The 57671-nt window shown below is 65.0% G+C and carries 46 protein-coding genes and 1 pseudogene (2 of these 47 cut by a window edge); 24 read left to right on the forward strand and 23 right to left on the reverse strand.

Features of this window, described 5'->3' with window-relative positions; translation table 11 throughout:
• Positions 1 to 1179 carry the 3' portion of a Na+/H+ antiporter gene (locus UC32_RS09980; protein ID WP_045731075.1) on the forward strand. It extends 696 nt beyond the left edge of the window, so 1179 of the gene's 1875 nt are visible here — the last part of the coding sequence; its start codon lies beyond the left edge, outside the window; its stop codon occupies positions 1177 to 1179.
• Between the two features lie 57 nt (positions 1180 to 1236).
• Here UC32_RS09980 and UC32_RS09985 read toward each other — a convergent pair whose 3' ends face one another.
• The gene (locus tag UC32_RS09985; protein ID WP_045731076.1) at positions 1237 to 1551 is read right to left on the reverse strand and encodes a hypothetical protein; all 315 of its coding nucleotides are present in this window, start codon (positions 1549 to 1551) and stop codon (positions 1237 to 1239) included.
• 157 nt (positions 1552 to 1708) lie between these two features.
• Between UC32_RS09985 and UC32_RS09990 the strand changes: the two genes are divergently transcribed.
• The gene (locus UC32_RS09990; protein WP_045731077.1) at positions 1709 to 2137 is read left to right on the forward strand and encodes a VOC family protein; all 429 of its coding nucleotides are present in this window, start codon (positions 1709 to 1711) and stop codon (positions 2135 to 2137) included.
• Positions 2138 to 2149: 12 nt separating this feature from the next.
• Here the strand turns inward: UC32_RS09990 and UC32_RS09995 are convergent, their stop codons facing one another.
• Positions 2150 to 2461, reverse strand: a complete 312-nt coding sequence (locus UC32_RS09995) for a hypothetical protein (RefSeq protein WP_045731078.1) — start codon at positions 2459 to 2461, stop codon at positions 2150 to 2152.
• A 96-nt stretch (positions 2462 to 2557) separates the two neighbouring features.
• Between UC32_RS09995 and UC32_RS10000 the strand changes: the two genes are divergently transcribed.
• Entirely contained in the window at positions 2558 to 2917 is a 360-nt protein-coding gene (locus tag UC32_RS10000) for a VOC family protein (protein WP_045731079.1), read from the forward strand.
• A gap of 48 nt (positions 2918 to 2965) precedes the next feature.
• Here UC32_RS10000 and UC32_RS10005 read toward each other — a convergent pair whose 3' ends face one another.
• A complete protein-coding gene (locus tag UC32_RS10005; RefSeq protein ID WP_045731080.1) occupies positions 2966 to 3706 on the reverse strand; it encodes a GOLPH3/VPS74 family protein in 741 nt (246 codons plus the stop codon).
• Between the two features lie 141 nt (positions 3707 to 3847).
• Here UC32_RS10005 and UC32_RS10010 point away from each other — a divergent pair, with 141 nt between their 5' ends.
• Positions 3848 to 4375, forward strand: coding sequence for a GNAT family N-acetyltransferase (locus UC32_RS10010; RefSeq protein WP_045731081.1), 528 nt, complete (start codon positions 3848 to 3850; stop codon positions 4373 to 4375).
• Between the two features lie 55 nt (positions 4376 to 4430).
• On the opposite strand, the gene UC32_RS10015 is transcribed toward UC32_RS10010, so the two are convergent.
• From UC32_RS10015 to UC32_RS10030, 6 genes and pseudogenes are all read right to left on the reverse strand, one after another.
• Entirely contained in the window at positions 4431 to 4988 is a 558-nt protein-coding gene (locus UC32_RS10015) for a GrpB family protein (RefSeq protein ID WP_045731082.1), read from the reverse strand.
• A 392-nt stretch (positions 4989 to 5380) separates the two neighbouring features.
• Positions 5381 to 5473, reverse strand: a pseudogene (locus tag UC32_RS21105) (hypothetical protein); the annotation flags it as partial.
• 14 nt (positions 5474 to 5487) lie between these two features.
• Positions 5488 to 6705 carry a DUF222 domain-containing protein gene (locus UC32_RS20320; RefSeq protein WP_327077619.1) on the reverse strand — a complete coding sequence of 406 codons (1218 nt, stop codon included), beginning with the start codon at positions 6703 to 6705 and terminating at the stop codon, positions 5488 to 5490.
• A 47-nt stretch (positions 6706 to 6752) separates the two neighbouring features.
• Positions 6753 to 7097, reverse strand: a complete 345-nt coding sequence (locus tag UC32_RS10025) for a hypothetical protein (protein ID WP_045731083.1) — start codon at positions 7095 to 7097, stop codon at positions 6753 to 6755.
• 223 nt (positions 7098 to 7320) lie between these two features.
• Positions 7321 to 7455, reverse strand: coding sequence for a hypothetical protein (locus tag UC32_RS21065; protein WP_268747948.1), 135 nt, complete (start codon positions 7453 to 7455; stop codon positions 7321 to 7323).
• 328 nt (positions 7456 to 7783) lie between these two features.
• Positions 7784 to 8779, reverse strand: coding sequence for a patatin-like phospholipase family protein (locus UC32_RS10030; protein ID WP_200896364.1), 996 nt, complete (start codon positions 8777 to 8779; stop codon positions 7784 to 7786).
• 440 nt (positions 8780 to 9219) lie between these two features.
• Between UC32_RS10030 and UC32_RS10035 the strand changes: the two genes are divergently transcribed.
• From UC32_RS10035 to UC32_RS10060, 6 genes are all read left to right on the forward strand, one after another.
• Positions 9220 to 10119, forward strand: a complete 900-nt coding sequence (locus tag UC32_RS10035; RefSeq protein ID WP_045731084.1) for a MurR/RpiR family transcriptional regulator — start codon at positions 9220 to 9222, stop codon at positions 10117 to 10119.
• Between the two features lie 26 nt (positions 10120 to 10145).
• Positions 10146 to 11138: an NAD(P)-dependent oxidoreductase gene (locus tag UC32_RS10040; RefSeq protein WP_327077620.1), complete on the forward strand. Its 993-nt coding sequence runs from the start codon at positions 10146 to 10148 to the stop codon at positions 11136 to 11138.
• Between the two features lie 34 nt (positions 11139 to 11172).
• Positions 11173 to 12720 (forward strand): aldehyde dehydrogenase family protein, encoded by a 1548-nt coding sequence (locus UC32_RS10045; RefSeq protein ID WP_045731086.1) that lies wholly within the window; start codon positions 11173 to 11175, stop codon positions 12718 to 12720.
• A 9-nt stretch (positions 12721 to 12729) separates the two neighbouring features.
• On the forward strand, positions 12730 to 14031 hold the full coding sequence (locus UC32_RS10050) for a M20 family metallopeptidase (protein ID WP_235423632.1): 1302 nt from the start codon (positions 12730 to 12732) through the stop codon (positions 14029 to 14031).
• Positions 14028 to 15416 (forward strand): DUF3100 domain-containing protein, encoded by a 1389-nt coding sequence (locus UC32_RS10055; protein WP_045731087.1) that lies wholly within the window; start codon positions 14028 to 14030, stop codon positions 15414 to 15416. The genes UC32_RS10050 and UC32_RS10055 overlap by 4 nt, the downstream gene beginning before the upstream one ends.
• 199 nt (positions 15417 to 15615) lie before the next feature.
• Positions 15616 to 16152, forward strand: coding sequence for a flavodoxin domain-containing protein (locus UC32_RS10060; protein ID WP_052690554.1), 537 nt, complete (start codon positions 15616 to 15618; stop codon positions 16150 to 16152).
• A gap of 7 nt (positions 16153 to 16159) precedes the next feature.
• On the opposite strand, the gene UC32_RS10065 is transcribed toward UC32_RS10060, so the two are convergent.
• Both UC32_RS10065 and UC32_RS10070 read right to left on the reverse strand, forming a co-directional pair.
• Positions 16160 to 17008, reverse strand: coding sequence for a hypothetical protein (locus UC32_RS10065; protein ID WP_045731089.1), 849 nt, complete (start codon positions 17006 to 17008; stop codon positions 16160 to 16162).
• A 19-nt stretch (positions 17009 to 17027) separates the two neighbouring features.
• On the reverse strand, positions 17028 to 17966 hold the full coding sequence (locus tag UC32_RS10070) for a LysR family transcriptional regulator (protein WP_045731090.1): 939 nt from the start codon (positions 17964 to 17966) through the stop codon (positions 17028 to 17030).
• Positions 17967 to 18208: 242 nt separating this feature from the next.
• Between UC32_RS10070 and UC32_RS10075 the strand changes: the two genes are divergently transcribed.
• Both UC32_RS10075 and UC32_RS10080 read left to right on the forward strand, forming a co-directional pair.
• Complete coding sequence (locus UC32_RS10075) at positions 18209 to 19336, forward strand: PrpF domain-containing protein (protein WP_045731091.1); 1128 nt, start codon at positions 18209 to 18211, stop codon at positions 19334 to 19336.
• A gap of 12 nt (positions 19337 to 19348) precedes the next feature.
• On the forward strand, positions 19349 to 20806 hold the full coding sequence (locus tag UC32_RS10080) for an SLC13 family permease (RefSeq protein ID WP_045731092.1): 1458 nt from the start codon (positions 19349 to 19351) through the stop codon (positions 20804 to 20806).
• A gap of 193 nt (positions 20807 to 20999) precedes the next feature.
• Here UC32_RS10080 and UC32_RS10085 read toward each other — a convergent pair whose 3' ends face one another.
• Entirely contained in the window at positions 21000 to 21548 is a 549-nt protein-coding gene (locus UC32_RS10085; RefSeq protein WP_045731093.1) for a hypothetical protein, read from the reverse strand.
• Positions 21549 to 22470: 922 nt separating this feature from the next.
• Between UC32_RS10085 and UC32_RS10095 the strand changes: the two genes are divergently transcribed.
• A complete protein-coding gene (locus UC32_RS10095; RefSeq protein ID WP_082072034.1) occupies positions 22471 to 24426 on the forward strand; it encodes a BCCT family transporter in 1956 nt (651 codons plus the stop codon).
• Between the two features lie 80 nt (positions 24427 to 24506).
• Positions 24507 to 25604, forward strand: coding sequence for a DUF6226 family protein (locus UC32_RS20775; protein WP_052690556.1), 1098 nt, complete (start codon positions 24507 to 24509; stop codon positions 25602 to 25604).
• Between the two features lie 132 nt (positions 25605 to 25736).
• Here the strand turns inward: UC32_RS20775 and UC32_RS10105 are convergent, their stop codons facing one another.
• Complete coding sequence (locus UC32_RS10105) at positions 25737 to 26597, reverse strand: GntR family transcriptional regulator (RefSeq protein ID WP_235423633.1); 861 nt, start codon at positions 26595 to 26597, stop codon at positions 25737 to 25739.
• Between the two features lie 185 nt (positions 26598 to 26782).
• Here UC32_RS10105 and UC32_RS10110 point away from each other — a divergent pair, with 185 nt between their 5' ends.
• The 8 genes from UC32_RS10110 (at position 26783) to UC32_RS10145 (ending at position 36205) form a co-directional block, all read left to right on the forward strand.
• Positions 26783 to 28048, forward strand: a complete 1266-nt coding sequence (locus UC32_RS10110; protein ID WP_045731095.1) for a RuBisCO large subunit C-terminal-like domain-containing protein — start codon at positions 26783 to 26785, stop codon at positions 28046 to 28048.
• Position 28049: 1 nt separating this feature from the next.
• Positions 28050 to 29348, forward strand: a complete 1299-nt coding sequence (locus UC32_RS10115) for a four-carbon acid sugar kinase family protein (RefSeq protein ID WP_045731096.1) — start codon at positions 28050 to 28052, stop codon at positions 29346 to 29348.
• Positions 29349 to 29401: 53 nt separating this feature from the next.
• Positions 29402 to 30445, forward strand: a complete 1044-nt coding sequence (locus UC32_RS10120; protein ID WP_045731097.1) for a zinc-dependent alcohol dehydrogenase — start codon at positions 29402 to 29404, stop codon at positions 30443 to 30445.
• A gap of 71 nt (positions 30446 to 30516) precedes the next feature.
• The gene (locus tag UC32_RS10125; RefSeq protein ID WP_045731098.1) at positions 30517 to 31542 is read left to right on the forward strand and encodes a 2-keto-3-deoxygluconate permease; all 1026 of its coding nucleotides are present in this window, start codon (positions 30517 to 30519) and stop codon (positions 31540 to 31542) included.
• A gap of 132 nt (positions 31543 to 31674) precedes the next feature.
• The gene (locus tag UC32_RS10130) at positions 31675 to 31956 is read left to right on the forward strand and encodes a hypothetical protein (RefSeq protein ID WP_045731099.1); all 282 of its coding nucleotides are present in this window, start codon (positions 31675 to 31677) and stop codon (positions 31954 to 31956) included.
• 84 nt (positions 31957 to 32040) lie between these two features.
• Positions 32041 to 32589 carry a hypothetical protein gene (locus UC32_RS10135; RefSeq protein WP_235423636.1) on the forward strand — a complete coding sequence of 183 codons (549 nt, stop codon included), beginning with the start codon at positions 32041 to 32043 and terminating at the stop codon, positions 32587 to 32589.
• Positions 32586 to 35432, forward strand: coding sequence for an ATP-binding cassette domain-containing protein (locus tag UC32_RS10140; RefSeq protein WP_045731101.1), 2847 nt, complete (start codon positions 32586 to 32588; stop codon positions 35430 to 35432). The genes UC32_RS10135 and UC32_RS10140 overlap by 4 nt, the downstream gene beginning before the upstream one ends.
• Positions 35433 to 35494: 62 nt before the next feature.
• Positions 35495 to 36205 carry a DJ-1/PfpI family protein gene (locus UC32_RS10145; protein WP_045731102.1) on the forward strand — a complete coding sequence of 237 codons (711 nt, stop codon included), beginning with the start codon at positions 35495 to 35497 and terminating at the stop codon, positions 36203 to 36205.
• A gap of 72 nt (positions 36206 to 36277) precedes the next feature.
• Here UC32_RS10145 and UC32_RS20780 read toward each other — a convergent pair whose 3' ends face one another.
• The 8 genes from UC32_RS20780 to UC32_RS10185 all read right to left on the reverse strand — a co-directional run bounded on the left by UC32_RS20780 (position 36278) and on the right by UC32_RS10185 (position 53135).
• Positions 36278 to 36430 carry a hypothetical protein gene (locus UC32_RS20780; protein WP_045731103.1) on the reverse strand — a complete coding sequence of 51 codons (153 nt, stop codon included), beginning with the start codon at positions 36428 to 36430 and terminating at the stop codon, positions 36278 to 36280.
• A gap of 75 nt (positions 36431 to 36505) precedes the next feature.
• A complete protein-coding gene (locus tag UC32_RS20330) occupies positions 36506 to 38827 on the reverse strand; it encodes a carboxypeptidase-like regulatory domain-containing protein (protein WP_161797266.1) in 2322 nt (773 codons plus the stop codon).
• A gap of 689 nt (positions 38828 to 39516) precedes the next feature.
• A complete protein-coding gene (gene metH / locus UC32_RS10160; RefSeq protein ID WP_045731105.1) occupies positions 39517 to 43161 on the reverse strand; it encodes a methionine synthase in 3645 nt (1214 codons plus the stop codon).
• A gap of 452 nt (positions 43162 to 43613) precedes the next feature.
• Positions 43614 to 47366, reverse strand: coding sequence for an NACHT domain-containing protein (locus tag UC32_RS20560; protein ID WP_152642595.1), 3753 nt, complete (start codon positions 47364 to 47366; stop codon positions 43614 to 43616).
• A 247-nt stretch (positions 47367 to 47613) separates the two neighbouring features.
• Positions 47614 to 49644 (reverse strand): ABC transporter ATP-binding protein, encoded by a 2031-nt coding sequence (locus UC32_RS10170; protein WP_045731107.1) that lies wholly within the window; start codon positions 49642 to 49644, stop codon positions 47614 to 47616.
• The gene (locus tag UC32_RS10175) at positions 49641 to 51386 is read right to left on the reverse strand and encodes an ABC transporter ATP-binding protein (protein ID WP_045731108.1); all 1746 of its coding nucleotides are present in this window, start codon (positions 51384 to 51386) and stop codon (positions 49641 to 49643) included. The genes UC32_RS10170 and UC32_RS10175 overlap by 4 nt, the downstream gene beginning before the upstream one ends.
• A 149-nt stretch (positions 51387 to 51535) precedes the next feature.
• Complete coding sequence (locus tag UC32_RS10180) at positions 51536 to 51928, reverse strand: nuclear transport factor 2 family protein (RefSeq protein WP_045731109.1); 393 nt, start codon at positions 51926 to 51928, stop codon at positions 51536 to 51538.
• 115 nt (positions 51929 to 52043) lie between these two features.
• Positions 52044 to 53135, reverse strand: coding sequence for an SDR family oxidoreductase (locus UC32_RS10185; RefSeq protein ID WP_045731110.1), 1092 nt, complete (start codon positions 53133 to 53135; stop codon positions 52044 to 52046).
• Positions 53136 to 53479: 344 nt separating this feature from the next.
• Between UC32_RS10185 and katG the strand changes: the two genes are divergently transcribed.
• Positions 53480 to 55774, forward strand: a complete 2295-nt coding sequence (gene katG / locus UC32_RS10190; RefSeq protein WP_045731111.1) for a catalase/peroxidase HPI — start codon at positions 53480 to 53482, stop codon at positions 55772 to 55774.
• A gap of 84 nt (positions 55775 to 55858) precedes the next feature.
• Here katG and UC32_RS10195 read toward each other — a convergent pair whose 3' ends face one another.
• Both UC32_RS10195 and UC32_RS10200 read right to left on the reverse strand, forming a co-directional pair.
• Positions 55859 to 56491, reverse strand: coding sequence for an MBL fold metallo-hydrolase (locus UC32_RS10195; RefSeq protein ID WP_045731112.1), 633 nt, complete (start codon positions 56489 to 56491; stop codon positions 55859 to 55861).
• Positions 56492 to 56607: 116 nt separating this feature from the next.
• On the reverse strand, positions 56608 to 57444 hold the full coding sequence (locus UC32_RS10200; RefSeq protein ID WP_045731113.1) for a helix-turn-helix transcriptional regulator: 837 nt from the start codon (positions 57442 to 57444) through the stop codon (positions 56608 to 56610).
• An 85-nt stretch (positions 57445 to 57529) separates the two neighbouring features.
• Between UC32_RS10200 and ilvD the strand changes: the two genes are divergently transcribed.
• A protein-coding gene (gene ilvD, locus UC32_RS10205) for a dihydroxy-acid dehydratase (RefSeq protein ID WP_045731184.1) crosses the window boundary here: on the forward strand, positions 57530 to 57671 show its beginning. It continues 1718 nt past the right edge of the window; only the first 142 of its 1860 coding nucleotides appear in the window; the start codon lies at positions 57530 to 57532; the stop codon falls past the right edge of the window.

A 57671-nucleotide genomic window follows, 5' to 3' on the forward strand; every position in this document is an offset into this window, starting at 1 on the left:
TCCGGTGTGCTCGCCGTCGTCGTCACCGGCCTCATTATGGGCACCAAGGCGCCGTCCATGCCCAACGGCGCGGCCCGGCTCAGCCAGCGGAGCAACTGGAACACCGTGCAGTTCCTGCTGGAGAACTCGGTGTTCCTGCTGATCGGGCTGCAGGTCCGCACCATCGTGGACGGCGTCCAGGACGATTCCCTGGGCGCGGGCAGGATCTGGGCAGGCTGTGCCGTGATCTTGCTGGCCGTGCTGTTCCTCCGGCCGGTGTGGGTGTTCCCGGCCACGTATCTGCCGCGGCTGATCCCGTCGGTGCAGCGGAAGGACCCGGCGCCGCCGTGGCAGTTCGCTGCCATTGTGTCGTGGGCCGGGATGCGGGGCGTGGTCACCCTGGCCGCCGTCTTGGTATTGCCTGAGGACCTGGAACACCGGTCAGTGCTGATCCTCGCCGCCCTGGTGGTGGTGGGCGGCACGCTGACGCTGCAGGGTTTCACGCTTCCGGCGCTGGTGCGCATCCTCCGGGTGCAGGGGCCGGACCAGCGCGAGGACGCTTTGAACCAGGCGTCGCTTATGCAGCTGGCCACCGCAGCGGGCGTCGCGAAGCTGCATGAACTCAGGACGGATGACGACCCGCCGGAGGTGGTGTCCATGTTGAAGCGGCGGACGCAGGAACGGGGGCTCGCGGCTTGGGAGCGGCTGGGACGGCCGTCGGCGGAAACGTCCACGCCCAGCGAACGCTATGCCCGGCTGCGGCTAGCGATGCTCGAAGCGGAGCGGGAAAAGGTGCTGGAGCTCCGGCGTGGCGGCGAGTATGCGCATGAGGTCCTGAGCGCTGTCCTTGAGCGGCTGGACGTTGAGGAATCGATGCTGGACGTGTCCTTGGACGAGATTGACCCGTCGGGCGGTGGCGGTGGCGAAGGCGTGGCAAAACCCGGTGGTGAGTGCGACCACCTCGAGACCGCGGCACCGCTGGAAGTGCCCGACGGTGCGTTCTGCGAGGACTGCGTGCGGGAGGGCACGACGACGGTCCACCTCCGTATGTGCCTGCAGTGCGGCAACGTGGGGTGCTGCGATTCTTCCCCGGCCACCCACGCCTCCAGGCACTTCGAAGCCACCGGCCACCCCGTCATGCGCAGCATTGAGCCCGGCGAGGACTGGCGTTGGTGCTACCAGGACGACCTGCTGGGGTGATTTTGGCCTGTAAGGGTGAGCGCTTGTCCGTGGACCGAGACAGTTGCGCTCAGCGTGTCATTTGTTTGTTGTCCGCCCGCTCCGCCGGCCGCTCCGATAACCGGCCCAGAAGGCGAGGACCAGCAGTCCCAGCACGGCGATGCCCAACCCGATCTGTGTCCCCTGCGTAACGAAGGTCATCCCCGATCCATTGAATGTGTCGTTGCTTAGCGGCGCGTAGGCGAACCAGCCAAAGCTGGCGGTCGCCTGCTGGTTCCACGCGACAATGCACCCCACCAGCAGCGCGGCGGCGCCGAGGAAAGGTGCGACGACGGCGCTGAGCCTGGTGCGTTTGGACGGCTTTAGTTGGTCAGGTATTTCGTTGTCCCCCATGCCTGCGAGTCTAGCCGTGGGCGCCGGACGGCCCTTCCCGGCTCAGCCCGCCACGTCTAGGCTGGGCTGACGCCGGGCGTAAGCTTCACGGCCCCTCAGCGAACGCCCGGATGAGATTTCCGGAACAGGCCGATTTCCCAGAACCCGAGGATGGATGATGACCAGCACCCCTTCGCAGCACGCCATTCGCACGCAAGGTCCCCAGGTCTACGTCAGCTTTCCCGGAACAGCACGGGAAGCACTGACCTTTTACCGGGACGTTTTCGGCGGTGAGCTTGCCCTTCACACCTACCGGGACTTCAGCAGGAGCGACGGCTCCCCGGACGCCATCGCCCACGGAACGCTCAGCGGTGTCGTGGCGCTTGGAGGCTCGGATGCGGCGCTTGGCGAGTCGAGCGTCAGTACCCAAGGCATCATGCTGTCGCTGCTGGGGACCGCAGAACCGTCCGTGCTGCACGAATGGTTCGACAGGTTATCCGATGGCGGCACTGTGGTTGACGCCCTGGCGCCGAAACCGTGGGGCGCATCGGATGGCCAGGTCATCGACCGCCATGGGCTCCACTGGCTCATCGGGTACGAGGACTAACGGCGGAATCAGCTACCGCGGAGGTGCCTGCCGGCCGGGCCGCCTGCCCATCCTGAAACCGGCCCAGAACGCCAGGGCCAGCAGGCCCACGACGGCGATGGCCAGGCCCGCCTGTGCTCCCTCGGTGATGAGGTCCGCGCCGATGCCGGTGAACGGCCGGTTGCTGTTCGGCGCGTAGGCGAAACTGAACGAAGCATTCCGGTTCAGCCAGGCGATCAGGCACCCCGCCAGCACCACGGCAAGGGCCAGTAAAGGTACGACGGCGGCACGCCACTTGGTGAGTTTGGACGGCATGCGGTCTTCAGGTGTGTTGCGCTCCCCCATGGGGGCGAGTCTAGCGGGGCGTGCTGGGCCCACCCAGCACGGGAAGCTGCCTTCGAAGCCCTGACAGGCAGCACGGGACAGGTCTAGGCTGGGCGGATGTTGACCATCGGCACCATCGTCCTCGGCGTCAACAACGTCGCCGCCGCTACCGACTTCTGGAACTCAGCCTTGGGCTACGTCCCCCGGGAACCAGGTGACGACACGTGGGTAACCCTGGCGCCGCCGTCGGGCCCTGGCGCGCTGCTCTCGCTCATGCTGAGCGAAACCCCTGTCCAGGACCGCCCGCGGATCCACCTTGACCTGTATGCGGAGGATCAGGGGGCCGAGGTGGAGCGCCTCGTTTCGATTGGCGCCCGGCGGGTGGACTGGGATCTGTACCCGGAGGACCCAGACTTCATCGTCCTGGAGGATCCCGACGGAAACCGGTTCTGCGTCATCGACAAGAGCGGCAATTAGCTACCGCCAGCTTGGTCGACTCTTGCTTTGATACCGCGCTCCGCGGTCCTAGAGCATGGCGGTTTCCTCCTCCGCCAGCCGAATAAGCCGCAACTCGTCCTCGACGGCGCGCGCCGGCCAGTAGTCCTTCGCCAGACCGCTCGCCCAGTTCCTGTCGGCGTCCGGAAAGAGCTTGTGCAGCAACCCTGCTGCCTCAAGCAGCGCGATGAGCGCCAGGGTCCTCGTCTTCTGCGCCCCGGCTTGTGCCGTGTCGGATTGTGCCTTGTCGGATTGTGTCGCAGGCTCCTCCGCTGCGCCGTCGGCGGCCGGCTCCGGCACCACGGTTGTGGGCGTTGCTCCGCTAAGCGTTGACTCGATCCTGTTGAGGATTGCTGCCTCGGCTTCGTGGTCCCTTTCCGGGTAACGCACAGGCCGGAAGCGTGCCAGGTGCCGCTCCCCCACATGTTCCACGACGCCAAGGGCCGCCATGCCCTCGTAGATCCGGTGAACCTGGGCGCGGCCTTCCATGATGGAAACCCATCGGGCAGGAGTGTGGGGACGGGACTTGCCGCGGATCAGTTCCAGTTCGGGCGCAAGGTCGTCCCTGGCGGCCGATCCGGTGGCCCGGATGTGCTTGCCCTGCAGCTCGATCGCCCCGACCAGATCCAGCTCAGCCAGGATGGCGCCGGCCACCGTGGTCCTGAGGGCGAACAGCGGCACCTCGGGCTTTCCGTCTTTGTCATTTGTTGCCAGCAGCAGGAATTGCTGGGGCAGGTTGAGGTTCACCGCGGCCGGTGCTTCAGCGTTCATACGGCCATCGTGGACCTGCTGGGCGGTGGCAACTACGGCCTTTCGTACCTACCTGCCCGAAAGAACCGTCCATCCGGCGAGTAGGTATAGCCGGTGACTGTCGGGTCTGGACGCGCGCCAGGCGCCGGTAAATTTGAGTGAATGATCCATATTGACCGGGACGATCCCCTACGCGGTGACGTCCACCAGCTCCTGAGCGAGCATTTGGCGGACATGTTCGCCACTTCGCCTGCAGAGAGTGTGCACGCGCTGGACCACACGGCTCTCTCCGCGCCCTCGATCACCTTCTGGACAGCGCGTGAGGACGGCGAGTTGCTGGGGTGCGGCGCCCTCAAGCTTCTTGATCTCGAACCCGTGCGTGATGTTTTAGACACGCACGGCGCCGCAGCCCACGGAACCGAACTTCGCGGCGAAGGGCGGCTCGGCGAAATCAAGTCCATGCGCACGGCAGCGGCGGCGCGTGGGCGCGGAGTGGCCACCCTCATGCTGAAGCACATCATCGACCATGCCAGGTCCCAAGAACTCGAGCGCATCTGCCTGGAAACCGGAACCGAGGACTACTTCGCTCAAGCCCGACGGCTCTACGCACGCCACGGTTTCAACGAATGTCCGCCTTTTGCCGACTACGTCCTGGACCCGAACAGCGTCTTCATGGAGTTGCGCCTGTAGCCGCTACTGGAGCGCAGGCTGACGGGCACGCGTGCCTGAGCCATGGGCTTTGACGTTACTTATGCCGCCGAGCACGCGCCATAATCGCTGCAATCACCTGGCTCTTGGCCTCCGCGTATGCGTTCATGTCGTCCCAGGGATGAGCAAGCAAGTCCCGTTTCGTATCTTCGTATAGAGCGCGGTCATCCACATTTGTGCGCAGGTGATCCCTAAGCAATATGTAGTCACGAATTGCAGGGTCCCCCTTCTGAAGAATGTGGACGTGTACATCTCGTTCAGGCGTTCGCACCAGCCGGTGCCCAGGCTCGCGGACCCGGAGCTGATACCCAGCCGCCAGCAGCGCATGGAGGTACTCCTCTTCGGCGGTTATGTCAGCGACTGCCACGACGATGTCGATGATTGGTTTGGCCGCCAGCCCGGGAACCGAGGTGGAGCCGATATGGTCAATGTCGATCGCTGCCGCTGACAGCGCATTGCCAATCCGGCGTTGGTGGTAAAGGTACATTCTGGGCCAGAGTGAGTCGTACGTCGTCAACTCCAGCTGACGTTTCTCAACACCGCCTACGAGTTCGGTTTCCAGAACGTCAGGTCGGCGCGGCTTGGAACTTTCCATCACGTGAGTATCCTCCCACTGGCACTCGGGAGTTGCGTCCGAAAGCCGGTTTGTCACCGTGCCAGCCGGCTCACCAACGGTTCAAGTCCTTGGCACTAGGCAGCCAGGTATGCGATGAGGGCATCCTCCAGCGGGCTGACATTCCCGGAGGCATCGCCAACTTCATCGGGAGTTCCGCCGGCTATGTTCGGAGGCATGGTCGAACTCCCGGCAAGCAGCCCGAATGGCAGCCGCGGTGGCACCCAGTCCGGTTGTTCCGCCGGATAGTGGCGACCTGTGGGTGAGGTCCAGCCCGGCGGTTCATTCTTGCTGGCATGACTGGGGGCCCAAGAGCTTTGATGCTTGAGCCTGTGGTGTTTGGGGCACAACTGTGCCAAATTACTGATCCCCGTTGCCCCGCCGTGCTGCCAAGCGGTGAGATGGTCGTTCTCATTGTCCGGTGTGTGATTGCTACACCCCGGGAAAGTGCACTTGCTATCCCGCATCCTCAGCCAGCGCTTCAAACTCTCGGGAAGCCGATAGTTCGTCCTGCCGATCTCCAGCGGCGCCCCATCCCGGGGGTCCACCAGAACCCGGTAGAACGACCCATCTCCCTCGGCAACGATCCTCCGTGCCACCGACGCGGGGACAGGCCCGAAGCCGTCCACCTCCCCCGGTTCATCCGTAGCGCCAAACATTGAGAAAGCGGGGACGGTAACCAGGATGTCAGCCTTCGGCGCTGGCAGCTTTTCCAGGTCCTGCCCACAACGCCCAGGAGCAGGTTGGCGCTGACGTCTGCCCGACGCTGGCTCAGCGTGCGCGGGTCATCGGGGCTCTGCAAGCCACGCGCGATGGCGGTGGCCTTGTTCCAAATTGCGCAGGCATTTTCACCGGGAAGGATCAGGGTGATCCGTCCCATTCCGTCAGCCTCGGGCCGGTACTCCATGCGCCGGCCGGCCATACTCAAAGTCCGCCGCAACTCCAGCGAATCGGGATACTGGCGCTCTCGCCAGGCCCTGACCTTCCTGCGGAAGCGCGACGGCACCAGCTCCCCAGGAGCGGCACCACGGGCAGCGTGGGGCGCCTCTGGATCGAAGAAATGAGCTTCCAGTTCTTTGACTCGCGCCGGTTCCAGACCCGCTGTTTCATCAGCGAGGATCCGTGCATGCTGCCAGGAGATGGCGCCCTCCTGCAGTTCGTCCAACGCTGCAGGCAAAGAGTTCGTCAACGCATGCGCTTCACCCAGCAAGGCGGAGGCCGCACCCTCGCCGACGGTGAGTACACATGCGACCTCCGCCACCAGAGACTTCTCACGCGCCGAGGCCTCATAGGCATCGGCGGCAGGGCCCTCGATCTGGGCTGAGGCCTCAGCGTAGGCGGCTACCAGCCGGACCTTCGCGGCCGCGGTTGCAGCTTCGATCCGTGACAGCACTTCCAGCCCTGCCAAGCACGACTCGGCTAAGTCCCCCAACGGATCAGCAGCGATGCGAGCCTGCGTGCGGACGGCGCTATGAACCCGCGCCGTACTATTCACGCCATTGCCACGGGGATGATGGTGGGCGTTATTGCCTCTTGAAACGCGGTGGATGCCATCGCCGCGGTCAGAGCTCTCAACGCTCGGAGCCGCGATAGGAAAGCGCACAACACGCGCCAGCTCAGCAACAAGACCCGCCACCGATGCAACGGCAGCGGCCACCGTGGCCTTGCCTCCCACACCCGTGACCGCTCCGGCTTCCATACCTGAAGCATGGCAGGAGGGTATGACATTTTGAGTGGGGTGCTTGGCTAGGCGGCGAGCGGCATATCGAACAGCTGCTCGGCCAGCCTGATCAGGTGTCGGGGTGCGTCTGTTTCCTCCCACGGTTCCGCGTGGCCAAGGAATGTGACGGTCCCGTGGATAGTACTCTCCACGTCCACTCCGGCCTCGCGGAGAAGGACCTCCGCCCGCACGTTGTGGAAGATCCGGCCCGACTCATTGCTCAGGTAAGCGCGCCAGTCCTGTCCGGCCAGCACCGCAACTTCCCCGGCCGCTACACGGTGCCGGGAAGCGGCGTCCAACTGTAAGGGCCGGATGTGGACGGGGTGGTTGAGCCTGGCAGGGATCACAAGGGCATTGAGGAGGGTGTTCATGATTTGTTCTTTCGTCCGTACGCTGACCGCCGGTTGCTGGGCGATGTGCGCCTAGTGCCCTTCGCGGATGGCGGCGCAACGAACGCCGTAGCCCTCGCGGAGCACGGGAGCCATAAACCGGACGTTGCGCGATAGTCATCCGGGCACCTATGGGCAGTTGCCGCACAGTGACGCGGGCGGCCAGACGGGGCTAGGAGTTCCCCATCCAGCCGCCCGCGGGCTTTTAGCGCTGGTTCTTGCGCGGCTTGGCGAAATTCAGCTCACTGTTTTCGTGCCTGGCCTTTTTATCAGCCCGTTTTTCAAGAATCGACTTGCCCGCTTTTTTCGCGGCGCCGCCTTTGGGGGATTTTCCGGACATCGGAATCACGCCTTTCTGTGCTTGCGTTAACCGATACCATACCCACTATTTATTTTTAAGCCAGTCCTGCCGGGAAGCACCCGCCGTCGGAACGAATCCCCCAAAAAACCGGGCAAGCAGGCGTGACTCAGGCGGTCAACCCGGCTGACGTCTTTCCACCGAAAGGCGCCTAGCTAGTCTTTTTCTGTAAGGGTCTAGTTACAGAAAAAGACCGGTATCGCCGTGGTTCTACGGATTCTCATAAAAATCGAAAAAGGGTGACGAAAAAACCAGAACAGCGCACAGTGTTGTACGCCGCAAAAAAGCAACCAAGACATCCTCCGGCGTGTCAGCGCCAGAATTCGCCAAGTTTCTCGGCGAGGTTCAGTCCCTGTTGATAGCCAGCGCGGGCAGCCGCCGGCCGCAGCGACACATCCATCGCATTGGCTCCGAACAGGTATTCAGAAGCGCCGTCCGGGAAGACCGTCTCAACCCTGCTGCCCCCGGCACGCAACCCGTTGACCTGCGATGCCAAGTCCATCCCCCAGTCAGTGGGTGTCCGCGATCTGCCGCCAAATGGAGAGAGGACGAGCACGCGTGCATATCCTGCCGCCAGGTCGGCATTCTCGGCGTTGGCCCGGTAGCCGCCGTCGATATAGGCACCCCCGCCGGCGCTGTACGCGAACCCGCTGGCACAGCTGGCAGCCACGGCATCCACGAGGTCCACTCCGCTGCCGCGGTCGAACACGACAGGGTGGCCCGTTTGGGCGTCCACCGCCGTGATGAGCGTGTACCGGTCCGGCCACAGCTGGCGCGGCAGCCGTGAAGCCACGGTGGCCCGCCAGCGGTCCGAAGGGTCGTAGTCGGCGGCCAGGTCCAGCGCCGCGGCGCCCATCTTGCGGCGCATGTCGGCCGCGTCCACGGACTCGGCGATGATCCTGCCCGTTCGCTCCAAATGGTTCACAGCCCCGCCAGCGGGTGATGGCTGCCGGGAGCCCGAACCCGAGCCGGCAGCACCGGCTTCAATCCGGGAACCCGCATCCACCGTTCCGGGGGCTGCTGCGCCTGCTGCCGGTCCAGACGCGGCCGGAGCCGCAGGTACCGCGCCCGACGCCGGCCTGCGGCTTAGTGGCGGGGTGTCAAGGATGGCGGTCAGCAGCTCAGCCGGGGTTGCGCCCGAGATTTGGGCCGCTGCGGTGGAGCCAGCCGATGTCCCGATGACGAGGTCGGCGCCGGTGACATCCAGCCCGGCCTCGGATAGACCGGCCATGACGCCGATCAGCCACGCATTGCCGGTGGACCCGCCGCCGCCCAGGACCAACGCCCGTTCACCGAATCGAGGCATCCGTGGGGTTGCGTCGATGCCCGCGGCAGAAGTCGCAGTTATACGAGGTGCGGAAGTGGACCCCGGAGAGCCCGCAGAAGCAGCATCAGAAGGTAACGAAGAAGGTGAAGACATGGGAGTCGCCTTTCGCGAATTGCCTGGTGGGGCGCTCCCGGCGGCGGCTAGCTCAGCCGCGTGATCGTGGACTGCCGGGGAGCACCCATTACGGATACAGCGTTCATGGGTCTCACCTCCTGCAGTCGGGTCACGATCACCGGAATCGTCGCACAGCATCACGCCGCTGCGCAATGGCCAAGGTTTTACATCCCCGAAATCAAAACACCTAGCCGCAAACGAAATTGCAGAGTACATTTGATGCAATCAGGTTTGCAGAGTGATCTACGGCACAAGCTTGCAAGACGGGCCGGCAGAACAAATCAGCGTTACAGGACGGGTACACCTTGAACACCAACGCCATCAGCGAGAAGGCCGCAGCAGGAGAAGCCGGTGAGGCCGGCACCTCGTCGGCGGCCTGGCTGGGCGATGCGCTGCCTGATGTTCCGCTCACGAAAGCCCAGAGCCGAGTGGTGGAGATCATCACCCGCAACCCGCAGCTCTCCTCTTATGCGGACATCGCTGAGATCGCCCAGCGCGCGGACGTCAACAATTCCTCGGTGGTGCGCACCGCGCAGCACCTCGGCTACCGGGGCTGGCCGGACCTGCAGCGCGAACTCCGCTCCCGCTACCTGGTGATGATCTCCACCGAGGACACCCTCACCGAGCACGGCGAACACCGCAGCCCCCTCCGCGAGGCCATCACGCACGACATCGAAAACCTCCGCCTGACGCTGGATTCCAACACCTCCGAGGAAGCCGAGGCAGCTATTGCGGCGATGGCCGCGGCCAAGTCCATCACCGTCGTCGGGATCGGCTCATTCGCCGGACCGGCAGGCGTCATGGCCCACCTGGGTTCCACCATGGGCTACCCAATCTCGCTGGAAAACCGCGCCGGCGTCCACCTCGCCTCCAGCACCAACAGCCTGGGCCCGGGCGACGTGCTGGTGGTCATCAACATGTGGCGCTCGGTGAAACACATCATCATCGCCGCCGAAGCCGCCAAGCAGGCCGGCGCCACCGTCATCGCCATCAGCGACCTGCGCCGCGGCCGCCTGGCCACCGCCGCCGACCACCTGCTGGTGGTCGCCTCCGAAGGCATCTCCTTCTTCCAGTCGGTCACCGCCGCCAATTCCCTGGTCTACGGCCTGCTCGCCGGCATGGAAGCCGCCCACCCGGAACGCAGCCGGGCCGCCATCCGCCGCACCCAGCAGCTCTGGAAAGACCTGGACATCTACCTCGACTAGCGCTGGTACCGCGCCAGCTTTCACTTATCCGCCAATCGCAAAAACCGCCTCAGGCACTCAGGAGTACCCGCATGAACGAGCCACAAAACCGCCGCATCGCCGTCATCGGCCTCGGCGCCATGGGCGGAGCCATGGCAGCCACACTGCACAAAGCCGGCTGGGAGGTCACCGGTTTCGACCCCTCTGATGCAGCTCGCGCAGCGGCAGCCAGCACCGGCGTCAGCACCACTGACAGCCTCGCCGCCGTGGCCGGGACGCCTTACGCTGTCCTCTCCCTGCCCGCGGCCAGCATCGTTGAAACCACGGTGCCGCAACTCCTTGCCGCCCCGGGAACCGTCGCCATCGTCGACACCACCACCTCCGAACCCGCCACCAGCAAGCACATGGCCGAACTCGCCGAAGCACAAGGCGCCGCCTTCATCGATGCTCCCGTTTCGGGAGGTCGCGACGGCGCCGCAACAGGCACGCTGAGCGCGTTCGTGGGTGCCACGGACTCCGCCCTTGCCGCCGCAGAGCCGGTCCTGCTCGCCCTCACCGGCGGGAACTACAGCCACATCGGCGGGCCCGGCAGCGGCAACGTGGTCAAACTCCTGAACAACGTCCTGGCGGCCGCAAACCTCGCCTCCGTGGGCGAAGCGCTGGGCGTGGCCAAGGCCTACGGCATCGATCCCGCGACGGCGGCAGCCAGCATCAGCGGCGCGTCCGGCGGCAGCAAGGTCTCGGCCACCATGTACCCCAACTGGGTACTCACCGGCACCCACGATTCCGGCTTCTCCATGGGACTGATGGCCAGGGACGCGTCCTTGGCCGTGGACATCGCGGAGCAGATCGGTGAGAAGCCGGAGCTGCTGGCCGCTGTGGCCAACCAGTGGCAGGACGCCCTGGCAGTGCTCGGCCCCAAAGCCGACTTCACCGAGATTGCCCGCACCGTGGCACCCGCCATCACCCCCGCCGGCGCGCCAGAGGCAGCTGCCGCACTGGGCGCCGGCACTCCCCGCCGCGTAGCCGACCGCGCATAAATCTTCCCCCGGACAACCCAAAGGAATCAGCATCTTGAGTATCACCACAGCACCAACATCCTCCTCGGCGGCCACCGCCAAGTCGGTCCTGGACGCCGCCTTCCCGAACGGCCTCGGCGCCTTCGTTGACGGCCGCGTGGCCACCGGCAGCGGCGACAGCATCACGCTCACGAGCGCTGCCACCGGAGAACCGTTCGCCACCTATGCGGACCCCGGCGCCGAGGGTGCCAACGCCATCCTGGAAAGTTCGACGGCGGGCGCCAAAGTGTGGGGCGCGCTGAACGGTTTCGAGCGGGCCGCCATCCTCCGCAACGTCAGCCGTGCGGTGGAGCAGCACGCCGAGGAACTGGCCATCCTGGAATCCGCCACCACCGGCAAGCCCATCCGCGACGCCCGCGTGGAGGCTGCCAAGGTAGCGGAAATGTTCGGCTACTACGCCGGCTGGGCGGACAAGCTCACGGGCCAGACCATCCCCGTCCCGGGCAACTGGCACACCTACACCGAGCGCGTGCCGTGGGGCGTCGTCGTCGCTATCACCCCGTGGAACGCGCCCATGTTCACGGCTGGCTGGAACTCCGCGGCCCCGCTGGCCGCGGGCAACGCCGTGATCATCAAGCCCAGCGAGTTCACCCCGGCGTCGTCGGTCCGGCTGGCACAGATCGCCCATGAGGCAGGCCTTCCGGCAGGCGTCTTCAACGTGGCCGCAGGCCTGGGCCAGACCGTGGGAGCAGCCCTCACCACTGACCGGCGCGTGGGCAAGGTCAGCTTCATTGGTTCCGTTCCCACGGGCCGCCGCGTGGCAGTGGCCGCAGCCCAGGCGGGCATCCCCGCACTGCTGGAGCTCGGTGGCAAGAGCGCCAACATCGTCTTCGCCGACGCCGACCTGGAGCGCGCCGCCGAAGGCGCCATCTCCGCCATCTTCTCCGGCGCGGGCCAGTCCTGCGTGGCCGGGTCCAGGCTCCTGGTGGAACGCAGCGTGCACGCCCGGTTCGTGGAAATGGTGGCCGAAAAGGCTGCCCTGCTCCGCGTGGGCGATCCCCTCAGCGCGGACACCGAGGTGGGCCCCATCATCACGCCGCAGCAGTTCGCCACGGTCACCAGCCTGATCGAGGCGGGAGTGGACGACGGCGGCCGTCGCCTCACCGGGGCCACGTTGCCGGAGTCGTTGAGCGGCCCGGCTTTGAAGGGCGGCCACTGGGTGATGCCCACCCTCCTGGACGGCGTCACCCCGGCGAACCGCCTGGAAACCACGGAGGTCTTCGGCCCGGTGGTGGGCGCCGACGCGTTCGATACCGAAGCCGAGGCCATCGCACGCGCCAACAACACCAACTTCGGCCTGGCCGGCGCCGTGTGGACCTCGGACGTCTCCCGCGCCCACCACGTGGCCCGCGTGGTCAAGGCTGGAACCTTCTGGATCAACGCCTACAAGACCATCCACGTTGCCGTACCGTTTGGCGGCTTTGGGGACTCCGGCCACGGCCGTTCCTCGGGCCCGGGCGTGCTGGATGAGTACACGCAGGCCAAGGCCATCTGGGTGCCCACCCGCGCGGCCGGTTCCCCGTTCCCGTCGCTGTCCTACTAGGAGAAACCCATGGACACCACTGAAACTACAGGCGCCAAGACCACCGGCACGGAAACCGCCGGCACCGGCGCAACCAGCGCCGACCCGACCCCGGCGGCGGACGCGCTGCGGGCGGCCCTGGCTGACGGCGTCGAACGCTGGAAGCCCCAGGTGGAGGCGCTGGCCCGGGGCATCCACGGCTACAAGGAAGTCTCCTTCGAGGAAGTCCAGTCAGCAGAGGCTATCGCCACACTGCTGGAAGAGGGCGGTTTCGAAGTGGAGCGCGGCACGTCCGGGCTGCCCACAGCCTTCTCCGCGAGCGCAGGCAGCGGCGACCTCACCGTGGCGCTGTGCGTGGAGTACGACGCACTTCCGGGCATCGGCCATGCCTGCGGGCACAACCTGATCGCCGGCGCCTCGGTGGCGGCAGCCCTGGCCCTGCGGCCGCTGGTGGATGAACTCGGCATCACGCTCAAGGCCATCGGCACCCCGGCGGAGGAGCACGGCGGCGGCAAGGCGCTCATGCTGGAGCGTGGAGCGTTCGACGGCGTGGGGCTGGCTTTGATGGTCCACCCGGTCCAGGACGGGCTCACCTACAACCCTGCCGGGACCAGCGCCCAGGCCGTGGGCCGGTACAAGGCAACGTTCACCGGCAAGGCAGCCCACGCGGCAGCTGCCCCGCACCAGGGCGTGAACGCGGCCGACGCCGCGGTGCTGACCCAGGTGGCCATCGGCCTGCTTCGCCAGCAGATCCCGTCCGACCACCGGATCGCGTGCTACGTGGCGGAGGCCGGACACGTCACCAACATCATCCCGGAGAAGGCCGTGGTGGAGTTCGAGTGCCGGGCCTTCACCCTGCGGGAGTTCCATGCCCTGCTGGAGCGCGTCCGCCGCTGCTTCGAGGGCGCCGCGATCGCCACCGGAACCACGTTGGAGTATGAGGACACCGAGCCCCTGTATGAACCGCTGCTCCAGGACGACGACCTCGCGGCAAACTGGACCTCAGCGATGGACGCGTTCGGCAAGGACACGTCCCGGTCCTCGGGACTCAGCGGCGGCTCAACGGACATGGGCAACATCTCCCAGGTCATCCCGTCCCTGCATCCGTGGCTGAGCATTCCCGGCGCGGACGTCCCCATCCATTCGCATGCGTTCGCCGCCCTGGCGGACACTCCCCCGGCGTACGGCGTGATGTTCGAGGCAGGCACTGCCTTGGCCTGGACCGTCGCCGCCGCTGCCTCAACCCCCACCCAACGGGACCGCTTCACCCAGGCGGCATACCGCCGTCGTACTTCCCCCCAGGAAGCTTTCACCCAGGAAGGCGCATCATGAGCACTGCCAAAACAGCCCGGATCGAGACCGCCGGCACCAGGCTGACCCTCCCCATCGGCGCCCTGGCGTTCGTCATCGCCCTGGCCGTCCAGTTCATCGGGCAGGCCAAGATCGATCTTGGTATCGGCGCCATCATCATCTTCCCCATGGTGTGGGGCCTGATCCTCGGCCTGCTGGTCTCGGTCCAGAAGTTCAAGCCGCTGGGCATTGACCTGCAGCGCGTGGCCGCAGCACTGGTAGGCGTGGCGGTGCTGCTGCTGGTGGCCCGGCTGGCGTTCAACATCGGCCCCAGCCTGCCCACCCTGCTGAAGGCCGGCCCCGCGCTGTTGCTGCAGGAAGTGGGTCACCTGCTGGGCACCATCATGCTGGCGCTGCCCCTGGCCGTGCTGCTGCGCATGGGCAAAGCCACGGTGGGTGCCACGTTCTCGCTGGACCGCGAGCCGTCCTTCGCCATGGTGTCCGAGAAGTACGGGCCGGACTCGGACCAGTACCGCGGCGTGCTGGCCATGTACGTGTTCGGGACACTGTTCGGCGCCGTGTTCATCACGCTGCTGACCTCGCTGGTGGCCAACTGGAAGATCTTCGATCCGCTGGCCCTGGCCATGGGCGCCGGCGTGGGCTCGGGTTCCATGATGGCTGCGTCGGTGGCGAGCATTACCGCCGCCTACCCGGGCGACCAGGAAGCCGTGCTGGGCATGGCCGCCGTGTCCAACCTGATCACCACCGTGCTGGGCGTCTACGTGGGCATCTACATTGCGCTGCCGCTGGCGGACAAGTTCTACCGGGTGCTGACCCGCAAGCAGGAAAGCAGGCAGGCGGTGGTGGCCGGTGCCGGTGGAACGGGCGCGGGTGTTGCTGCCGGTCCCAGCGCCGCCGAGTTGGAGCGTGAAGCAGCACAGGCCGAGGAAAACCGGTTGTTCCGCGAGCGCGTGGCCGAATCGTCCGCAGCCATGAAACTGCCGCTGTGGCTTTCGTTGTCCGTGCTGACAGTCCTGGGCATCGGCACCGCGTCCGTTGCAGCGAAGGGCTTCAGCCTCAGCATTGTGGGCGGCTACGCCGTAATGCTGGCGCTGGTACTGGTCAGCATCGCCTTGGCAAAGCTGACCAGGAAGATCTCGGCGATCGTCTTCATCACCACCATCGGTGCCTACATCTCCAGCCCGTGGTTCTTCGCGGCCGAGCCTCTGAACGCCGCCGTCAAGACCGTGGACTTCCTCTCCATCGCCACCGTGATGCTCACCTTGGCCGGCCTGTCCCTCGGCAAGGACATCCCGCTGCTGAAGAACATCGGCTGGAAGATCATCCCGGTGGGCCTCGTTGCCATCACGGCATCGTTCCTGCTCTCCACCGTGATCGCCGAGTTCGCCCTGGGGCTCTGGCACTGACGCAGCATTAGTCTCCGAGGCTCAGCCAGCGCGGCACCCAACAGAAGCGGACGACGGCGGGAGGTGCCCGGCGTCGTCCGCTTCCGTGTGGTGGCGCGTCCGGAAGGCTGTGCTCACCGGGGACGTTCGGCCCTACGTCCGCGTGGACGGGCTTGGCAGAGTGGATTCGACGGGTATGTACAGCTTGAGGAGGCCGGCGGTGAGCAGGATCTACATCCCCTACGGGACCACCGAGGGGCAGACGGCGAAGATCGCCGAGTTCATCGCGGACGTGTTCCAGGCGCACGGCCACGACGCCACAGCAGCAGACATCAAGGACGCCGGCGATGCCATCCCTGACGGTTACGACGCCATCTTGGTGGGCGCCTCCGTGCATGTGGGCAAACACGAGAAGTACGTGGGGGACTTCGTCCGCAAGAACCGCGAGACCCTGGAAAGGCTGCCGTCAGCACTGTTCTCGGTCAGCATGGCGGCGCACGGTGACACCGAAAGCGCAGAGGGTTATGTGGGGAAATTCGAGGACGAGACCGGCTGGCGTCCCGTGCAAGTGGGGCTGTTCAGCGGCGCCATCCCCTACACCCACTACGGGTTCGTCAAACGCCTCATCATGAAACGGATCGCCAGCAGCCAGGGGTCCCCGGACACCGACACGTCCCGCGATTACGTCTACACGGAGTGGGACGGCGTGAAACATTTCGCGGAGGATTTCCTGGCCCGGCTGCAGCCCGCGAGCTGACGTCCTGTTACTGCGCTGCGGGCTCGGAAGTCCGGTCCTTCGGCGCGCGCGGCTTCGCCTGCCTCACCTTGGTCCGGCGCTTCCGCCTCCGCCGGCGCTGGCCGGGGATGACGAACGGCGGCCGGGGCGCACCCAGCCTCGGCCCCGTCCAATACCGCCCACCGACCAGGATGCCGGCCAGGGCACCGTACGCCCATGCGCCCGGCATCCCCATCTGGCCAGTGGCGCCACCAACGAAGATCAGAACGAAGTAGATGACGGGAATCACCAGCAGGAGCCCGTTCCTGACGCCCAGGGCAGGCGGGAACCGGAAAAGCGCCCAGCCTGCCAAGGTTGCGGCGGCGAGAATTGCGACACTGGCCGGTGTCGGTGAGACCACCTGCGGCAGCACGCTTCCCATCGCCAGAAGCACCACCGCACAAGCGGCATTGATGAGCGCGAGCCGCCATCCGCCGTCGTACGTGCCGTCTTCCCGCAGGACGCGCTTGCGCGGCCGGAATTCTGCGCCCGTCCCCCGCCCGGACCAGACGTGGCCGCCGATAATGCCGCCCACCAGGAAACCGACAAACCAGGGCGCCGCCGCCGGGATGGGCAGCCGCTCCGCCACGTCGATGGAGGTCAGGGTGAAGTAGTTCAGCAGGAGAGTCCACTGCATCACCACGAACGCCCTGGCAGACTGCGAGGCCACGCGATAGAGGACGAACGCGTACACCGCGCCGATCGAAAGGAACGGCAGGGTCTGCGGAATCACGCCTCTGGCCAGCCAGGCAAACACTCCGAGCAACACAGCGATCAGGGTGCCGTAGAAAATACGCCCGGCCCACACGTCGTTTTTCAGTAAATTCTTACCCCCCACAGGTCCAAGGGTAGGCGACCTAGAGGTAATCGCCCGCCCGTTCCCGGGCGATCTCGAGCAGCGTGGTCTGGAAGGCCACTTCGGCCGGGGCGTAGACCTTGTCCTGGCGCTGGGCGAGCAAAACACGGCGCAGCGGCGCTTCGTCGCCGAGGCTGAGCACGCGGACGTCCGGGTGTTGGAGCGCGACGGCGGTTCTGGGCACCATGGCCACGCCCATCCCCACGCTCACCATGGCCTGCGCTTCCTGGTAGTCGTTGGCGAGGAAACCGATGGTGGGTTCGAACCCGGCGTCGTGGGCGGAGCGCTGAAGTACCTCCACCACCGGGTGGGCTTCCGCGCGGACAATCCACGACTCGTTGCGCAGGTCCTCCATGCCCACCTGCTCCTTGTCGGCGAGAGGATGGCTGGCCGCCACCAGGATGACGGTGCTCTCGCGGAACACCTCGGTGACCCGGATGGAATCGTTCTGGAACCTGTTCCACGGGTAGTCCCACAACAGGCAGAGCCCCGTCACACCGGACTGCAGGTCTGCCACGAGCTCATCGAAGCGGGCGCTGCGCAGCGAGAGGCTGATGGCCGGGTACCGCTTCTTGAAGGCACGGATGACGATGGGCAGGAACGATCCGGCCAGCGTGGGGAACGTGCCCACGGTCAGGGCTCCCCGTTTGAGCCCGGCAATCTGGTCCAGGTCTGACTGTGCCGCCTTCATCTGGCGCAGGATCTGGCGGGCATGGCCGGCCAGCACCTGACCGGCCTCCGTGGGCACCACGCCGCGGGAGCGGCGGGTCAGGAGCGGCTGCCCCACTTCCTGCTCCAGCTTGCGCAGCTGCTGGGACACGGCGGACGGCGAATACATCATCAAATCCGCCGCAGCAGTGATGGATCCCTGCTCCACCACCTCCAGCAGGACGGCCAGGCGGCGCATATCGAAAAGTTGCGCATCGTCATCGTGAAGCATCGCTTAATCCCTTACCAGAATTGGTTTATTCAGTTCATACGGACTGGCATCCTTGCACTTGCAACGGCGCTACCCACTCCGGACTCAACTGATCACCAGTGCTGAGCATCCGCAGGCTCAGTGATTGAAGCGATGCTACATCCCCCTTCAAGTATTGAACATTGTCTTAAGTTGTGATCCGGATCAATCTTTTATCAGGGCCCCTCGCAAGAACCGAGGCAATGAGGAGATGTGAAAGACCAATGAAGATCGAAGCAGAGTGGATGCGCGGAGGCACCAGCAAATGCTGGGTGTTCGAAGCCGGCCATCTGGGTGAAGGCACCAGCCTGGACTCGCTGCTCCCCCGCGTGTTCGGCAGCCCGGACTCGCGGCAGATCGACGGCGTGGGCGGAGCAACCTCAACCACCAGCAAGGCCATGATCCTGCACCGTCCGGACCACGAAGACATCGACGTCGACTTCACGTTCGCCCAGGTGGGCATTGAAGAGGCGGCAGTGGACTGGGGCAGCAACTGCGGCAACTGCTCGGCAGTGGTGGGCCTCTACGCCATCGAAAAAGGATGGGTTGTCCCCACCGGCGACGTCACCAGGATCGTCACCCGCAACACCAACACCGGCCAGGTCATCGTTCAGCGGGTGGCCACACCCGCCGGCGCCCTGCCGATCGTTCCCGATGCGCAGATGCCGGGCGTCCCTTTTCCCGGCTACCGCGTGGGGCTGGGCTTCCAGGACCCCGCCGGGAAGACCACCGGCGCCCTGCTGCCCACCGGCTCAGCCACAGACACCATCACCGCCGGTGGAACCCGCTGGACCGTGTCAATGGTGGACGCCGGCGCACCGGTGGTCATCGTCCGCGCGGAGGACCTCGGACTGGACCCGGCCCGCTACGAAAACTGGCAGGCCGGCGTCGAACTCCAGCTCGACACGCTGGACCAGATCCGTCGCCAGGCAGCCGTCCGCATGGGCCTGGCCCCCACCACCGCCCAGGCGGCCCGGGCCATCCCGAAGCTTGCCATCGCCGCCGCCCCGGTTGCCGACCAGGCCCAGGCAACAGATGGCAGCGACATCAACGTCATGATGCTCTCGATGGGCAGGCCCCACCCGGCGCTGGCCATCACCGGCAGCATCGCCCTGACGCTGGCGGCCCGCACCCCGGGAACCGTCCTGCACCACATGACAGGCGGCACGCAGGGTGCCGCGCTGAAGCTGCGGACCCCTGCCGGGGTCCTCGAAACCTGGACCGAAGAGAAGGACGGCGCCGTAATTGTCGGCGTCGACCGCACGGCCCGGACCATCGCCACCACCGTGATCCACCTCCCGGAGGCCCTCGGCAACGCTGCCGAGGAGGCCCTCGCGGGAGCCACTCGATGAGGAGTACCTGCCATGACTAACACTGTTCAACAGCCAAACCGCACCGCAAAGGAGACTCCGGAACAGGAGTCCCCGGAGCAGCGATCCCCGCGCAACAACCGCCGCCGCCGTATCCTGCTGGTGTCGGTGGTCGGCATCGCCCTTCTTGGTGTGCTTGCCCTCGTCCTGGCGGGGGGCGTCTTCAACCAGGCGTCCACCGGGGAATCGGAGCACAGCATGACCGCGGTACAGATCATCCCGCTCATCATCCTGGTGGTGATGTTCGTGGTGGCCACCAAGTGGCCGCTGAACATCGGCGTGATGGGGCTGGTGGCCTCCTTCGGCGTCGGCTATTTCATGCTGGGCATGGATGACAAGGAAATCCTCGCGGACTTCCCCGCCAACATCGTCATCACCATCATCGGCGTGACCTACTTCTTCAGCATGGCGCAGCGCAACGGCACCATCGACATCATTGTCCAGACCTGCGTCCGCCTGGTCCGGGGCAAGACGCTCCTGCTCCCCTGGGTGTTCTTCCTGATGGCCGCAGCCCTCACCGCGCTGGGCACCTTCTCCCCCGCCGCCGTCGCCCTCCTGGCACCGGCCGCCATCGGCCTGGCGTACGAGTCCCGCATCCACCCCGTCCTGATGGGCGCGTTCATCATCAACGGCGCCCACGCCGGCGGCTTCTCCCCGCTGTCCGTGGCCGGCGTGCTGGTGCATGACATCGCCGTCAAGAACGGCTTCCCCATCTCGCAGGGCTCCCTGTTCATCGCAAGCTTCGCCATCAACCTCATTCTGTCCGCCCTGACCGTGGTCCTCTTCGGCCTGCTGGGCAAGCTGCGCGACGGCGACGGTGTGCACGCCGACCTCGAAACTCCCGCCATGGGCCGCCCGCACGGCCAGCAGGTCCTCACCCTGGCCCTCATCGGCGCCCTGCTGGTCTGCGCCCTCGGCTTCCACATGCCCATCGGCTTCGTGGCCCTCAGCGCCGGGCTCCTCCTGGCATTCGTCAACATCAAGGAGCACAAGACCTTCATCGGCGGCATCTCCTGGTCCACCGTGCTGCTGGTGGCCGGCATGATCACCTACATCTCCCTCCTGCAGCACGTTGGCGTCATCGACACCCTCGCCGAGATGGCGCTGGCCCTGGGCGCACCGCTGCTGGTGGCACTGGTCCTCTGCTACGTCATCGGCGTCGGCTCAGCCTTTGCGAGCTCGACGGCGCTGCTCACCGCGTTCATCCCGCTGGCGGGACCGCTGCTGGCCAGCAGCACGCTGAGCTCCTCCGGCACGGTGGCCGCACTCGCCATCGCCGCCACCGTCGTGGATGTCTCCCCGTTCTCCACCGACGGCGCCCTGGTGGTGGCCAACGCCCGGGAAGACGACCGTCAGCGCGTCTACAAGCAGCTCATGATGTACGCCGGCGGCGTGGTCCTCGTCGCCCCCGCGCTGGCCTGGGGACTGCTGGTTCCCACCGGCATCATGTAAGCCCGGGTGCCGCTCCCGCACTCCCTTCGCAACAGGAACCCCGAAAGTCGGGCGCAGGAGCGCGCATCCGTCAGTCAAAAGGCAGGACCCGCCACGGGTCCTGCCTTTTGGCATGGGTGATGTTCTGGCCCTAGTGCGACGGAGACCCGGCGTGTACTCGGATGATCCAGAACACGGGAGGAAACCTTCCCAGCTAGTTGCGAGCCTCCCGGTGCTCCGTTCCTGCCAGTGATGCTTCAATTCGGTCGAGTGTAGCGGCCCGAGCGGCCACGTCGACCGGTCCCTCATCAGTTTGCAAGGGAAGTACCAGGGCGTTCGCCTCCAGGCGGTTGAACTTGTCCCATTTGGTGGCGGCATAGCGGGGACCCGAAGTCGCTTGAATGCGAATATTGAAAGGTTCACCCCGGGCGATGCTCGTCCTTCCAAGGACGGGCTGGAATGTCAAGGTTCCGGGCGACGGTGTTACCAGGCCAATATTCCACTTCCGATAACGGTCGCTTTTAGGGGCTTGCGGCCGGCGGATGTAGCACTCAATCTGGCCTTTCTCGGCGAGCTTCCGCAGAGTCTTCCGCCGTCGGCGCACAAGGAACAGAAACATTAGACCGATTATGAAAACGTAGATGACGGTCCCTATTGCCGCATCACCGGCCGTGTCGCCCGAAACTATTTTGATGAGAAAGTTGATGCCACCTAAGACCGAGATCGAAAGAATGAGGTACCAGTAGAAGCGCTTCTCGGTCATGCCTGAGTGTAAAACACGGGAGCAGGGCAGGCGCACCAACGCGTCTAGCGGAAGCAGGGCGATTTCAGTGCCGCAAAAGCAGATTCAGGCTGGCAAACAGGAATGCGGCGCCGGCGATCGCAAACAACACGCCTGTTGCTAGCCAGGTCCCTGGTGGGATCCGTTCAGCTGCCTGGCGTCCGCGCTCTCCAGCGATCATTTGCATCCATTTCTGATGCCCCTTTGAGACGGCGACCCGAAGGACGGCTACTGCTGAGCCAACCGTCAGGAATATCAGCCCGAATACCGCCAGCGTTAGTTCCTGTAGAACCACAGCGCCTCCCCGGGTGATTCGTGGCTAGCTTGAAAGGGCTAGATTACTCGGTCCGCCACTGCGAATCAGCGGGGAAAGATGCCAGGATTCTTTCTTTTAGTCCGAACAAGCCGTCCTACGGATTCAACGAGTAAACAGGACTATGGCTATCGCCACTCCAATGAGGACGCTACCTAGCCCGACAACGACCATGTACCCAGGCTCTGGGCGAACCATAAATTTGGCGCCCTTGCCGAACATTGATCGCTGAGAGTCTTCCATCAATTTACTGAAGGCTTTGCGTTTCATGATCAAAAGGGCGCCGAGGAGAATGGCGACTCCGGCGACGAAGATTCCAATGAGTGACTCCACGATCTTGGTATCCCATCTATAGTTGGCGGCCAGCCGGCCCGTCGCAGAGCTCAGTTGAACGGATCATATCTTTCTTGGCGAGGTGTCTCCCGTTACCGTGTGCGCGGTCGCACACCCTTCCCACCCCGGCTCCGCCGTCCCCGGTCAGTAGAGTTGCATGCGGCACACGAAGCACCGAACAGACCGATACGACACACGATGAGCGTCCGAAACAGCAGTCTGAGCGTTGCAGAGGGCGCATGAGGGGAATTTGGGGACATGTCCGCCACACCAGGCACAAGGACCATCAGCAAGCCACCAGGGCAGCCGCCCGAAACGGGGAAGGCTCCCGACGGGAAGGCTCCCGACGGGAAAGGCACGGGGCGTCCCCCCGGGGCCGCCAACCACAAGGTCACCCCATGGGTGTTCTGGCCCGCAGCAGGCATCATCTTCCTGTTTGTCCTGTTCGCCACGATCTTCCCAACAGCCGCCACGGATCTGTTCGGAACCATCCAGGGCAACGTCATCAAATGGTTTGGCTGGTACTACGTGGCGGCCATCGCCGTCTTCGTGGTGTTCGCCCTGTGGATCGGCCTGAGCCGGTACGGCGACATCAAGCTGGGCAAGGATGAGGACGAACCCGAGTTCTCCGTGATGTCCTGGTTCGCGCTCCTGTTCGCCGCAGGGATGGGCATCGGGCTCGTCTTCTTCGGGGTCGCGGAGCCGCTGAACCACTTCGCCTCCCCGCGCCCTGGCCTGGAAGGCTCACCCCTGACCCTCGCACAGCAGGCGATGACGCAGACGTACCTTCACTGGGGCCTGCACGCCTGGGCCATCTACGTGGTGGTGGGCGTGTCGATCGCTTATGCGGTGCACCGGCGGAACCGCCCGATTTCCATCCGCTGGACCTTGGAACCGCTGCTGGGCAGGCGGCGGGTGGCCGGTGCCTGGGGCAACCTGATCGACGTCGTGGCACTGGTGGGCACGCTGTTCGGCGTTGCCACGTCCCTGGGACTTGGCGTCCTGCAGATCTCGTCCGGCCTGGAACAGGCCAACATCGCCGAGGCCACCACCATGACGCAGATCGGCCTGATTCTCTGCATCATCACGCTGACCATCATTTCGGTGGTGTCCGGCGTGGGCAAGGGCATGAAGTGGCTCTCCAACATCAACCTGATCCTGGCCGGGCTGCTGCTTCTGGTGGTCCTGTTCGCCGGCCCCACGCTGTTCCTGCTGCGCGAGTTTGTGCAGTCGATCGGCCATTATCTGCAGAACGTCCTGGGCCTGACGTTCAACACCATGGCCTTCTCCGGCGCCGAAGGCGAGGCCTGGCAGGCGGCCTGGACCACGTTCTACTGGGGCTGGTGGATTTCCTGGGCGCCCTTCGTGGGGATCTTCATCGCCCGCATTTCCAAGGGCCGCACGGTCCGGCAGTTCGTGGGCGGCGTCCTCCTGGTGCCCACCACCGTGGGATTCCTCTGGTTCTCGGTGCTGGGCGGCTCGGCCATCCACCGTGAGCTGTTCGGCTCGGGAGGCCTGGTCAGCGCCGACGGCACGGTGGACACCGAAGGGGCACTTTTCACCCTCCTGGGCAGCCTTCCGGGCGGAGGCGCCCTCACCGTGGGCGCCATCCTGCTGATCGCCATCTTCTTCATCACCTCGGCGGATTCCGGCGCCCTGGTGATGGGCATGATCTCCACCGGCGGCGACGTGGAACCACGGAACTGGCTGCGGATCTTCTGGGCACTGGCCTCCGCTGCCGCCGCAATCGCCCTGCTCCTCGCCAACGGCCTTGAAGCAATCCAGACGGCGGCAATCCTGACGGCGGTGCCGTTCAGCGTGGTCATCATCCTCATGTGCATCTCCACGGCCAAGGCCTTCCACCTGGAACACGCCACCCTGATGCGGGCACAGCGGAAGCTGGCCCGCGACCAGATGACAGCCCACGTTACCGAGCACGTCCAGGAGACTATGGCCGACTCGGTCCAGGAGCACTACCAGGAGCACCTGGCCGACCAGGTCCAGGACCAGATCAGCGAAGCCGTGGAGGCCCAGCTGAGCGAGCGGGCGGCCACTGAAGCTTCCGAAACCGCTGCACCGGTGCGCAAACCCGCCGCAAACCCTAGCCGGACCTCGGCAAGCAAAAAGGACAGGAAGCGTACGACGACGGGTGCCCGCCCGGCGTCGTACGCTTCCTTTTTGGTGCGTGGGGCTACAGCCCGCAACGGGCGCTGATTCGCGGCTGCGGCTAGGATCGCGGCATGGGGTCAGCGGGGGAATTGTTCGAGGGAGAGCCAACAGGATTGCCGGAGCCCATGGCGCTCGGCAGCGCAACCTACCGGCTGGCGTCGGACCCGGCTCCGCCTGTCAGGCACCTTGGCGGCTACGAGCGGTTCGTCGCGTTCTGCGCGGGCCAGGGCGTCGAGGCCGTGGAGCTTGCCGCGGATCCCGTCAGGCTCATTGGATTCTTGCGCACCTTCGGCAAGGACATCGCTGCCGATGCGGGGCTCAAGCAGGCGGCAGGCGTGTTTGCGGGCAACACCCTGGCACGGGCCAGGCCGGATGCGGCATGGACAGCGTACGAGGGCGCACCCGCCATGGTGGGGACGGACGACCTCCGGTTCGAAGTCGGCCGCCTGCTCGACGCCCTGCGCGAAGCGGACGAAGCATCACTCCAGGGGTTCATTACTAAAGTGTCCGAGTGGGCCGGGGATAGGCCGGATCCGCCGATGATGCATCCTCAGCCTGCATTCCTCCCGGCAGCCCCGGGCTACGTCCGGCCCGGCCTTCCGGAGGATACGTACTACGCCGAAGACGGCACCGTCATTCCCTACGGCCGGAGGTGGGGCGACGGGCCGCCTGACCCGGACTCATACAGCGTCACCAGCCACACCGAGAGGTTCGCGGGGCTGCACCTGGTGGCCCGCGCCGTCATCGATCACCTGGCGGCCGTGTACGACGTGGAAGTCCGCGAGGACAATGCTGTGACTGCCGACTTGCTGGTGGATGTCCGGGACGTAGTCGCCGCTGTGAACGTCACGCCGCAAGACCCCGGCGCAGCCCCGCTGACCTTCGTGCTGACCGGTTTTCCTGGAGTTGTGGTCCACGCGGGCGCGCTGCACGATTTTCCTTTTCCCGTGTGTGGCTGCGATGCGTGCGACGAGACCGTGCTGACACAGGCCGACCGGCTGGAGCGGCTGGTCCTCAGCGTGGCGGCCGGCGGATATGCCGAACGCTACCCGGTGGGACGCCGGCGGTGGCGGGAATATGCGCTGACGGCGTTCGACGGATCCGGCGCGGAAAGCGGCAAAGGCGAGCCCGGCCCCATCGACGAAACCAGACTCCAGGAGGCGGAAATCCGGCTCAGGGACGTCCAGGGCGGCTGGGCGCCCTGGCCGTTACGGCGGCGCTAAGCGGCAGCACTGGGTAGCGCACATCAGGAATTCGGAGCCGCAAGGCTGAGGACGAGAATCTGAGGAGCGGGTTCAGTGAAGCCTTGTCAGGAGAGCGACGGCGACCAAACCCAAACTGGCCGCTGCCTTTTGTCAGCGGCCGCCCTCCTGCAGGTTGTCCAATTCCGCTTCCAGTTGCCGGGTGAGGCTCCTCAGGCGCCGCAGGTGCTCCTGGCTGACACGGCCGGGCTGGGAGGTAACCTGCGCGTCTACATCAAACACGGTGTTGGGGCTGTGCCACACATTGAACCACTCGAGGCCGTGTCCCAAGGCGTCCCGGGTGACACCCTGAAGCAGCAGAACCGGCTCCCTGGCATTGATGCCGAGCATCGTCGCCAGCTCTGGATCTGCTGAAACGGCCTGCACCTGGCGGGGACCACCGGCCGGATGATACCCATGGTCGCGCATGAGCCCCAGGAGCGACGTGTCTTCAAGCAGCTCAGCGGTGAAGTGCGGGAAGAAGTCCCGCGGCACCCAGGTCCGCATGAAGGCCACCGGAAGGTCATCAAGGTAGCGGACGCGTTCAATCCTCCACGTGTTGTCCGTGTTCAACGCGTCGATCCCTGCCTGTGGAGGGGTGGCCGGCTCAACCGTTATGACGTGGGTACGAAGGCGCTGGCCATGCGCGGCCGCCTGTTCGTCCAGGCCACCCGCCTGTTGTACGTGCCGCCGCAGCACCGGCGTAGCCGCCACCACACTGCCGCGGCCCCGCTGCCGTCGTATCAGCCCGAGATCGGCCAGGCCGGCCAGCGACTGCCGTACAACGCTGCGTGAGACCCCGAACTGACGCTGGAGTTCCTCCTCCGTGGGCAAGGACGCCCCGGGGGGAAGCGCCAGGTCAACGATCTGGCGGTGCAGGATGTCCCGGATTTGGGCATGCAGGGGGCCGCCTTCCTCCCGGCTCAGCCGGCCGGTGCGCACCGGCCCGGTGGCGCCAGTTTCTGTCGGTCCCACGCTCACTTTGACTCCTTTGCCGCTCTGGAAATGATAGCCCTCCCGCCGGGCCGGGCCGGGCTGAACGGGAAAGTCAGCTCTTGACGTGACTCGCACCACTAGATATTGTACGTATCAAAGGTACGTACAACTTAGCAATGAAGCAGTTGTCGGACCCGCACGATTCAACCCGTATTGGAGTTTCCATGCGCGATCCGCGCTCGGTGCGTTGCACCTACTACTTAGAGTCCGAAATGGATCCGGAGAAGGCTGCCGCCATCATGGCTGGCGAGCAGTCCAGCGGCACCTTCCTTCCCGTGCCGGGTGAGTCGGCCCGGATCCGCGAGCGGCATGCAGCACACATCGTGGAGGTGCAGGAACTCGGCTTCTGCAAGCCGTCCCTTCCCTCGCGTGCCAACCCTGAAAAGGTCCGCGCCGCATTGGTGACCGTTGATTTCCCCATGGAAAACGTCGGCGCCGACCTGGCCACGCTGCAGACCGCCATTGCCGGCAACCTGTTTGAGCTGGGCGACCTATACGCCTGCAGGCTGCAGGACATGGTCCTCCCGGAAGACTTCGTGGCCGCCCACCCGGGGCCCGCCTTCGGTATTGAAGGGACCCGCAAGCTGATCAGTGACGTCCAGGGCGTAATGGTCGGCACCATCGTCAAGCCCAACATCGGACTCTCCGAAGAGGAGTTCCGCCTGGTGGTCCGCGACTTGGCGTTGGCCTCGATCGACCTGATCAAGGACGACGAGCTGATGACCGACCCCGCCTACCTGCCGCTGGAACGCCGAGTGGCGGTGGCCACGGAAGAGATCCGTGCCGCCGAGCAGCTGACCGGCCACTCCACCATGTACGCCTTCAACATCACCGGCGACCTCGCCGGGCTGCAGAAGCGCCACGACACCGTGGTCAAGGCCGGGGGCCGCTGCGTCATGCTGAACATCCCGGTCATGGGGATGCCTGCCTTGGCCCTCCTGCGCAGCTTCGCCGAGGTGCCCATCCACGGCCATCGTGCCGGCCTCGCCGCATCCATGCGGTCCAAAGCGCTGGGCATGGATTACCGGGTATGGCAGCAGATGGCCCGGTTGGCCGGCGCCGATCACCTGCACGCCAGCGGCCTGGGCAGCAAGTTCTACGAACTCGACGACGAGGTGGCCGAGAACATCCGCGGCCTGCTTAAGCCGCTGGGCCAGACCGTCACACCGCTTCCTGTCCTCTCTTCCGGGCAGAACGTGACCACTCCCGGGCCTACGTTCGAGGCGATCGGCTCGACGGACCTGATGATGCTCGCCGGCGGCGGCGTCGCGGCCCACCCGGACGGACCCGGTGCGGGCGTCCGCAGCCTCCGCCAGGCATGGGAGGCGGCCGTGGACGGCATTCCACTGCTGACGGCAGCCACCCGGCGGGCGGACACTGGAGATGACTCCCTACTGCATGCGGTCCAAACATTCGGGAAAGGTGCCTGACATGCCGGCTTTTGGTTTCGTCGCGGACGACCTTACGGGAGCCGCCGATGTCTTGGCCCAGGCACACCGCTATGGTCTCGAAGCAGCCTTGGTCATCGGTGACGCGCCGTTACCCACGGACGTTGACGTCGTCGGATTCGCCGGACCGGCACGCTCCCTGTCAGGAGCAGCTTTCGACACCCTGGTGGGCCGGGACCTCGCAGGAATCGCAGCCCTGAACCTGGACGTGCTCCTCTACAAGGTCTGTTCAACCTTCGACAGCTCCCCCACGCTGGGCAGCATCGGCCGGGGCATCGAACTGCTGCATGAGCAGTTCCCGCTGCATGGTGCAGTCCCGGTAGTGCCTGCCCAGCCTGGCTTTGGCCGGTACACGGCATTCAGCAACCACTACGCCACGTACTCGGGCCAGGTCTACCGGCTGGACCGCCACCCGGTCATGTCCCGGCACCCTTCCACTCCGATGTCCGAGGCAGACCTCCGCGAAGTCCTGGCCGGTCAGCTCGCCTCCGGCACGGGTCCGGGTGCGATCCACCTGCCGGCCTACGCGGACGGCACTTTCAAGGACGCCTGGGCCGAGCGGCGCCGGGAACAGGGAGCACAAGCCTTCGTGGTCGACGCCGTTGACGAGCTCCACATGGATGCCGTCGCGGAAGCCCTCACGCGGGAAGAACACGGCCACGGGCCATCGCTCGTCGTCGGTTCCGGCGGCATCATGGCAGCCCTGGCCAAGACCGTCTCCGACCATGCTCCGGCGGGGCCCGGGCCGCAACAAGCTTCCGGACCCGCCCTGGCAGTCAGTGCCTCGGCATCGAGTACGACGGCGAACCAGATCAGTGATGCGGTGGAGCACGGTTGGGTGGAGGTACCTGTGCCCGCGGAACTACTGGCACGCCACGACCCTGAGCTTGTGGCCGCACTGGACAAGCGCGTGGCGGCGGAGCTCCTGGCCGGCAACAACGTGGTGGTCCATACGACCCGGGGCGCGGCGGACCCGCGCTACGGTGCAGGCAAACCCGTCGACGCCGGGTACGTCGGCACACTGATCGGCGGCATCGCCGCCCGGACGGCCGCTGCCGGCCTCACCCGCGACATCGCCGTCTGCGGCGGGGACACCTCCAGCCATGCCCTGATCGCCATGGGCGTCCGCCAGTTGAGGGTTTCCAGCCAGTTTGTCACCGCCGGGCCGGTCCTCCGCGCCGACGGCGCCTCTGCCGTCGCCGGATGCCGCCTGCTGCTCAAAGGCGGCCAGGTTGGTCCCATCGACATCCTGCGCCGGTTTGCCGGCGAGCCCCTGAACTAACACACCTCAAGACACCTCTCACGCATCACCAGACCCCATGAAAGGCGGCCCCCATGCGGGCAGTAGTCAAGAACGCAGCCGAGCGGGGCGTCCAGTACGTCACCGATGCCGGCGACCCCAAGGCAGCAGAAGGCTCCGTCGTCATCGAAGTCGGCGCGGCCTCGCTGTGCGGCACCGACCGTGAACTGTACGAATGGACGCCCTCCGCACAAGCCTTCAACCTCAACCTTCCGGTCACCCTGGGTCACGAAGGCGCGGGCACAGTCGTCGAGATTGGCCCCGGTGTCACCGGGCTCAAGGTGGGCGACCAAGTGGCGCTGGAAAGCCACCTGACCTGTGGCCAGTGCTTTCCCTGCCGCACCGGCGACGCCCACACCTGTGAACGCACCGGCATTCTCGGCATGCACATCGACGGTGTCTTCGCCGAGTATGCGGCGGTCCCCCAGGACATCTGCGTCAAACTCCCCACCGGGCTCTCGCTCGAATCCGGGGCATTGCTGGAAGCTGCCGGCGTCGCGGTCCACGCCATCCAGCGCGCCAACTACTCCGTGGCAGGACGGGCCGTGTTGGTCAGCGGCGCCGGACCGGTGGGACTGGTGGTGGTGAACCTCGCGCTGCTGATGGGCGCCAGCCACGTCATCGCCGTCGACCCCAACCCCTACCGCCGTGCCCAGGCCGAAAAGCTTGGCGCCACTGCGCTGCACCCCTACGACGGGATCGTGGAGCGCTGCCGCGAGCTGACCGGCCACCGCGGCGGATTCGACGTCGCCTTCGAATGCTCGGGAGCCCCCGGCACCCTGGCCACGCTCTTCGAAGCCGTCCGCCGGGAAGCCACCGTCATCACCGTTGGCCACCCGAGCCGCCCGGCCGAGGTGGACATCGCCGCCTTCATCAACAAAAAGGGCATCACCCTGCGCGGCATCTTCGGCCGCCGGCTCTGGGAAACCTGGGAACAGAGCCTTCTGCTGCTCGACTCTGGCAAGCTCGAGCTGGACTGGCTCATCACCCACCGCAAGAAGCTCAGCGAGATCGACGAAGCCGTCGAGCTGCTCACCGGCGACGCCTGCAAAGTCCTGCTCATCCCGGGCCTGGGCTAACCCACCAGCATCGGAACAAGGCGCCCCCACCGCACAGTTCCACCCCCACTTAGCATTCACAGGAGAAATCAATGTCGATTCCCATTAAGAAAGCCCTGGAGAAGGTCCCCGGCGGCATGATGCTGGTGCCCCTCGGCATCGGCGCCGTCATCCACACCCTGGCACCGGACGCCGGAAAATTCTTTGGCTCCTTCACCGGCGCCTTTTTCACCGGCCTGGCGCCGCTGCTGGCCGTGTTCTTCGTGTGCCTCGGCGCCACCCTGGAGATCAAATCCACGCCGTACATCCTCAAGAAGGGCGGCGTGCTCCTAGGATCCAAAGTGCTGTTCGCGGTCCTCGTCGGCGTCATCGCCGGTCGCCTGCTCGGTGAACTACCCATCGAAGCCGGAGTCCTTGCGGGCTTGTCCACGCTCGCCCTCGTGGCCGCGCTGAACGACACCAATGGCGGGCTCTACATTTCACTGATGGGACAGTACGGCCGCAAACGCGACGCCGGGGCCTACTCCATCCTGTCGCTCGAATCCGGCCCCTTCCTGACTATGGTCACCTTGGGCATCGCCGGCCTCGCGGCTTTCCCGTGGCAAGCCCTGGTCGGTGCCATCCTGCCCCTGGCCCTGGGCATGCTCCTGGGCAACCTGGACAAGAACATGCGGAACCTCCTGGCTCCGCTGGTCCCCGCCATGGTGCCGTTCCTGGGACTCGCCCTCGGCCTGACCATCAACCTCAACGCCGTCGTTGAAGCAGGACTGCTCGGCATCGCCCTTGGCCTCTTCGTGGTCTTCGTGGGCGGCACGGTGCTGCTGCTGGCGGACAAACTCACCGGCGGCGACGGCGTGGCCGGCCTCGCCGCGGCCACCACGGCAGGCAACGCCGCGCTGGTTCCTGCCATCGTGGCCACCGCCAACCCCGTGTACGCCCCAGCAGCCGAACACGCAACCGTCCTGGTGGCAGCCTCCGTCGTCGTCTCCGCCATCCTCTGCCCCATAGTGACCTCAGCCTGGGCACGCAAGGTTCAGAAGAGGGAGCAGCGCGAGGACGTCCCTGAGGGCCGGGAGCAGGAAACACCGGCCCACCACGGGGTAGAACCGCAAAACTGACCCCAGCGCTCCGTCCGGACTGATCCGGACAAAATCCGGGAAAGAGACGACGGCGGGACGCGGCTTGGGAGCCCCGTTCCGCCGTCGTTCGTTCACCGGACATTCCCCGCCGCACAGCTGACAAGGACCGCCATGAATACCAATGCCTACGCTGCCTGTACTTCAGTTACTCCGGAAGGCCGGCTGCTGACCTTCCACAATTGGGTGCATCTCAACCGGGGCGACAGGATCACCGTTAGCCGACCCGGACATCTGCCCCAGCCCGGCACGGTGGACGACGTCAGCGACGATGCCAGTTACTTCTGGGCGAGGATCGACGGCCTGGGAAGGGTCCTGGTTTTTCACGGGGATGGGTCGGTGGTCCACACGTTCCATCTCGCCGCCGGCCGGCACCACACCAGCCACTCCGTCTGAACTCTCAGGCCCCGGAACCCTGCGTCACACAACGTGACGGCGCCTCTATCCGGACGGGCAACGCCCTACCCTGAACAGGTGACTCTGACTACGATGCGCACCGCCGCCGCGGGCTCCCTCGCCGCCGCCGGACTCCTGTTGACCCTCGCCGCCTGTTCCACGCCGGCCGCCACGCCCTCCTCCGCCCCGGCCTCCTCCGCGAGCGCGTCGGCCAGCGCTTCCGCCGATGCCGGCCCCTGCGAAGGCGTGAAGGTCATCGTCGACTCCGGTTCGCTGGACCAGGCCGCCGCCGACACCTCCGCCTGCGTGGATGCGGGCGGACCCACCCTGGCATCGGACGTGCTGGGCAAAGCTGACGTGAAGATCGAAGGCACCGCCAAATACCCCACGAGCTTCGCGTGCCGCGTCAACGGTGTGCCGGCTGCTGACTTCGACATCAAGCACAAGGGAGGCACCACCCGCGAAGCGTGCGATGACAAGAACACCGTCTCCTACTGGGCACTCTGGGTGAAGCCCGCCGGCGGCGAATGGGCGTACGCGCAGGAAGGCCTGGACAGCCTCAAGCTCAACCCGGGCGAGAGCCTTGAACTGCTGTACACGGTGGACAACGAACCGGCAGCGCCCGCGGCATGACTTTCCGGCCCGCGCCGTTGCGCGCAGCGGCGGTTCTCGCCGTTGTGTTCATCGCGGCGCGGGTCATCTACCGCGTTCTTTTCAACGGGGCGGGCCTTGGTGCGCCGCTCCTGCTCGACCTGCCCCCGCTGCGGCTGCCCGCACCCTACGCCCATGTGGTCCTCCTCGGCCCGGTCTCCGCCCCGGGGGTATGGGCGGCAATTCTGTCGGCCCTCCCCATCGCCGGAACCATCCTCGCGTTCGGCCTGCTGAACGCCTGGGTGGATGTGGCCCGCGGCTTCGTGCACCTGGCCCGCCGCGGCCCCCTGCAGGGCATCGCCCGGATGCTGGTGGTGGCCTGGTCCGCACTCCCCGCCCTTGCCGACGCCGTCACTTCCGTCCGCCTCGCGTTCCGGCTGAGGGGCGAACGGTTCGGTCCGCGCGCCCTGGTGCCAATCCTTGAGCGGACGCTGGAGCACGCCGGCCGGGTTGCCGCCGCGCTGGAGCTGCGCGGCTTCGGTACCCGGGGTACTTCCGTTTCCGTTGACGACGACGGCGGCCCGCTTCAGGTGCGCGGCGCCCGGTTCCGCATTGGCGGGACGCAGCTCCGCGTCGCTGACTTCGCTCCTTCGTCCGGGACGGTGTCGGTGCTGACCGGGCCCACCGGCTCCGGCAAGTCCACCATCCTGCGGGGCATCGCCGGGCTCCTTTCGCACGTTGACGGCGGTGAAGTGGCCGGAACGGTGCGCGTTGGCGGGCTGGAACGGGTGTCCACGCCGCCGCGGGAGACTGCCCGCGTGGTCGGCGTCGTCCTGCAGAACCCCCGCGCCGCGTTCGCCACCACCCGCGTCCGGGACGAGATCGCACTGGCCCTTGACCTCCGCGGTGTTTCGGCGGCCGATTCCAAGGCCCGCGTCCTAGACGTGGCGGACCGCATCGGCGTTTCGGCGCTGCTGGACCGGACCATCAGCACCCTCTCAGCGGGCGAGGCAACACTGGTGGCCATCGCCGCCGCGGTGGTGGAGCAGCCGGCCCTGCTCCTGGTGGACGAGCCACTGGCCGACCTCGACACCAATGCACGCGCCCGCGTCATTGCCGTGCTCCACGCCCTCGCCCACGACGCCGGAATATGCGTCATCGTGGCCGAGCACCGGGCCGAGGCGCTGGTCCCTATCGCTGATTCGTGGTGGACCATACGCGACGGCGAACTGGTTCCGGGGACCGCTCCGGCTGCTATATCGAGCCCAACTGCCGGGCCGCGGTCAAACGCTCCAGCTGGCGCCGCGACCGTACTGGCCGCCTCAAACCTTTCTGTATACCGCGACGGGAAACCTTTGGTGCGGGACGCCTCCGTGACCTTGCTCCGCGGCGAAGTGGTGGCCCTGGTGGGGCCGAATGGTGCCGGAAAATCCTCGATCCTGGTGGCGTTGGCGCTGAGCGGCGGCAAGGGCGTCGAGGGGACCTTCGAAACGGGAACGGCCGACGGTGGCCGGGTTGCCCTCGTGCCGGATGCCTCGGACGACCTCTTCACCAGGGATACCGTGGCAGGCGAGCTCAAGGCTGCCGAGCGCCGCCTGACCCGACAAAAGAACGCCACTCCGTTGCCGCCCGGGTTTGCCGCGGTGCACCTCGCCCGGCTGCGCGGAAATGCCGGTATGCCGATCGGACATGAGCATCCCCGGGACCTCTCCGCAGGTGAACGCAGGATCCTCGCCATCGCGCTGCAGACACTTGACCGGCCCCAGGTCCTCCTCATCGACGAGCCCACGCGCGGGCTCGACCCGGCAGCCCGATCGGCGGTCGCTGCGGCACTTCGTACCGCCGCTGACGACGGTGCAGCAGTCCTGATCGCCACCCACGACCACGCTTTCGCCCACGGCCTGGGCGCCCGGATCCTGCCGATGCGGGACGGCGTCGCCCCCGCAGCTGAACCGGCAACTCCGGCAGAGTCCTCGGCTGCTGTCCCGGCCATGACCCACGCGTTCCCGGCGCCCCGTTTTGCAAACAGGCTGCCGGACGTCCCCGCCCGGAAGAAGCCGCACCGCATCCGGATGCCCCGGCCCGTCGAGCTCGCCGTCCTCGCAGGCGCGAATCTGCTCGCGCTCGGCGCGTTCTGCTGGCCCCTGCTCGCCGCGGCCCTCCCAACGGATGCCGCCGCAGCCCTCCCCTACGCTGCCCTGGCCATCGCACCCGTGGCGGCTGTCGCCGTCGTGGTTCTGCTTGATGGTTCGGTGCGCTCGGCCCATACCGTGGCACTGCTTGGGGTGCTGGCGGCGGTGGGGTCGGCGGTGCGGGTGGCGAGCACCGGCGTCGGGGGCGTGGAGGCTGTGTTTATCCTGCTGGTCCTGGCTGGCCGAGCGTTCGGTGCCCGGTTTGGCCTGCTGCTGGGTGCCGCCACGATCGCGTTGTCGAGTGCGCTGTGGGGTGGCATCGGCCCGTGGACGCCGTTCCAGGTGTTCGCGTGTGCCTGGGTGGGTGCCGGGGCCGGCCTGCTTCCGAAGCGGGTGCGCGGGAAAGCCGAGCTGGTGATGCTGGCCGGGTACGGGATTGTGGCGTCCTACCTGTTCGGGCTGCTGACCAACCTCTGGTTCTGGCCGTTCGCGGTGGGCGCCGGCACGGGCATCTCCTACCAGCCGGGCGCCCCGCTGGCCACGAACCTCAGCAGCTTCCTGCTGTACTCGCTGCTGACCTCGACGGCGGGATGGGACACCCTGCGGGCGGTGACCACCGTCGTCGGGATCATCGTGGTGGGCCGGGCGGTCCTCGCCGCGCTGCGCCGCGTGAAGCCAGTTTCGGGCGGTGTTCAGGGCCCTGCAGGAGACACCTCGGCCGCAGCTGGGGAGAAGCTGCAACTAACCCCGTAATGCAGAGCGGCAGCCCGGCCCGGGGCAGAAGCAGAAAGGCTGCGCCGGGCTAGGCTGAATTCATGTCGCCGGCTCCGCTGAATATCGTCGTCCTTCTTTTCCCGCAGGTCACCCAACTGGACTTCACGGGGCCAGCCCAGGTGTTCTCCAAGTTCCCTGATACCCGGGTGCACTTGGCGTGGCACAACACGGACCCGGTGGTCACGGACGCTGGCTGGTGCATTGTGCCCACCACCACTCTGGAGGACTGCCCCCAGGCGGACATCCTCTTTGTTCCGGGTGGCGCGGGCACCTTCAACCTGTTCGAGGACCCCACTGCCCTGGCCTTCCTCCGCACCCAGGCAGCGAACGCCCGGTGGATCACCTCCGTCTGCACCGGCTCGTTTGCACTCGCTGCGGCCGGGCTTCTCACCGGCTATCGGGCCACCAGCCACTGGGCCTCCCTGCAGATGCTTGAGCGTTTTGGCGTAACGCCGGTCTCGGAAAGAGTCGTCCAGGACAGAAACCGGATCACGGGTGCCGGCGTAACTTCGGGGATCGATTTTGCGTTCAGGCTGGCGTCCGAGCTTTTCGGTGACGAGAAGGCACGGGAGATTCAGCTGGCCCTCGAATATGACCCGGAGCCCCCGTTCGACTACGGCTCACCAGGAAAAGCCGACCCCGATGTAGTGGCAAAAATCGTCGCTGCCACCGAGGAACTCCGCCTGGACAGCGTCCACCAGGCAGCAGGAGCCCTTCGCGCCGAGGGGTTCGCCGCGGGCGCAGTGCGGTAGCCGGGCATAGAAAAGCGGACGACGGCGGGTGGGCACCCGCCGTCGTCCGCTTTTTCTAAGTCCTGACAGATGTCAGGCGTGAGTTTTCCGTTTCAGCCAGCCCCACACAGCCGTGGCCACAAACAGGACCAGGCCGATGATGGCCAGCCACAGCAGTCCCTTCACCACGAATCCGAGGATGGAGAGGACAAGCCAGATAATAAGCAATGTGATGATAATTCCCATACGGGAAGCTTAGGCCCTCTGAGCAGCGGAAACGGGCACCAACTCACACCTTGAAGTACTTGGACCACCAATCGTTTATCTGAGCGTGTAACCTGACACGTCAGCGACTATTTGAACCGTGGATCCCAGGCCGGACTCGGTGTTGGCGATTGTGACTTTGCCATCGCGACCTATGGGTAGATAGGTCAGGTTGGGCACCGTTTGCCCGGTGCCGTAGTTCACGTTGGAGGCGTTCGGTCTCGCGGTTCGGGAGGCGTATCCGGTGAGGTATCCAGACGACGTGGGTTCCGTGACGGTCAGGTTCACCCAAACACCGGCAGCGTTTTCGGGGACGCCGTTGATTCCAGCGGCCTGGAAGGAGATCGTGCCGCCGGCCTTCACCGGCCCGGACGAAGTCCTCGTGTCCAGGAACCGGGTCGGAGTGATACTTCCGAAGGCGCCTGGTTCGAGCGGCATTCCGGGTAGGAAGTACCCGGAAACATCGGCGATCACCTGCGTGGTACCGGATGAGGTGTTCGCGATGGTGACCTTCCCATCGGGACCGAGCGGCACGACGGCAAAGTTTGGCACCGTCTGCCCCGGACCGAAGTTCACGTTCGAGGCGTTCGGTTTCGCCTTGCCGGAGGCATAGGCAGTCAAGAAGCCCGCGGACTTTGCCTCCGTAACCGTGAGGTTTATGACGGCCGCGGAGGCGTTGGACGGGATCCCGTTTACCCCGCCGATCTGCAACGAGATGGTTCCACCAGCAGGGACCGGACCCGAGGATGTCCTGGTGTCCAGGAACCGGGACGGTGGTTTGGCCCCGAATGCTCCTACTGCAGTCGGAGTTCCACCTTTGAAGTACGCAGCGACGTCAGCGATCACTTGCGTAGTACCGGATGAAGTGTTCGCGATCGTGACCTTCCCGTCGGCACCGAGCGGCACGACGGCCAGGTTCGGCACCGTCTGACCTCGACCGAAGTTCACGTTCGAGGCGTTCGGTTTCGGTCCGCCGGAGGCATAGGCGGTAAGGAACCCCTCGGACTTTGTCTCGGTGGCAGTGAGGTTGACGACCACGGCGGAGGCATCAAGGGGCACGCCGTTCACGCCGCCGGCCTGGAATGAAACCGTACCCCCTGCTGCGACGGGCCCCGAGGCGGAACGCGTGTCCAGGAACCTGGATGGGATGATCGGCACTGAGCTTCCCGGACCTCCTGACGCGGCGACCGGGGAGTACGTGAGGACGCCTACGTCTTTCGACTCCCCCACCGTCGACTGCAATAGCGCCGCATTCGTCGGTTCAGTCGCGTTCCCCGAATACAACGTGCCGATACCGGGCACCTTGGCATCCGCGTTAATCTTCAGCTTGTATGAACCTGAAGATAAGCCACCGATGCTGAACCGACCTGACTCGTCCGTGGAAGCGGAGCGCGTCACCAGGGAGCCGTCGTCGGTGAATGCCTCTACCAATGCGTCCGTCAGTGGGAAGCCATCAGGGCCGACTACCTTGCCGCCAAGGACCCCACCGGAGACCAGTTGTGCGTCGGCCAGCTGTGTGGTTTGATCCGCTGCCACGGACACCGTCGCGGCCGCCGCGAGCCCGGCGGACTCATGCACGCTCCCGTAGAACTGGGCTTCGTCCGTTGACGACCCATCAACGCGGTTGAAGGCAACCCTGTAGGTGCCGGGCGCCAGCCCGGAAACCTTGAACTTTCCGCCGGAATCCGCCATGGGAAAATCTTGCTGGACCTGGTAACCCTGAGCGTCCAGCACCTGAATACTCGTGGTTGTCGACGCGACGCCTGATGATGTCAGGACTCTGCCTGTAATCGAGCCTCCTGCTGTCAGAGATGCATTAATCCCGGATACAACCTGACCGTCTACCACTGTGACCCTGGACGCCGATGCTGGGACGGATGCGGCGTTGAACCATTGATTCCCGTAGGTCACACCGTCTCGGCCATTCGTCCTGCCCCCGGAGCCCGAGAAACCAACGCGATAGTCGCCCGGCCACATCGGACCAATAACGTAGGAGTTGTTGCCAGAGGGGTTGCCCGTGACGCACTGCCGTGAAGCGGCAGCCCTGTTGAAATCAGCAGCACTGCCCCATGGCGTCGCACAGACCAAGCCATGCAGCGGCCATGACCCGGCTTCGACCGGCGCCTCTCCTGCGATGAATCCGCCCGCAACCAGCGTCACGTCATCGAGCTTCTTTTCCTGGCCTGCTCTTAACTGTATGCGCTGGGCCGACCAGGAGTCTGGCACTCCTGGATAGAACGTCGAGGGCATCCTGGCCCCGGACCTGCCGGAAAACTCAACAGTAACGTCCCCAGGCGCGATACCCGCCAGCCTGTATCCACCATCCAATCCCAACTGCGTGTCTCGGCCCCCCGCACTAACTTTGACGTCGGACGTCATCATTCCTGCCGGGAGGATTGCTTTTCCGGAAACAACGGCCCCGGGGGCCAAGACCGCGTCGATTGTTGCCGCTTGCCCCTCGCTCAGTGAACCCGCATGATGCTGGGGCCGAAAGTTTGAATCGCTCGAAGCTCCAAAGCCCAGGCTGAGGCTGTAACGGCCCGCTGGAAGTGCGGGAAACGCATAAGATCCGTTAGGAAGGGCCGCTTCTGTCCTGATAATACAGGTAGCGGAATTACACACGTTCACGGTTGCCAGAATTCTAGTGACGTCCTCGCCGTCAGGGGCAGTGATAACGCCTGAAATCGATGCGGTGTTTGCAGCCATCGCGCGACCGGCCGTCACCGGAACCAGAACTGCGGCGAGCAGAACGGCCAGTGAGGAGAAGACACCTACTGCCCGCAATCGTAAAATTCCCATGACGATCTAATGCCCTCCGCTTGTGACTCGACAACGGCAGAAGGCCAGATGTCCCCCTGTATCTCCGGAAAGCATATAGCTGGCGTCAACGCTTGAGCGCTTACCCGCTGAATCGCACACAAATCCGTATCCGGACAAATCAGTCAGATACGTCTTCCTTGAGCCCTCTCTGAGCTGGGCAGATGTCTCAGGCAACTAACACGTCGGCCGAAAACCCGTTCATCCGGGTTCAGCTCCTCGGCCCTCAAAGTGCGTGGTTCACCCGCAACTCACACCTTGAAGTACTTGGCCTCCGGGTGGTGGAACACGAAGGCGTCGGTGGACTGCTCCGGGTGCAGCATCAGTTCGTCGCTGAGGATCACGCCCATGCGCTCCGGTTCCAGAAGTTCCACCACCTTGCGGCGGTCCTCCATGTCCGGGCAGGCAGGGTAGCCTAGCGAGAACCGGGCGCCGCGGTAGTCGAGCTTGAAGTAGCCAGCCGTGTCCTTGGGCTCCTCGGCGGCGTAACCGAGCTCCTTGCGGATGCGGGCGTGCCAGAACTCGGCCAGCGCCTCGGTGAGCTGCATGACCAGGCCGTTGAGCTCGTAGTAGTCGCGGTACTGGTTGGCCGCGAACATCTTGCCCGTGAATTGTTCGATCTTCGAGCCGGCGGTGACCAGCTGCACGGGCAGCACGTCGATCTGGCCGGACTCGCGGGACTTCACGAAGTCGGCCAGGCACAGGTGCCGGTCGCGCCGCTGGCGCGGGAAGTCGAAGCGGAGGCGGTCTGTGCCGATCGGGCCGTCTGAACCACCGTCCGGGGCGAGCAGCCCCGGGACGCCGAGGACGCCGTCGTGATCCTCGCCGTGGTGCAGCACCACCACCTGCTCCCCTTCGGAGACGACCGGGAAGTAGCCGTAGGCGATGGACGGGTCCAGCATGCCCTCGCCGAGGATGCGGTCCAACCAGTAGCGCAGGCGCGGGCGGCCTTCGCGTTCCACGAGTTCCTCGTAGGAGGCGCCGTCCTCGCCGCGGCCGGGCTTGAGGCCCCACTGGCCCATGAAGGTGGCGCGTTCGTCGAGGAAGCTGGCGTAGTCGTTCAGGGCCACGCCGCGCACAATGCGGGTACCCCAGAACGGCGGCGCGGGCACCGCGTTGTCCGTGACGACATCGGACCGGCCGGGCATTGCCTCGGGCTCGGTCACGGTGAAAGTGGGGCCGCTGCGGTGGATGCGCTTCTTCAGCGGCGGCAGGCCAACGGTGTCCGGGTCCTCGCCGCGGGCCACGCGGACCAGCGGTTCCATCAGGGCCAGGCCTTCGAAGGCGTCCTTGGCGTAGCGGACGGTGCCCTCGAACTGCTCGGCGAGGTCCTGCTCCACGTAGGCGCGGGTGAGGGCGGCGCCGCCCAGGATGACCGGCCACTTCTTTGCCAGGCCGCGGGTCTGCAGCTCGGCGAGATTGTCCTTCATCACCACGGTGGACTTCACGAGCAGGCCGGACATGCCGATCACGTCCGCGTCGTGTTCCTCGGCGGCGGCGATGATCTCGGCGATGCCCTGCTTGATGCCGATGTTGATGACGTTGTAGCCGTTGTTGGTGAGGATGATGTCCACCAGGTTCTTGCCGATATCGTGCACGTCGCCGCGGACGGTGGCGATCACCATGGTGCCCTTGCCGGAGGAGTCCGACTTCTCCATGTGCGGCTCCAGCAGGGCAACGGCGTTCTTCATGACCTCGGCGGACTGCAGCACGAAGGGCAGCTGCATCTCGCCGGCGCCGAAGCGCTCACCCACCACCTTCATGCCCTCAAGGAGCTGGTCGTTGATGATGGACAGCGGGGACATGCCTTCACTGCGGGCCAGGTCCAGGTCCGCTTCGAGGCCCTTGCCTTCGCCGTCGATGATGCGGCGCTGCAGGCGTTCGCCCGTGGGCAGCGCGGCGAGTTCCGCGGCGCGCTGGTCCTTCAGCGCTGCTGTGTCGACGCCGGCGAACAGGTCCAGCATGATGGCCAGCGGATCGTACGTGACGTTCCCGTCGGCGTCGTATTCGCGGCGGTCGTAGACGAGGTCCAGGGCCACCTTGCGCTGCTCCTCCGGGAGGGAGGCAAGCGGGACGATCTTGGCGGCGTCGATGATGCCGCTGGTGAGGCCCGCCTGGACGGCTTCGTGCAGGAACACGGAGTTGAGCACCATGCGCGCGGCCGGGTTCAGGCCGAAGGAGACGTTGGAGACACCGAGGGTGGTGTTGATGCCGGGGTACTTGGTGGTGATCTGGCGGATCGCCTCAATGGTTTCGATGCCGTCGCGGCGGGTTTCCTCCTGGCCGGTGGCCACGGGAAAGGTGAGGGCGTCCACGATGATGTCCTCGACGCGCATGCCCCAGTCGTTTACCAGGGAGTCGACCAGGCGGGAAGCAATTGCCACCTTGCCGTCGGTGGTGCGGGCCTGGCCCTGTTCGTCGATGGTCAGGGCGATCACGGCGGTGCCGTGTTCCTTGACCAACGGCATGATGCGGGCGAAGCGGCTGGTGGGGCCATCGCCGTCCTCGTAGTTGACGGAGTTGACCACCGGGCGGCCGCCGATGAGCTCGAGTCCGGCCTGCAGAACGGGCGGTTCCGTGGAGTCGATGACGAGCGGGAGGGTGGAGGCCGACGCGAACCGGGAGACGATCTCCTTGATGTCCGCGACGCCGTCGCGCCCCACGTAGTCGATGCAGACGTCCAGCAGGTGGGCACCCACGCGGACCTGCTCGCGGGCGATGTCCACGCAGTCGTCCCAGCGCTCTTCGAGCATGGCCTGGCGGAAGGCCCTGGAGCCGTTGGCGTTGGTGCGCTCACCGATGGCCAGGTAGGCGGACTCCTGGTCGAAGTTCACGTGGTGGTAGAGGGAGGCGATGCCGGCTTCACGCTCGGTGGGCGTGCGGGCCGGTTCCGTTGCCGCGTTGGCGGACACGGCTTGCTGGCGGAAGGGTTCAAGGCGTTCGACGACGGCGGCCAGGTGTTCCGGCGTCGTACCGCAGCAGCCGCCCACCAGGCCCAGGCCGAATTCCCGGACGAACTGTTCATGCGCGGTAGCGAGTTCGGCGGGTGAGAGCGGGTAGTGCGCGCCGTTGGCGCCGAGGACGGGCAGGCCGGCGTTGGGCATGCAGGCGATGGCGACCGAGGACTGCTTGTTGAGGTGGCGCAGGTGCTCGCTCATCTCGTCCGGGCCGGTGGCGCAGTTCAGGCCGATGGCGTCGACGCCGAGCGGTTCCAGGGCGGTGAGTGCGGCGCCGATTTCAGAGCCCATGAGCATGGTTCCGGTGGTCTCGACCGTCACCTCAACGAAGATGGGGAGGCGAACGCCCTTGGAGACGATGGCCTGCTTGCAGCCGTTGACGGCGGCTTTGGTCTGCAGGAGGTCCTGGCTGGTTTCGATGAGGAACGCGTCCGCGCCGCCGTCGATGAGGCCCTCGGCCTGGAGGGCGAAGGTCTGCTTGAGGTGGCCGTAGCTGGTGTGGCCCAGGCTGGGGAGCTTGGTGCCGGGGCCCATGGAGCCGAGGACCCAGCGCATGCGGCCGTCTGTTTTTTCGGCGGCTTCGGCGCGTTCGCGGGCGATCCTGGCACCCTTTTGTGCCAGCTCGGTGATGCGGTCGTCGATGCCGTAATCGGAGAGGTTGGACCAGTTGGCGCCGAAGGTGTTGGTTTCCACGGCGTCGATGCCGGTGGCGAAGTAGGCGTCGTGGATGTCCGCGATGACGTCCGGGCGGGTGTCGTTGAGGATCTCGTTGCAGCCCTCGAGGTTCTGGAAGTCCGTCTCGAGGGACAGGTCCCGGCCCTGCAGGATGGTGCCCATGGCCCCGTCGGCAATGACCATCTGGTGGTTGACCGCGTCCAGGAGCGCCTGCGCGCGGGCGGGCCGGGCAACGGAGTCTATATCCAGAGCAAAACGAGGCATCTCAACAGGTTACGTGTGGGGCTGACACGTTGCGCTGTGTGTCTGAGTGCTACGGCGGCGGCTGCACACACCACTACGAACTATGCAGGTACGTCCTCGACCAGCCCCGGGGCATCACATTCTCCACCGGTCTAGGGCTAAATGGCGCGCCTATGCCCACTATCCCTAACCGGCAGATCCGTGCTCAAGGAACAGACGCCAAGAAGTAAAGATTGCAGTTACCCATCTCCCCACCTAAGCACAAAGTCCTCTAGATTGCCGGCACTTCACACTTGTTACTAAGACCAGGGCAGCGCCTTGAAGGTTCATAGGCCCGTTGCCCTGCCATGGTAACCGCGCCCTTGCACTTACGGAGTTTGGAAATAGAGTCCTCACCGGTCCTAGTTTCTCGCGGCCGGCCGTCTCGGCCCACGTAAGAAACGCCCGAGCTAGCTAACCTAGCATCTTATATTTCAGGAATCTGTTTGGACTGGATTAGCGGCCCACCGCCCCTCCAACGCCAAGACACTCAGTGAAACCGATGATGAAGCCTTCTGAGCTACTTTCCGTAGAGCGGCGTCAACAATGCGGGAAGGCAAAATCAAAGGCTGATCGAGAAGCTTGAAAGCAAGATCGTAGGAAAGATTCTTTATGTCAGTCCCACCATTATGGCCCCAGCGAGTTAGCGAATCCACCTTTGATGTGGCGGCAAGATTTTCGAGGTCCCTTCGGAGTTCGCGCCACTGCGGAGCCGACGGTGCGTGCGGGAAACGTCGCAAAATCCAAGAAAGCACCATTGACCGAGCCCACACAGGGGTCCTATCGGTGGAATCCTGCGATTGGCGGATGATCTTGTCCTGAGCCGCCTTATTCCCACGAAGCGCCAAAACGTATAAAACTTTATAGTGCTCACCATCCCAAAAGCCCGGCCACGACTTGATCGCACTTTTGTAAGGAAAAGTCAGCGCAACGGCGTTCACGCAGCTAATGAGAACAGCAAACTGATGACTGGGCATCTCAGCTAAGGCACTTTCAAGTTCTTCCTGCAACGCGACAACAAGATCCTCCCGCACCCATGAGCAAACGAACATAGCCCATGCGCCCTTTTCAGAAGGAGTCCCAGCCGACTCGTACTGGGATCTCCACCACTCAGCGTCGCCCGATCTAAGCCGCGCATGCCGGGCGCGCTCCGTCAAAGGGACATTTGAGTCGAAGAGGTCGCGTGCACCTTTGCCGCGCAAGCTAGACGAACGTATTCCAGCAGCGATGTTGCCAAACATATACGCCAGGAAAGAATCGCCAGCGCCGACGTCAGTCAAGGCACTGATGGCATCTTGCCATGGCGCTAGCTCAGTCGAAGTGCGCTGAGACTTTCCAACCAGAGCATTTTCGATGCGGGTTACTAATGCTTCTAATGCAGCAGGTGCGGGAGCCTGCTCTTTGCTGTCTTGTCGATAAAGAGCTTCATCCTGGAAAATACCATATGGATCACCAGCGACCAAATCTATTAGGTGGGTGGGATTTGAGATAGTCGAAAACCGACCCCAAAAGCCGCCAAGAGCCGAAAAGAGATTATTTCCAGAAAAGGAAGACTGAAGAAGCTCGCGACTCTCCAATTCGCCACCAACCGCGACGCCACACCCAGCAGCAATCAAGCGCTCTTTCAACTTATCGATGTTGCTCCATCGCTCCTGCACTAAGCCCAACTCATCGGCTGTGAACTGTCGAAAGACGCCCAGCAGCCTGCCGCGCTGAATATGCTGCAATACATAATCGACATCGTCATTCTCGGTATCAGCGAGCCACTTTTCAAGAATTTCAGTCTCATCCAAATGCCGCCGGACGATATGAGCGGTGTATCTCGAAGAGATCGTGGCCAGTTTGTCGTAGGCCAGCTCTCCCACAAAACGGCCTCCACATTCTCGAGGTAGATCTAGGACCAAGTCGGCGGAGGCCCTATATGCGCGACCAAAACTAGCCCTGAGCGTGAGCTCGTCAACGGATGCTTTCGCGATACGCTTTGTGAGTCGTGGCTGCTGGTGAAAAACCCAGTCGCTAAGCAAGTTGACGCTTATAGCTCGGTCGTAGACCGGGGTCGGTGAACGTCGATTGTCCAACCGCTCTTCCAACTCCATCGTAAGTCCCGGAATCTCGCCGACGGAGTAGAACCCAGCAAAAAAGCGAAGGACATTCTGCCAGTATGCATTTCCCAACAAAGCACGCAGGATCTCGGGCTTTGTTCCAGGCTCCGGGTTGCCGGGAGGGCTAGAAGGAGCAGTGTGATAAAGGTGGTGCGCCGCAAAATACTCACGCAAAGGTTGAACTTCAAATTCAAAAGTTCCTTCAACCCGACTAACAATAGCCACGATGCGTTGAACCACGCCCTGAAACAACTCATCAACAGCATCTGGAGCATAATCGCGGCTGATCAGCCATATCCGAATAAGCTCGTGCAATTGTTCGGAGCTTAGGCGGCCGTCGGACCTAGCTCCTTCGGCTTCTGAGTGCATTATCCAAGCCAAATACCCATGAAGATCAATGAGCAGCTGCCGATTATCACGAACGACTGCTGTTTTCTCAGCTTCGCGGTTGAAAAATACGTCAATGTAACTCTGATATAGCGCCGTGCGCTGATCTGGTAGAGACTGCCCGCGCAAATGGATTAGCGATAAAAGTATAGTAAGTTGCATTGGATTCCGAGCAAGGTCCCGCATGTGCGGAGCTTGAATTTTATCGGTAAGGATTCCTACCAATTCTTGCTTCTCACGCGGATCCAGTTTCCTGGCGGAAGCCCATCGCTCTGCATACTCTATAGCCAAGACGGGCGTTATAGATGAAAGCGCAATCGTAGTCCAGTGCTTTCTATCAAAAGTCGGAGAATCCGGCATGGCGCTGGGCCGTGACGTGACTATAGATTGAACAGAAAGTGCTCCATCGGTAAGGCGCACTAACCCTTTATCTATTTCTCGCACGACCGAGGCCCGCTGCGCCGGAGTAGCAATCTCGTCAAAACCATCAAGGATAAGGAGAATTGGCGAGGATGCTGCCAACTCGTGAAGGTCACTCACAGAAAAGTCTTGACCGCCGGATAAGAACCGCACCTCAGCGGCAATAAAGCTTTCCAGTGTCATCGGCAGATTGTGCTCGACATGTTTGACTGCTTTTCTGGGATCAAAGCCCTCAAACCAGGTGGCTAAGTCTCGGAGGTCAATCTTGAATGGAAGCCGAAGTGGGGAAAGTCGATGTTCCGCCGGGATTCGCCGGAGGCCATTTGCTTCGCCCAAAAATTGCATACGGTGAACTTGACATAGATATTGCGCGAGAGTCGACTTTCCCTGCCCCGGAGCGCCCTCTACAAGCACACGAGGAAAACGCTTACTTACAACGGGGTGCAACAGTAAGCTTCCCGCAGGAATCGGAGGAATCCGCATGTGAAATGACTCACTTGGTGTATCGGACGACACAAACGACCACATGTGAGGCTCGGTAGCTTCAAATCTTCGAGAGTCGACGGACAGATCTTCCAGCATGCCCAAGAGTTCCGTCCGCGCTGCGTGGCTTAGCTTCAGCTGCGTCGGAAGCGCACCAGGAACGTCTACAAACAGGTTCAACAGATCGCTGGCCTGGAGGTCTGCCTGCTTAAACTTAACAACAGCATCCGTCTCATATTGCGAACGCATGTAACTCGTGACCGCTTTGAGTCTTCGCCGGTTGTCTCCTCCCAGCGTCTGCTCTAGGAGAGAACGTACCACGTCGGGCGTAGCGAGAACCTCCGAGTAAAACCACTTTAGATCGTAGTTATTGGACAACCGAGCATCAAGATCGTCTCGCCACAGAACCTGCGCAGGTATATTTATGTTGTCTTTCAGGAACTTATCAACGCGGTCCATAGTTCCCGCATCAGCGCGCCCTGTACCGGGAACATTTGTCACTAGCTTGTATTCTGCGATGCCCTTTTTAATGAGACGGTCAATACTGTCATTCTCTCGCTTGACGGCATCAGTAAGCCATTTGTAGTAATCTTCTCCGGCCTTCAATTCCCTTTTGAACTTGACCTGAATGGCGATGGACTCTCCGCTTGTCCTGCTCGGCGCCATCCCATCACGACCACCGTCAGCTTGTCCGACCGGAAAAACCTGGTAACCGGGATATTCCTTTACAAGGAGTGCAGAACAGAACGCTTGAAAGCGGTCCGGCGTGAACCGCTCGTAGATGTAGTCCCCCATTGCACTCTTCCTGTCGATTACTAGCTGCACTCGATATTATGGCCTACGGAAGGACAAGCGAAGCAATTCTCAAGACCCTTCTGAAGTGTGGCGCAGGTGAATGGCTGCTTGTGATCTCCATTCACCTTGGGAACGGCTCGTTTCATGCTGAGCTCTGCGCGGATTCGATCTGCTCAGCAGGCTATGCGTCCGCCAGGAAATGAAGGTGAATCCAGGGCGCTGGAGTGTAGTCGCAGACGATAACTGCTCAGACCTCCGCCGCCGGCGCCGCGAACTGGGCCTCATACAGCCGCGCGTACGCCCCACCGGCCGCCAACAAGGAAGCGTGGTTCCCCTGCTCCACGATCTGCCCGGCCTCCATCACCAGGATGAGGTCGGCGTCGCGGATCGTGGACAGGCGGTGCGCGATCACGAAGGACGTCCGGTCGGACCGCAACGCACTCATGGCCTTCTGCACCAGCACCTCGGTCCGGGTGTCCACGGAGGACGTTGCCTCGTCCAGGATCAGCACCGACGGCCGGGCCAGGAACGCACGGGCAATCGTCAGCAGCTGCTTCTCGCCCGCCGACACGTTGGAGCCCTCGTCGTCCAGCACTGTGTCGTACCCGTCGGGCAGCGAGTGCACGAACCGGTCCACATACGTAGCCTGCGCCGCCTCCAGGATCTCCTCCTCCGAAGCGCCGGGCCGGCCGTACGCGATGTTGTCCCGGATGGTCCCGCCGAACAGCCACGTATCCTGCAGCACCATCCCCATCCGCGAGCGCAGGTCGTGCCGGCTCATGGTGGTGATGTCCACGCCGTCCAGCGTGATCCGGCCGCCGTCCAGCTCGTAGAACCGCATCATCAGGTTCACCAGCGTGGTCTTACCCGCACCGGTCGGCCCCACGATCGCCACCGTCTGCCCCGGCTCGGCCACCAAAGACAACGAAGAAATCAGCGGCTTGTCCGGCGAATACGCAAAGGACACCCCCTCAAACGCAAGCCGCCCACGGGCCGGACGGCCGCCGTCGGACGCTTTGTCCGGAGCAGCAGGGTCCGCCGACTGCTCCTCCGTATCCAGCAGCTCAAACACCCGTTCCGCGGAAGCCACCCCGGACTGCAGCAGGTTGGCCATGGACCCCAGCTGCGCCAGCGGCTGCGTGAACTGCCGCGAGTACTGGATGAACGCCTGCACATCGCCCAGCTGCATCGCCCCGGACGCCACCTGCAGGCCGCCCACCACGGCGATCCCCACGTACACCAGGTTCCCGATGAACGTCATGGCCGGCACGATCAGCCCGGAAATGAACTGCGCCCCGAAGCTGGCCTCATACAGCTCCTGGTTCTTCTGCCGGAACCGCTCCCCCACCTCGCGCTGCCGGCCGAACACCTTCACCAGCGCATGCCCGGTGTACGTCTCCTCGATCTGCCCGTTCAGCTGGCCGGTGTTCTTCCACTGCGCCACGAACAGCTTCTGCGAGCGCTTGGCAATCAGCGCCGTGATCCCCAGCGTCAGCGGAATGGTCACCAGCGCAATCAGCGCCAGCGTGGGCGAGAGGATGAACATCATCACCAGCACGCCGATCACGGACAGCACGGACGTCACCGCCTGCGAGATGGACTGCTGCAGGCTCTGCGAAATGTTGTCCACATCGTTGGTGACCCGGCTCAGCAGCTCGCCGCGCTGGATGGAATCGAAGTACTTGAGCGGCAGCCGGTTGATCTTCGCCTCGATCTCCTCGCGCAGCCCATACACCGTCCGCTGCACCACACCGTTGAGCACATACGCCTGCCCCCACATGAACGCCGACGCCAGCACATACAGCACCAGCGCCCACGTCAGCACGCTCCCCAGCGCTGCAAAGTCGATCCCGGAACCGGGCGTCAGCGTCATGGCGCTGAGCATGTCCGCCTTCTGGTTGTCCCCCGCCGCCCGCAGCTGCGCGATCAGCTGCTCCTGCGTCACGCCCGCCGGCAGCTCCTTGGACACCACGCCGGAGAAAATCAGGTTGGTGCCCTCGCCCAGCAGCCGCGGCCCGATCACCTGCAGCACCACGCCCGCCACGGCCATCAGCAGCACCAGGGTGAGCCACGCACGTTCCGGCCGCAGGCTCCCCAGCAGCCGCTTGGCCGAGGCACCGAAGTTCATTGCCTTCTCGGCCGGGATGTTCATGCCGCCGAAAGGCCCGCCGCGTCCGGGTCCGCCGGCGGGGCGCGGGATGCGTACGACGTCGGCATCCGCGGTTTTGGTGCCGCCCGCGGCCTTGGTGCCAGGTGCTGAAGTGGGTTCGGGGCTCATACCGTCTCCTCCGCCGCGAGCTGGGACGAGACGATTTCGCGGTACGTCTCGGAAGTCTCCAGCAGCTCATGGTGCGTTCCGCGCGCCACGATCCTGCCGTCGTCGAGCACCAGGATCTGGTCCGCCTCCACGATGCTGGACACCCGCTGGGCGATGACCACCATGGTGGCGCCGGACGTGCTCCGCTTCAGCGCCCGCCGCAGCCGCGCGTCCGTGCCGGTGTCCAGGGAGGAGAAGGAGTCGTCGAAAATGTAGAGTTCGGGCCGTTTCACGAGGGCCCTGGCGATAGCCAGCCGCTGCCGCTGCCCGCCGGACACGTTGGTGCCGCCCTGGCTGATGGGCGCGTCCAGCCCCTCCTCCATCTCCTCCACGAAGTCCCGGGCCTGCGCAATCTCCAGCGCTTCCCACAGCTCCTCCTCGGTGGCGGCCGGGTTGCCGTACAGCAGGTTGCTGCGGACGGTGCCGGTGAACAGGTAGGGCCGCTGCGGCACCAGGCCGATGTGCCCCCAGAGCAGGTCCGGGTGCAGGTCGCGGACGTCCACCCCGTCGATCAGGACCGCCCCGGTGGTGACATCGAACAGGCGCGGCATCAGGTTCACCAGGGTGGTCTTGCCCGCGCCGGTGCTGCCGATGATGGCCGTTGTCTGCCCTGCTGTCGCGGTGAAGCTGATGCCGGACAGGACGGGCTGGTCGGCACCCGGGTAGGCGAATCCGACGTCGCGCATCTCCAGCTCGCCGCGCCGGCGCCCGTTGGCGGACGCGCTGGTGACCGGGTGCTCCGGCGGCAGGACGCTGGACTGGGTGTTCAGCACCTCGCCGATGCGGTCTGCGGACACGGAAGCGCGCGGGATCATCACGGCCATGAACGTGGCCATCATGACGGACATCAGGATCTGCATCAGGTAGCTCAGGAACGCGATCAGGGTGCCTACCTGCATGGACCCGTCCTCGATCCGGAACGAGCCGAACCAGATCACCGCCACGGACGACACGTTCAGCACCAGCATGACCACCGGGAACATCAGCGCCATCAACCGGCCGGCGCGCAGGGCCACGTCCGTGACATCCGTGTTGGCCTGCGCGAACCGGGCCGTCTCCACGTCCTCGCGGACGAAGGCCCGCACCACGCGGATGCCGGTGAGCTGCTCACGGAGCACCCGGTTCACGGTGTCGATCCGCTTCTGCATTTTCCGGAACAGCGGCACCATGCGGGTGACGATCAGGCCGACGGCGACCAGCAGCACCGGGACGCAGACCGCGATGAGCCAGGACAGCTGGACGTCCTGCTGGATGGCCATGATCACGCCGCCGATGCTGAGCATGGGTGCCGCCACCATGAGGGTGGCGCTCATCAGCACCAGCTGCTGGACCTGCTGGACGTCGTTGGTGGACCGGGTGATCAGGCTGGGGGCGCCGAAACGGGTGACTTCCTGCTCCGAGAACTCACCCACCCGCCCAAAGATCGCCCCGCGCAGGTCCCGGCCCAGGCCCATGGCGGCCTTGGCACCGAAGTAGACGGCGATGACCGCGCAGGCGATCTGGGCCAGCGTGATGAGCAGCATGATGCTGCCCACCGACAGGATGTAGGAAGTGTCCCCCTTGGCCACGCCCTCATCGATGATGTCCGCGTTGAGCGTGGGCAGGTACAGCGACGCGATGGACTGCGCCAGCTGGAAGATCACGACGGCGATCAGCAGCGCGCGGTGCGGCCTCAGGTATTCAACAAGCAGTTTCCAGAGCATGCGTGGCTCCCACTGACGGAGTGTCCACAAAACGTGGTGCGAGCGTCAGTTTACGTCCGCTGGAAGCCGCTGATCCTTGGAGTTGGCTGGGAAAAACTGCGGTTCACTGAGGGCGTACCGGGGCCCATAGCTGGGCGGGCCGCCTTTCCTTACAGCCAGAAGTCGGCGGCTTTGGCGGTGTCCTCCTGGAACTCGCTGACCTCAGTGACTTTCCCGTTCCTGAGCGTGAATACGAGCACGCCCTCCTGGTCCATGGACTGGCCGTTGCGCTGCGCCTGGGCCTTCTGCAGGCTGACCGTGTGCTGCTCCCCGGCGATGACTTCCTTGAGCTCCACCTTGGTGGTGCCGCCCGACCGGGTGAACAGTTCACCGAAGTAGGCCATGATTTCCTCCTGGCCGTTTTTGTCTCCCGCCAGCCCACCGGTGCCGCCCACGTGATAAACGGCGTCCGGTGCAAACAGGCCCATCAGGGTTTGAATATCCCCTGAGTTGAAGGCCTCGTACCCGCGCCGCACCACCGCGGCGTCTTCCTGATTGCCCATCTCGAACCCTTTCCAACACCTTCGCGGGGGTCCCAGCGGAGCAATTTTAGGCCTGCCGTGTAAGCGTGTCTATTGGCTTTTGGCCCCCTTCTGCGGTGCCCGGCGAGCCCCGTGGTCAGGGGATCAGGCGGTCCGCGCGGTAGCGGTCAAACAGTGCGGTAAAGGCATCCAGAGTCCGCCGGTATCCCGTGAAACCTGCGTCCCTGCTCTTGCCCATGTCCGTCACCACCTCGATGTTCCGGCCCAGGTCACCGTCCGTGTGCCACCAGGACGCCACCCGCTCCAGGTTCGGTTCGCTGAGATTGTTCTCCTCGGCGATCCGCCGCCACTGGTCCTCCCGCCCCGCCATGGACTGCTCCAGCGGACGCGGCTCCCCTTGGTAGCCCTCCCACTCCACGCCGAAATGGGCTGCGAGCTTCGGCCACATCCAGCGCCAGCGGAACACATCGCCGTTGACGATGTTGAAGGCTTCGTTCGCGGCGGCGGGAGTGGTGGAAGCCCACAGCATGTGCTCGGCAAGCAGGCCTGCATCCGTCATATCGGTTAGGCCGTTCCACTGAGTTTCGGATCCCGGGAAGACGAACGGCTGCCCGCTGTCCCGGCACAGGGTGGCCTGCGCGGCGAGCGTGAGGCCCATGTTCATGGCGTTGCCCACCGCGTGGCCGATCACGGTGTGTGCCCGGTGCACCGACCAGGTGAAACCTTGCTCCTCCGCTGCCGCCCAAAGCTCGTCCTCCTGGGCGTAGTAGAAGTTGTTCACCGGAAGCCGCGGCTCCTCCTCATGGAAAGGCGTGTCCGGCATTTCCCCGGCGGCGTACGCCTCGAAGGGTCCCAGATAGTGCTTGAGCCCGGTCATCAGGGCAACGTGGGCCACGTCCTTTCCCCGCAGCGCTGCGAGGAGGTCCCGCACCATACCCGCATTCACGGCGATGTTCTCTTCCTCCGTGGCGCGGCGCGACCAGGCGGTGAAGAAGACATGGGAAGGGTTCTCCGGAGCAAGCACAGCGGCAAGGGCGGAAGCCGAGGTCAGGTCCGCGGTGAGCCACCTGACGCCGGAGCGCTCAGGTCCTGGCCGGCGGGACAGGGCCAGCACCGCCCAGCCTTCGTTCACCAACGTATCCACCAGGGCGGAGCCTGAGATTCCGGTGGCCCCCACCACCAGTGCCGTCCGCCCGTTGCCCGCTGCTGTTCCTGATCCGATGGTCATAGTGCTCCTTCTGGTAGGTGCTGTGTATCCGCGCGCCAGCACGGCCTCACGCTGTGGCGGTGGCCCGCGCGCTGCATCGCGCCGGGAAAGGACCACAAAAGGCCCCTCAGGCGACAAGCCCCGGCAGCAGGCAGATATTCCGTCCGGCCCTCAGCGGGACTGTTACGCGGACGGCAGAAAGCCCAAGCGCACCTGTGTTCGGCAATGCCGCAGATCACACGCCCGGCGAAAGATTCACCCGAAATTAGGGGTCTTGTCCAACCACGCCTCTATGTTCAAATGGGAGGGTTGCACCGGCTGCCCGAGTCCAACCGCGGCCTCGGCCCAACGGAAGGAAAAAGCACATGACCGATTCCCCAGAGCATCCTCCGGTTCCCACCCCCGCGAGTGCGCAGGGTGCGGACCAGAAGGCCGAGGGCGGGTGCCCCGTGATGCATGACAGCGTCACCTCCCACGGCAGCGAGAGCGAAAATCCGGCCATCGACGCACCGCAGCCCAAGGGCCACCGGCCGCGGACCATCGCCGACTGGTGGCCCAACCAGCTGGACCTCTCCGTGCTTCACGCGCACAACCAGGCGGGCAACCCGCTGGATCCCGGGTTCAGCTACCGCGAGGAATTCCAGAAGCTCGACGTCGAGGCGCTTAAGCAGGACATCACCGATGTCCTCACCACCTCCCAGGATTGGTGGCCGGCGGACTTCGGCCACTACGGCGGCCTGATGATCCGGATGAGCTGGCACGCGGCCGGCACCTACCGCGTCCATGACGGCCGCGGCGGTGCGGGCGACGGCGGCCAGCGGTTCGCGCCGCTCAACAGCTGGCCGGACAACGCCAACCTGGACAAGGCCCGCCGCCTCCTGTGGCCGGTGAAGCAGAAGTACGGCCAGAAGCTTTCGTGGGCAGACCTCCTGGTCCTCGCCGGCAACGTGGCACTGGAATCCATGGGCTTCAAGACCTTCGGCTTCGCGTTCGGCCGCGAGGACGTATGGGAGCCCGAGGAGATCTTCTGGGGCCCCGAGGACGCCTGGCTGGGCGACGAGCGGTACGTCGCCGAAGGCAAGATGGCAGAGGACGTGGGCGCCACGGAGATGGGCCTGATCTACGTCAACCCCGAAGGCCCCATGGGCAACCCGGACCCCGCGAAGGCGGCCGCGTTCATCCGGGAAACCTTCAAGCGCATGGCAATGAACGACGAGGAAACGGTGGCCCTGATCGCCGGCGGCCACACGTTCGGCAAGACCCACGGCGCCGGCAGCGCCGACGACCATGTGGGCCCGGAGCCCGAGGGCGCGGACCTGGAAACGCAGGGCCTGGGCTGGCTCAGCACCTACGGGTCCGGCAAGGGCGCGGACACCATCACCTCCGGCCTGGAAGTGACCTGGACGGACGTGCCCACCCAGTGGAGCAACCGGTTCTTCGAGATCCTGTTCGAGCATGAGTGGGAGCTGGTGGAAAGCCCCGCCGGAGCCAAGCAGTGGGTGGCCAAGGATGCCGACAAGATCATCCCGGACGCCCACGATCCGGAAAAGAAGCACCGCCCCACGATGCTCACCACGGATCTGTCGCTGCGCGTGGACCCTGAGTACGAAAAGATCTCCCGCCGCTTCCTGGAGAACCCTGACCAGTTCGCCCTCGCGTTCGCCAAGGCCTGGTACAAACTGCTGCACCGCGACATGGGTCCGGTAGGCCCGCACCTGCTCGGGCCGTGGGTTCCGGAAGCCCAGCTGTGGCAGGATCCCGTTCCCGCCGTCGACCATGACCTGATCGGTGAGGATGACATCGCCGCACTGAAGGCCAAACTCCTGGACTCCGGCCTGACCATTCCGCAGCTCGCGGGCACGGCGTGGGCCTCGGCCGCGACTTACCGCAAGACCGACCGGCGCGGCGGCGCGAACGGCGCCCGCATCCGGCTGGAGCCGCAGCGCAGCTGGGAAGCCAACGAGCCCGAACAGCTCGGCGCCACCCTGCAGGTCCTGGAGCGGGTGCAGGAGGAGTTCAATTCGGGCCAGGCCAACGGCAAGAAGGTCTCCCTTGCGGACGTGATCGTCCTGGGCGGTGCCGCTGCAGTGGAGAAAGCAGCGTCCGACGCCGGGGTCCCCGTCACGGTGCCGTTCCGTCCGGGCCGCACGGACGCGGCACAGGAACAGACCGACGTCGAGTCCTTCCAGTACCTGCAGCCGCGGGCCGACGGGTTCCGCAACTACCTGCGCCCCGGCGCGAAGGTTCCGCCGGAAACGCTCCTGCTGGACAAGGCCTACCTGCTGGACCTGACAGCGCCGGAAATGACCGCGCTGCTGGGCGGCCTGCGGGCCTTGGGCACCAACGTGGGCGGAACCAGCCACGGTGTCTTCACCGACAAGCCGCAGGTCCTGACCAACGACTTCTTCGTCAACCTGCTCTCACCCGGCACCAAGTGGAAGGCCTCCGAGAACGAGGAGAACGTCTACGAGATCACGGATGTGGCCACCGGCGAACTGAAGTGGACCGCCACCCCCGTGGACCTGGTGTTCGGTTCCAACTCCCAGCTCCGTGCCCTCGCCGAGGTGTACGCCAGCGACGACGCCAAGGAGAAGTTCGTCAATGACTTCGTGGCCGCCTGGGCGAAGGTCATGGAACTGGACCGCTTCGACCTGAACTGATGGCTTTGGCGGTAGCCGTCCGCTGAACTGGCCTAAAGAAATGGCGGCGAAACCAGACCGGTTTCGCCGCCATTACTCTGTCGCTTATTCGGCGCCTGTGGATCCAGGCCGCCACGGCTCATGCATGTGCGTGAGCCACGCTGCGCCCGGGTTCAGGGAGCGCACCAGCTGCTGGCCCTCCGTAGTGGGGTTGTCGAGTTCACCGAACCACACCGCCGTATCGCCCGCTATGACCGTAGGGACCCCTTCGTTCTCGATGACGACGATCTGAGAACCGGGAGTATGGCCCGGTGCCGGGAGGAGCCGCACCCCGGGAAGCAGCTCATGCTCGCCGTCGACCGGCACGTAGGTGACTCCCGGCGGGTCCACCCACTCCGGAATGGTGTAGTCCTCCTGGGTGCGGGCGTCGTCGAGTTCCCGGCGCTGCACATAGATGGGCTTCCCCGCGAAGAGATGGTTGCCGCCACAGTGGTCAAAGTGCAGGTGGGTGTTGACCACAATGTCGACGCTCGCGGTGTCCAGCTCCTGGTAGCTCTCCGGGTGAAGGCGGGGATCCATGTCGGCCACCAGCGGATGCAGCCGGGTCAGGCCGGTATCCACCAGCACGCGGCCCTCCGGGTGGTCGATGACATGCACGTAGACCGGCATCAGCTCGCCCTCGGCCACCAGGTCGGCAACACGAATCGGAGTAACACTGATTGCAGGGGAAGAACTCATGCCTGGACCTCAATTCCACATCATGGCCGTGATGCGTGGCGGGAGCAGCAGGGCGCCGGGCCGGGGGCCGCGGGGACTGGCGCTTTGTCCAGAATGGCACCTGCACCGGCCCGCCGCTAGGTTGCCGCGGCAATCAGGGACGCCATCTGCGTCCCCGCATCGCTCCCGGGCGCCGGCGTATAGACCACCAGGTGCAGGTCCGGCCGGTCCGACGGCGAGAGCTGGTGGTGTTCCAGCTGCAGCACTCCCACCGCAGGGTGATGGAAGAGCCGTTCGCGTGACTCGAAGCCCAGGATGTCGTACCGGTCCCAGCCTTCCCGGAATTCCGGGCTGGCTTCCTTGAGCCGTTCCACCAGGTTCTTGACGTCCACATCCCCCAAACGCTGCCCGGTTTCGGCTCGGAACTCCGCGAGGAACCTCTTGCTGGTGACGTCCCAGTCGGGCAGCAGGTCCCTGACGTAGGGGTCCGTGAACACCAGCCACAGCAGGTTCCGGTCCGCAGGAGCAACGGTGGCGATGTTGGGGAAGAGCGCCGCGTAGGCGGTGTTCCAGCCGGCGACGCCCCAGTCCGGGAACAGCGCGAAGGAGGGGTTCGGGTCCAAGGCATCGAGCAACCGCTGGAGGTGGGCAGGCGCGGTGGCGGCCGCCGTCGCGCTTGGTCCGGCGGAGGCGTACCCGCCGAGCGAGAGGACGTAGTCCAGGCCGGTGTCCGAAAGATGCAGTGCCCTGCTGACCGCTTCCAGCACCTGGCGGGACGGGCTGATGTCGCGGCCCTGCTCCAGCCATGTGTACCAGGTGACGCTCACGCCGGAGAGGAATGCCACCTCCTCACGCCGCAGGCCCCGCTCACGCTTGCGGGCTATGGGCGGAAGGCCGTAGTCAACCCGAAGGGCCTGGTCCCGGCGGGCCCGGAGGAATAGGCCCAGTTCTTTGCGGCGGCCGGAACTCTGCATCCGAAAATACTATTACTCTGGTACTCCCACTACTAGTAGCAAGGCCGTCTTCCTCTTGCGGCGGCGCCAGAGAAGGATGGTCATCATGCCTGCACTACGTTCAAAGACAGTTACCCACGGCCGCAACATGGCCGGAGCCCGCGCGCTGCTGCGCGCATCCGGCGTCGCCAACTCGGACATCGGCAAGCCGATCATCGCCGTGGCCAACTCCTTCACCGAATTCGTCC

It is taken from the genome of Pseudarthrobacter chlorophenolicus (assembly GCF_000962805.1).
Taxonomy (GTDB): Bacteria; Actinomycetota; Actinomycetes; order Actinomycetales; family Micrococcaceae; genus Arthrobacter; species Arthrobacter chlorophenolicus_A.

Excerpts from the sequence above, each read along its gene's own strand:
- metH (WP_045731105.1), bottom strand. The coding sequence starts at position 43,161 with ATGCCTCGTTTTGCTCTGGATATAGACTCCGTTGCCCGGCCCGCCCGC.
- UC32_RS10050 (WP_235423632.1), top strand. The coding sequence starts at position 12,730 with ATGGACACCACTGAAACTACAGGCGCCAAGACCACCGGCACGGAAACC.
- UC32_RS10130 (WP_045731099.1), top strand. The coding sequence starts at position 31,675 with ATGAATACCAATGCCTACGCTGCCTGTACTTCAGTTACTCCGGAAGGC.
- UC32_RS10025 (WP_045731083.1), bottom strand. The coding sequence starts at position 7,097 with ATGAACACCCTCCTCAATGCCCTTGTGATCCCTGCCAGGCTCAACCAC.
- UC32_RS20775 (WP_052690556.1), top strand. The coding sequence starts at position 24,507 with ATGGCGCTCGGCAGCGCAACCTACCGGCTGGCGTCGGACCCGGCTCCG.
- UC32_RS20560 (WP_152642595.1), bottom strand. The coding sequence starts at position 47,366 with ATGGGGGACTACATCTACGAGCGGTTCACGCCGGACCGCTTTCAAGCG.
- UC32_RS10125 (WP_045731098.1), top strand. The coding sequence starts at position 30,517 with ATGTCGATTCCCATTAAGAAAGCCCTGGAGAAGGTCCCCGGCGGCATG.
- UC32_RS09985 (WP_045731076.1), bottom strand. The coding sequence starts at position 1,551 with ATGGGGGACAACGAAATACCTGACCAACTAAAGCCGTCCAAACGCACC.
- UC32_RS10180 (WP_045731109.1), bottom strand. The coding sequence starts at position 51,928 with ATGGGCAATCAGGAAGACGCCGCGGTGGTGCGGCGCGGGTACGAGGCC.
- UC32_RS10055 (WP_045731087.1), top strand. The coding sequence starts at position 14,028 with ATGAGCACTGCCAAAACAGCCCGGATCGAGACCGCCGGCACCAGGCTG.
- UC32_RS10015 (WP_045731082.1), bottom strand. The coding sequence starts at position 4,988 with ATGGAAAGTTCCAAGCCGCGCCGACCTGACGTTCTGGAAACCGAACTC.
- UC32_RS10120 (WP_045731097.1), top strand. The coding sequence starts at position 29,402 with ATGCGGGCAGTAGTCAAGAACGCAGCCGAGCGGGGCGTCCAGTACGTC.
- UC32_RS10200 (WP_045731113.1), bottom strand. The coding sequence starts at position 57,444 with ATGCAGAGTTCCGGCCGCCGCAAAGAACTGGGCCTATTCCTCCGGGCC.
- UC32_RS10185 (WP_045731110.1), bottom strand. The coding sequence starts at position 53,135 with ATGACCATCGGATCAGGAACAGCAGCGGGCAACGGGCGGACGGCACTG.
- UC32_RS10115 (WP_045731096.1), top strand. The coding sequence starts at position 28,050 with ATGCCGGCTTTTGGTTTCGTCGCGGACGACCTTACGGGAGCCGCCGAT.
- UC32_RS09995 (WP_045731078.1), bottom strand. The coding sequence starts at position 2,461 with ATGGGGGAGCGCAACACACCTGAAGACCGCATGCCGTCCAAACTCACC.
- UC32_RS20320 (WP_327077619.1), bottom strand. The coding sequence starts at position 6,705 with ATGGAAGCCGGAGCGGTCACGGGTGTGGGAGGCAAGGCCACGGTGGCC.
- UC32_RS20780 (WP_045731103.1), bottom strand. The coding sequence starts at position 36,430 with ATGGGAATTATCATCACATTGCTTATTATCTGGCTTGTCCTCTCCATC.
- UC32_RS10195 (WP_045731112.1), bottom strand. The coding sequence starts at position 56,491 with ATGAGTTCTTCCCCTGCAATCAGTGTTACTCCGATTCGTGTTGCCGAC.
- UC32_RS20330 (WP_161797266.1), bottom strand. The coding sequence starts at position 38,827 with ATGACGTCCGACGTCAAAGTTAGTGCGGGGGGCCGAGACACGCAGTTG.
- UC32_RS10170 (WP_045731107.1), bottom strand. The coding sequence starts at position 49,644 with ATGAGCCCCGAACCCACTTCAGCACCTGGCACCAAGGCCGCGGGCGGC.
- UC32_RS10175 (WP_045731108.1), bottom strand. The coding sequence starts at position 51,386 with ATGCTCTGGAAACTGCTTGTTGAATACCTGAGGCCGCACCGCGCGCTG.
- UC32_RS10085 (WP_045731093.1), bottom strand. The coding sequence starts at position 21,548 with ATGACCGAGAAGCGCTTCTACTGGTACCTCATTCTTTCGATCTCGGTC.
- UC32_RS10000 (WP_045731079.1), top strand. The coding sequence starts at position 2,558 with ATGTTGACCATCGGCACCATCGTCCTCGGCGTCAACAACGTCGCCGCC.
- UC32_RS09990 (WP_045731077.1), top strand. The coding sequence starts at position 1,709 with ATGACCAGCACCCCTTCGCAGCACGCCATTCGCACGCAAGGTCCCCAG.
- UC32_RS10075 (WP_045731091.1), top strand. The coding sequence starts at position 18,209 with ATGAAGATCGAAGCAGAGTGGATGCGCGGAGGCACCAGCAAATGCTGG.
- UC32_RS10005 (WP_045731080.1), bottom strand. The coding sequence starts at position 3,706 with ATGAACGCTGAAGCACCGGCCGCGGTGAACCTCAACCTGCCCCAGCAA.
- UC32_RS10080 (WP_045731092.1), top strand. The coding sequence starts at position 19,349 with ATGACTAACACTGTTCAACAGCCAAACCGCACCGCAAAGGAGACTCCG.
- UC32_RS10010 (WP_045731081.1), top strand. The coding sequence starts at position 3,848 with ATGATCCATATTGACCGGGACGATCCCCTACGCGGTGACGTCCACCAG.
- UC32_RS10030 (WP_200896364.1), bottom strand. The coding sequence starts at position 8,779 with ATGCCTCGATTCGGTGAACGGGCGTTGGTCCTGGGCGGCGGCGGGTCC.
- UC32_RS10070 (WP_045731090.1), bottom strand. The coding sequence starts at position 17,966 with ATGCTTCACGATGACGATGCGCAACTTTTCGATATGCGCCGCCTGGCC.
- UC32_RS10140 (WP_045731101.1), top strand. The coding sequence starts at position 32,586 with ATGACTTTCCGGCCCGCGCCGTTGCGCGCAGCGGCGGTTCTCGCCGTT.
- UC32_RS10110 (WP_045731095.1), top strand. The coding sequence starts at position 26,783 with ATGCGCGATCCGCGCTCGGTGCGTTGCACCTACTACTTAGAGTCCGAA.
- UC32_RS10095 (WP_082072034.1), top strand. The coding sequence starts at position 22,471 with ATGTCCGCCACACCAGGCACAAGGACCATCAGCAAGCCACCAGGGCAG.
- UC32_RS10145 (WP_045731102.1), top strand. The coding sequence starts at position 35,495 with ATGTCGCCGGCTCCGCTGAATATCGTCGTCCTTCTTTTCCCGCAGGTC.
- UC32_RS21065 (WP_268747948.1), bottom strand. The coding sequence starts at position 7,455 with ATGTCCGGAAAATCCCCCAAAGGCGGCGCCGCGAAAAAAGCGGGCAAG.
- katG (WP_045731111.1), top strand. The coding sequence starts at position 53,480 with ATGACCGATTCCCCAGAGCATCCTCCGGTTCCCACCCCCGCGAGTGCG.